The 55176-nt window shown below is 39.1% G+C and carries 57 protein-coding genes and 3 pseudogenes; 11 read left to right on the top strand and 49 right to left on the bottom strand.

Features of this window, described 5'->3' with window-relative positions:
- The 9 genes from HFM85_RS14495 to HFM85_RS14535 form a co-directional block, all read right to left on the bottom strand.
- Window positions 1-332, bottom strand: a 332-nt coding sequence (locus tag HFM85_RS14495; RefSeq protein WP_173738937.1) for an ABC transporter ATP-binding protein, incomplete at its 3' end; no start/stop codon positions are given.
- Between the two features lie 140 nt (window positions 333-472).
- Window positions 473-2506, bottom strand: a complete 2034-nt coding sequence (locus tag HFM85_RS14500; RefSeq protein WP_097783440.1) for an ABC transporter permease — start codon at window positions 2504-2506, stop codon at window positions 473-475.
- A 166-nt stretch (window positions 2507-2672) separates the two neighbouring features.
- The gene (locus HFM85_RS14505) at window positions 2673-3704 is read right to left on the bottom strand and encodes a sensor histidine kinase (protein WP_118050872.1); all 1032 of its coding nucleotides are present in this window, start codon (window positions 3702-3704) and stop codon (window positions 2673-2675) included.
- Window positions 3701-4393, bottom strand: coding sequence for a response regulator transcription factor (locus HFM85_RS14510; RefSeq protein ID WP_118050873.1), 693 nt, complete (start codon window positions 4391-4393; stop codon window positions 3701-3703). Before HFM85_RS14510 ends, HFM85_RS14505 begins: the two co-directional genes overlap by 4 nt.
- Before the next feature lie 211 nt (window positions 4394-4604).
- Entirely contained in the window at window positions 4605-4742 is a 138-nt protein-coding gene (locus tag HFM85_RS14515) for a helix-turn-helix domain-containing protein (RefSeq protein WP_243002453.1), read from the bottom strand.
- A 249-nt stretch (window positions 4743-4991) separates the two neighbouring features.
- Window positions 4992-5372: a mannose-1-phosphate guanylyltransferase gene (locus tag HFM85_RS14520; protein ID WP_118511413.1), complete on the bottom strand. Its 381-nt coding sequence runs from the start codon at window positions 5370-5372 to the stop codon at window positions 4992-4994.
- A 53-nt stretch (window positions 5373-5425) separates the two neighbouring features.
- Window positions 5426-5758, bottom strand: coding sequence for a DUF3784 domain-containing protein (locus HFM85_RS14525; RefSeq protein WP_118571113.1), 333 nt, complete (start codon window positions 5756-5758; stop codon window positions 5426-5428).
- A 124-nt stretch (window positions 5759-5882) separates the two neighbouring features.
- Window positions 5883-6299 (bottom strand): YjdF family protein, encoded by a 417-nt coding sequence (locus HFM85_RS14530; RefSeq protein ID WP_015525019.1) that lies wholly within the window; start codon window positions 6297-6299, stop codon window positions 5883-5885.
- A gap of 248 nt (window positions 6300-6547) precedes the next feature.
- Window positions 6548-7687 (bottom strand): hypothetical protein, encoded by a 1140-nt coding sequence (locus HFM85_RS14535; RefSeq protein WP_118607977.1) that lies wholly within the window; start codon window positions 7685-7687, stop codon window positions 6548-6550.
- Between the two features lie 551 nt (window positions 7688-8238).
- Between HFM85_RS14535 and HFM85_RS14540 the strand changes: the two genes are divergently transcribed.
- Entirely contained in the window at window positions 8239-9108 is an 870-nt protein-coding gene (locus HFM85_RS14540; RefSeq protein ID WP_173738938.1) for an HNH endonuclease signature motif containing protein, read from the top strand.
- A gap of 14 nt (window positions 9109-9122) precedes the next feature.
- A complete protein-coding gene (locus tag HFM85_RS14545; protein WP_118069966.1) occupies window positions 9123-9665 on the top strand; it encodes an SMI1/KNR4 family protein in 543 nt (180 codons plus the stop codon).
- A gap of 241 nt (window positions 9666-9906) precedes the next feature.
- Here the strand turns inward: HFM85_RS14545 and HFM85_RS14550 are convergent, their stop codons facing one another.
- From HFM85_RS14550 to HFM85_RS14695, 30 genes and pseudogenes are all read right to left on the bottom strand, one after another.
- The gene (locus tag HFM85_RS14550; RefSeq protein WP_173738939.1) at window positions 9907-11700 is read right to left on the bottom strand and encodes a DUF4209 domain-containing protein; all 1794 of its coding nucleotides are present in this window, start codon (window positions 11698-11700) and stop codon (window positions 9907-9909) included.
- 123 nt (window positions 11701-11823) lie between these two features.
- Window positions 11824-13206 (bottom strand): DUF6034 family protein, encoded by a 1383-nt coding sequence (locus HFM85_RS14555; protein WP_173738940.1) that lies wholly within the window; start codon window positions 13204-13206, stop codon window positions 11824-11826.
- Between the two features lie 110 nt (window positions 13207-13316).
- Window positions 13317-14576 (bottom strand): sensor histidine kinase, encoded by a 1260-nt coding sequence (locus HFM85_RS14560; protein WP_118392967.1) that lies wholly within the window; start codon window positions 14574-14576, stop codon window positions 13317-13319.
- Between the two features lie 2 nt (window positions 14577-14578).
- On the bottom strand, window positions 14579-15238 hold the full coding sequence (locus tag HFM85_RS14565) for a response regulator transcription factor (protein WP_118039749.1): 660 nt from the start codon (window positions 15236-15238) through the stop codon (window positions 14579-14581).
- 335 nt (window positions 15239-15573) lie between these two features.
- Window positions 15574-15903, bottom strand: a complete 330-nt coding sequence (locus HFM85_RS14570) for a hypothetical protein (protein WP_173738941.1) — start codon at window positions 15901-15903, stop codon at window positions 15574-15576.
- A gap of 51 nt (window positions 15904-15954) precedes the next feature.
- Window positions 15955-16185, bottom strand: a complete 231-nt coding sequence (locus HFM85_RS14575; RefSeq protein WP_173738942.1) for a PF20097 family protein — start codon at window positions 16183-16185, stop codon at window positions 15955-15957.
- 28 nt (window positions 16186-16213) lie between these two features.
- The gene (locus tag HFM85_RS14580; RefSeq protein ID WP_173754697.1) at window positions 16214-16495 is read right to left on the bottom strand and encodes a hypothetical protein; all 282 of its coding nucleotides are present in this window, start codon (window positions 16493-16495) and stop codon (window positions 16214-16216) included.
- 54 nt (window positions 16496-16549) lie between these two features.
- Complete coding sequence (locus HFM85_RS14585) at window positions 16550-16783, bottom strand: hypothetical protein (RefSeq protein WP_243873901.1); 234 nt, start codon at window positions 16781-16783, stop codon at window positions 16550-16552.
- Window positions 16784-16827: 44 nt separating this feature from the next.
- A complete protein-coding gene (locus HFM85_RS14590) occupies window positions 16828-18276 on the bottom strand; it encodes a L,D-transpeptidase family protein (protein WP_173738944.1) in 1449 nt (482 codons plus the stop codon).
- Window positions 18277-18872: 596 nt separating this feature from the next.
- Window positions 18873-18986 (bottom strand): annotated as a pseudogene (locus tag HFM85_RS16730) (ATP-binding cassette domain-containing protein); the annotation flags it as partial.
- Between the two features lie 176 nt (window positions 18987-19162).
- Window positions 19163-20653, bottom strand: coding sequence for a UDP-glucose--hexose-1-phosphate uridylyltransferase (galT, locus tag HFM85_RS14600; protein ID WP_110103117.1), 1491 nt, complete (start codon window positions 20651-20653; stop codon window positions 19163-19165).
- Window positions 20647-20997 carry a DUF2500 domain-containing protein gene (locus HFM85_RS14605; RefSeq protein ID WP_173738945.1) on the bottom strand — a complete coding sequence of 117 codons (351 nt, stop codon included), beginning with the start codon at window positions 20995-20997 and terminating at the stop codon, window positions 20647-20649. Before HFM85_RS14605 ends, galT begins: the two co-directional genes overlap by 7 nt.
- A gap of 1 nt (window position 20998) precedes the next feature.
- Window positions 20999-21178 carry an AraC family transcriptional regulator gene (locus HFM85_RS16735; protein ID WP_110103116.1) on the bottom strand — a complete coding sequence of 60 codons (180 nt, stop codon included), beginning with the start codon at window positions 21176-21178 and terminating at the stop codon, window positions 20999-21001.
- Between the two features lie 551 nt (window positions 21179-21729).
- Window positions 21730-22209, bottom strand: a complete 480-nt coding sequence (locus tag HFM85_RS14615) for a hypothetical protein (RefSeq protein WP_173738946.1) — start codon at window positions 22207-22209, stop codon at window positions 21730-21732.
- 280 nt (window positions 22210-22489) lie between these two features.
- Window positions 22490-22870 carry a DUF4825 domain-containing protein gene (locus tag HFM85_RS14620; protein WP_173738947.1) on the bottom strand — a complete coding sequence of 127 codons (381 nt, stop codon included), beginning with the start codon at window positions 22868-22870 and terminating at the stop codon, window positions 22490-22492.
- A 232-nt stretch (window positions 22871-23102) separates the two neighbouring features.
- Window positions 23103-23435: a DUF1648 domain-containing protein gene (locus tag HFM85_RS14625; protein ID WP_173738948.1), complete on the bottom strand. Its 333-nt coding sequence runs from the start codon at window positions 23433-23435 to the stop codon at window positions 23103-23105.
- Window positions 23436-23692: 257 nt separating this feature from the next.
- Window positions 23693-24025 carry a DUF3784 domain-containing protein gene (locus HFM85_RS14630; RefSeq protein ID WP_179976621.1) on the bottom strand — a complete coding sequence of 111 codons (333 nt, stop codon included), beginning with the start codon at window positions 24023-24025 and terminating at the stop codon, window positions 23693-23695.
- Between the two features lie 381 nt (window positions 24026-24406).
- Window positions 24407-25648, bottom strand: a complete 1242-nt coding sequence (locus HFM85_RS14635; protein ID WP_173738949.1) for an ABC transporter permease subunit — start codon at window positions 25646-25648, stop codon at window positions 24407-24409.
- A gap of 1 nt (window position 25649) precedes the next feature.
- Window positions 25650-26537 carry an ABC transporter ATP-binding protein gene (locus HFM85_RS14640; RefSeq protein ID WP_173738950.1) on the bottom strand — a complete coding sequence of 296 codons (888 nt, stop codon included), beginning with the start codon at window positions 26535-26537 and terminating at the stop codon, window positions 25650-25652.
- Window positions 26538-26677: 140 nt separating this feature from the next.
- Window positions 26678-27742: a sensor histidine kinase gene (locus tag HFM85_RS14645; protein WP_173738951.1), complete on the bottom strand. Its 1065-nt coding sequence runs from the start codon at window positions 27740-27742 to the stop codon at window positions 26678-26680.
- A 13-nt stretch (window positions 27743-27755) separates the two neighbouring features.
- Window positions 27756-28265, bottom strand: a complete 510-nt coding sequence (locus HFM85_RS14650; protein WP_118624608.1) for a VanZ family protein — start codon at window positions 28263-28265, stop codon at window positions 27756-27758.
- Between the two features lie 16 nt (window positions 28266-28281).
- Window positions 28282-28977 carry a response regulator transcription factor gene (locus HFM85_RS14655; protein ID WP_118624606.1) on the bottom strand — a complete coding sequence of 232 codons (696 nt, stop codon included), beginning with the start codon at window positions 28975-28977 and terminating at the stop codon, window positions 28282-28284.
- A gap of 95 nt (window positions 28978-29072) precedes the next feature.
- Window positions 29073-29277, bottom strand: a pseudogene (locus HFM85_RS14660) (transposon-encoded TnpW family protein).
- A 148-nt stretch (window positions 29278-29425) separates the two neighbouring features.
- Window positions 29426-31837, bottom strand: a complete 2412-nt coding sequence (locus HFM85_RS14665; RefSeq protein ID WP_173738952.1) for an ABC transporter permease — start codon at window positions 31835-31837, stop codon at window positions 29426-29428.
- 14 nt (window positions 31838-31851) lie between these two features.
- Window positions 31852-32517, bottom strand: a complete 666-nt coding sequence (locus HFM85_RS14670; RefSeq protein ID WP_118624602.1) for an ABC transporter ATP-binding protein — start codon at window positions 32515-32517, stop codon at window positions 31852-31854.
- Window positions 32518-32692: 175 nt separating this feature from the next.
- On the bottom strand, window positions 32693-33724 hold the full coding sequence (locus HFM85_RS14675; RefSeq protein WP_118624600.1) for a sensor histidine kinase: 1032 nt from the start codon (window positions 33722-33724) through the stop codon (window positions 32693-32695).
- A complete protein-coding gene (locus HFM85_RS14680; RefSeq protein ID WP_118624598.1) occupies window positions 33721-34413 on the bottom strand; it encodes a response regulator transcription factor in 693 nt (230 codons plus the stop codon). The genes HFM85_RS14675 and HFM85_RS14680 overlap by 4 nt, the downstream gene beginning before the upstream one ends.
- A 455-nt stretch (window positions 34414-34868) precedes the next feature.
- A complete protein-coding gene (locus HFM85_RS14685; protein WP_243251682.1) occupies window positions 34869-36299 on the bottom strand; it encodes a hypothetical protein in 1431 nt (476 codons plus the stop codon).
- An 11-nt stretch (window positions 36300-36310) separates the two neighbouring features.
- Window positions 36311-36799, bottom strand: a complete 489-nt coding sequence (locus HFM85_RS14690; RefSeq protein ID WP_118626493.1) for a sigma-70 family RNA polymerase sigma factor — start codon at window positions 36797-36799, stop codon at window positions 36311-36313.
- 337 nt (window positions 36800-37136) lie between these two features.
- Window positions 37137-38243, bottom strand: coding sequence for an RNA-guided endonuclease TnpB family protein (locus tag HFM85_RS14695; RefSeq protein WP_173738953.1), 1107 nt, complete (start codon window positions 38241-38243; stop codon window positions 37137-37139).
- Between the two features lie 414 nt (window positions 38244-38657).
- Between HFM85_RS14695 and HFM85_RS16745 the strand changes: the two genes are divergently transcribed.
- Together HFM85_RS16745 and HFM85_RS14705 are read left to right on the top strand one after the other, a co-directional pair.
- Window positions 38658-38780 (top strand): RNA polymerase sigma factor, encoded by a 123-nt coding sequence (locus HFM85_RS16745; protein ID WP_334297461.1) that lies wholly within the window; start codon window positions 38658-38660, stop codon window positions 38778-38780.
- Window positions 38777-39061 (top strand): hypothetical protein, encoded by a 285-nt coding sequence (locus tag HFM85_RS14705; RefSeq protein ID WP_173738954.1) that lies wholly within the window; start codon window positions 38777-38779, stop codon window positions 39059-39061. The genes HFM85_RS16745 and HFM85_RS14705 overlap by 4 nt, the downstream gene beginning before the upstream one ends.
- Before the next feature lie 17 nt (window positions 39062-39078).
- Here HFM85_RS14705 and HFM85_RS14710 read toward each other — a convergent pair whose 3' ends face one another.
- Genes HFM85_RS14710 through HFM85_RS14725 form a run of 4 tightly spaced genes read right to left on the bottom strand, consistent with a single transcriptional unit; the run spans window position 39079 to window position 42509 of the window.
- Complete coding sequence (locus tag HFM85_RS14710) at window positions 39079-39744, bottom strand: ATP-binding cassette domain-containing protein (RefSeq protein WP_173738955.1); 666 nt, start codon at window positions 39742-39744, stop codon at window positions 39079-39081.
- Entirely contained in the window at window positions 39726-40607 is an 882-nt protein-coding gene (locus tag HFM85_RS14715) for a hypothetical protein (RefSeq protein WP_144093008.1), read from the bottom strand. Before HFM85_RS14715 ends, HFM85_RS14710 begins: the two co-directional genes overlap by 19 nt.
- Window positions 40591-41385 carry a hypothetical protein gene (locus HFM85_RS14720; RefSeq protein ID WP_118626499.1) on the bottom strand — a complete coding sequence of 265 codons (795 nt, stop codon included), beginning with the start codon at window positions 41383-41385 and terminating at the stop codon, window positions 40591-40593. The genes HFM85_RS14715 and HFM85_RS14720 overlap by 17 nt, the downstream gene beginning before the upstream one ends.
- Window positions 41382-42509 carry a hypothetical protein gene (locus HFM85_RS14725; protein WP_173738956.1) on the bottom strand — a complete coding sequence of 376 codons (1128 nt, stop codon included), beginning with the start codon at window positions 42507-42509 and terminating at the stop codon, window positions 41382-41384. Before HFM85_RS14725 ends, HFM85_RS14720 begins: the two co-directional genes overlap by 4 nt.
- Before the next feature lie 469 nt (window positions 42510-42978).
- Here HFM85_RS14725 and HFM85_RS14730 point away from each other — a divergent pair, with 469 nt between their 5' ends.
- From HFM85_RS14730 to HFM85_RS16750, 4 genes and pseudogenes are all read left to right on the top strand, one after another.
- Window positions 42979-43305, top strand: coding sequence for a helix-turn-helix domain-containing protein (locus HFM85_RS14730; protein ID WP_173738957.1), 327 nt, complete (start codon window positions 42979-42981; stop codon window positions 43303-43305).
- A 90-nt stretch (window positions 43306-43395) separates the two neighbouring features.
- A complete protein-coding gene (locus HFM85_RS14735) occupies window positions 43396-44103 on the top strand; it encodes a LytR/AlgR family response regulator transcription factor (RefSeq protein ID WP_173738958.1) in 708 nt (235 codons plus the stop codon).
- Window positions 44104-44109: 6 nt separating this feature from the next.
- Window positions 44110-45408 (top strand): sensor histidine kinase, encoded by a 1299-nt coding sequence (locus HFM85_RS14740; protein WP_173738959.1) that lies wholly within the window; start codon window positions 44110-44112, stop codon window positions 45406-45408.
- A gap of 3 nt (window positions 45409-45411) precedes the next feature.
- A pseudogene (locus HFM85_RS16750) lies at window positions 45412-45854 on the top strand (ATP-binding protein); the annotation flags it as partial.
- A 54-nt stretch (window positions 45855-45908) separates the two neighbouring features.
- On the opposite strand, the gene HFM85_RS14750 reads toward HFM85_RS16750, so the two are convergent.
- The 6 genes from HFM85_RS14750 to HFM85_RS16755 form a co-directional block, all read right to left on the bottom strand.
- Complete coding sequence (locus HFM85_RS14750) at window positions 45909-47657, bottom strand: M56 family metallopeptidase (RefSeq protein ID WP_173738960.1); 1749 nt, start codon at window positions 47655-47657, stop codon at window positions 45909-45911.
- A 6-nt stretch (window positions 47658-47663) separates the two neighbouring features.
- The gene (locus HFM85_RS14755) at window positions 47664-48053 is read right to left on the bottom strand and encodes a BlaI/MecI/CopY family transcriptional regulator (protein ID WP_026649345.1); all 390 of its coding nucleotides are present in this window, start codon (window positions 48051-48053) and stop codon (window positions 47664-47666) included.
- A 134-nt stretch (window positions 48054-48187) separates the two neighbouring features.
- Window positions 48188-49090 (bottom strand): hypothetical protein, encoded by a 903-nt coding sequence (locus HFM85_RS14760; RefSeq protein ID WP_173738961.1) that lies wholly within the window; start codon window positions 49088-49090, stop codon window positions 48188-48190.
- Between the two features lie 465 nt (window positions 49091-49555).
- On the bottom strand, window positions 49556-49930 hold the full coding sequence (locus HFM85_RS14765) for a hypothetical protein (protein ID WP_015524968.1): 375 nt from the start codon (window positions 49928-49930) through the stop codon (window positions 49556-49558).
- A 140-nt stretch (window positions 49931-50070) separates the two neighbouring features.
- Window positions 50071-51048, bottom strand: coding sequence for a M28 family metallopeptidase (locus HFM85_RS14770; protein WP_244092526.1), 978 nt, complete (start codon window positions 51046-51048; stop codon window positions 50071-50073).
- Between the two features lie 521 nt (window positions 51049-51569).
- Window positions 51570-51785, bottom strand: a complete 216-nt coding sequence (locus HFM85_RS16755; RefSeq protein WP_456298183.1) for a hypothetical protein — start codon at window positions 51783-51785, stop codon at window positions 51570-51572.
- A gap of 200 nt (window positions 51786-51985) precedes the next feature.
- Between HFM85_RS16755 and HFM85_RS14780 the strand changes: the two genes are divergently transcribed.
- The 3 genes from HFM85_RS14780 to HFM85_RS14790 all read left to right on the top strand — a co-directional run bounded on the left by HFM85_RS14780 (window position 51986) and on the right by HFM85_RS14790 (window position 54834).
- The gene (locus tag HFM85_RS14780) at window positions 51986-52651 is read left to right on the top strand and encodes a response regulator transcription factor (protein WP_173738962.1); all 666 of its coding nucleotides are present in this window, start codon (window positions 51986-51988) and stop codon (window positions 52649-52651) included.
- On the top strand, window positions 52635-54095 hold the full coding sequence (locus HFM85_RS14785) for a sensor histidine kinase (RefSeq protein WP_173738963.1): 1461 nt from the start codon (window positions 52635-52637) through the stop codon (window positions 54093-54095). The genes HFM85_RS14780 and HFM85_RS14785 overlap by 17 nt, the downstream gene beginning before the upstream one ends.
- 97 nt (window positions 54096-54192) lie before the next feature.
- On the top strand, window positions 54193-54834 hold the full coding sequence (locus HFM85_RS14790; RefSeq protein WP_173738964.1) for a hypothetical protein: 642 nt from the start codon (window positions 54193-54195) through the stop codon (window positions 54832-54834).
- Window positions 54835-55176: the final 342 nt, after the last annotated feature.

Raw genomic sequence — 55176 nt, forward strand, 5'->3', positions numbered from 1 at the left:
TCCACCGGCAGGACGATGTTCTCATACACATTCAGAATAGGAACAAGGTTATAGTTCTGGAAGATAAAGCCGATGTTGCGGCGGCGAAAGATGGTAAGCTGTTCATCGTTCTTCTTTGCCAGTTCTTCGCCCCGGACGATCACGGTTCCGCTGGTGGGAGTGTCCAGCCCGCCCATCATGTGAAGCAGGGTGGACTTGCCGCTGCCGGATGTTCCCACAACGGCCACAAACTCGCCGTCCTCCACGGAGAAGTTCACACCGTCAAGGGCGCGGGTAATGTTCGGCTCTGTGCCGTAATACTTTTTCAGATCAATCGCCTGTAAAACGCTCATACTCAAAACTCCTTTCAAGGCTTTCTGCCTGTTGATAAGGCTATTGTAAAACCCAAATGTCCGCGAAATGTTACAGCGGCCAAAAAATTTCATTGAAAATCGGGGGTGAAATGCTACAACGCTCGGACATTTCAAAATTATTATTCAACTACCCTTAATCGAGCTACAATACTTGTTTTTCTAAAATAGCGAAACGAAACATGAGGAACTATAATCGCCACAACGCAAATAACAATTCCCTCTAATATCAACGGGAAAATCGTAGGCTGTATTGTAAACAGCCATAAGTCAGGTTGATTAAAGAAAGTAGGAAGAATTGTATTTGCAACAATAAGAGAGAGAGGTAAACCCATTACACAAATCAGAAATGCGTAAAACAATCCCTCCAATACGGTCAATTTGTTAATTTGTTTTTTCGTCATTCCGATGCTCTCTAATGTAGCAAATTCCCGTTGCCGGTTTATAATGCCCGTTATAATGATGTTGGAAAAATTCACAAGCCCGATACTTCCTAATAGAAACCCAATAAGGCCACCTATGATAAAAATAGTTTGTTTTAATCCATTCATAGTTTGTGCCAATGTTTCAGACGATGCGTATTCAACGGTAGGCAAAGAATTGATGTACTCGGTCGCTGGCAAAAAGTGTTCTTTTTCCACATCAAACACATAACTCATTATGGCTGGATTGTTATACAATTCCACAAACATCTCATTACTCATATAAAAAATAGGACAATCGCCGCCAACATCAGTGTAGCCAACATTCTTACCCGGAGATTCTACCAATGAAAAATCAACCACTGCACGCGCAATTACCGAAACCGTTTTATAAGGCAATCCATCTTTGTAAATGGTAACTTCCTGATTGAGCGGACAAAGAAATTCAGGAGATTCATTTGGGTTGATCGCTGAAATTTCTATAACATAGTTTCCACTTTCCAAATATGAGGTTAGTTGCTGTATATCTGTTTCTCCCTCAATGAAATTCAATTTAGGAAGTATTGATTTTTCTACCCCGTAAATATTGCAAAGAGGTCGATAATCAACACCGAGTTTTACTGGATAAGTTCTGCCATCAACCATACCACTTCGTATAAGGTGATTATCTTCTGTGTATTCGTCTAATACTTCCGTGACCAAACTACCATAATCATAAGTAACACTGACATCATCCAAAGTGTTTTTATAAATTCGACTTCCGTTCAGCACAGGAATATTATTTTCAATATCAGATATGATTTCATTACTAACAGAATCATCTTTAAATCGAAAACCTTGCACATTAGAAAATGTGTTTGGGCTTGCCACAACAAAATCAAATGAGGTAACAGAAGATACATATTTTTTAACATCAACACTATTTCCGATTGCGATTGCACTGTTTAGGAGAATAATGCAGAGTATCATGGATAAGACGATAAATATGGTACGCTTTGAATTTCTTCTTAAATTTCTCCATGCCATTTCTGTTATTCTATTCTTAAACGAAAGACGATTCTTGTTGGCACTATGATAATTGTCTTTTTCATAGTATCTAGTTGCCTCAATGGGCGAAATCGTAGCTGCAATTTTGAATGGTTTCTTTATACTCACCCAAACAGTAATCGCACTAAATATCCCGGCAACGACAAAAATAATAGGATTAAAACTCAAGTTCACAGAAAGATTGTGATACTCGCCTTTCATAAAATTAAGAATCCACGGAAGCATAAGTATTCCTACTATATATCCTAAAATCAACCCAATAGATATAGCAATTATAGACAGCCAAAATGCTTGCTTATAAACAATTCGCTTGATTTGCTTCTCCGTTGTTCCGATTGTTCTTAATAAGCCATATTTCTTTATTTCTTGAACAACAGAAATCTCAAAAATATTGCGAATGAGCAAATAGCCCGTTATTACAAAAATCATAATAAAAAACAGGGCTGCTATTATGGCAATCCAATTTACAGATGTACCAGTGGACGGGCTGGTTCCCCTAATTTGCAAAATAGTTGTCTGTATAGACTGGATCGCTCCAACACATAAAGTCGTTACAGAAGTAAAAAGCATTGATGTTAAAACGATTGCTATTACAGCAACAATATTTCGTAATTTGTTGGCTTTGAAGCTTCTTTGCGCCAGCTTCTTTGTAATGGCGCTGGTGTCATTTTCAAAAGGCCATGTCATAGTTGTATCACCTCCATATTTGATAAGGGTATTGTAAAACCTAAATGTCCGCGAAATGTTACAGCGGCCCAAAAATTTCATTGAAAATCGGGGTGAAATGTTACAACGCTCGGACATTTCAAAAAAAATTTACGGCGGGCAGCCGGAAATGGCCGTCCGCCGCATTCTATTTTGTCGGCAGCATAATGGAAAATTCCGAGCCCTTGCCCGGCTCTGAAACCACTTTGATATAGCCGCCTTGCCGCGTTACGATCTCGCGGGCCAGATACAGTCCAATGCCCACGCCCTGCTGTTCGTGTACTTCTTCCTCACGATAAAAGCGCCGGAAGATAGCAGCCTGATTACTTTCGGAAATGCCCTTGCCGGTATCGGCTACTTTGATCTCCACATACATTTCCCACGGTATCACCGACACCGTAATTTTTCCACCTGCCGGAGTATACTTCACCGCATTGTCCAACAGGTTAAAGAGGGCTTCGGATGTCCACTTGCTGTCATGGGAAAAGGTCAAATTCTCCGGGCAGTCCACAGATACAGCGATTTTCTTTTTTTCCGCTGCATACACGATCCCACTCATGGCTTGCGCCACGGTATCAAAGAGGCAGACCGGTTTCTTATTCAACTGGATTACGCCCGTTTCCAACCGTGAGGTTTTCACAAGAGCCTGAAAGAGAAAGTCCAGTTTATCTGTCTGGGTGCGGATTCCACGGATAAAATCGGTACGCTCCGCCTCGGTCATAGGCTTTTCCAGCAGGGTGTCCGTCGCCATTTTCAGATTGCTTACCGGCGTTTTTACCTGATGGGAAATATCCGATACAAGGGTTTGTAACTCCTGCCGTTCCTCGTCCACCCGGCGACGGTTCTCCTGCATGATTTGGTAAAGTCTCGCCAGCCGGTGCCCGATTCTGGCGAGCTGGGTTTCGCTGTCCTCTGGCCGCTGGGGTGCTTCATTTCCGGCGATCATGTGGTCTAAGGTCTGGCACAGGTCAGTGGTAAACTGCGACAGTCGCTTTCCAAACGCCTGCGTCAGTACAAAAATCCCTACAATGGCGCACAGCAGCAGCGCCCCGCCTGTCAGCAGCACCGCAATCTGTTTTGTCACAAGAAAAAGAGCTATGGTGATCCCGGACATGGAGAGGACAAGCTCCATTGCCACCCGGCCAAACAGCCGCTTTACCGAGAGGTTTTGAAACTTCATTTTGCCTCGCCTCCCGTCCATTGATACCCCATGCCGTAAACGGTCTTGATGTAGGGTGCGCCGCCGTCGGCTTCAATCTTGCTGCGAATACGGCTGATGGAGGTTGTCAGGGTGTGTTCGTCCACAAACCGCTCGTCTATATCCCACAGCTTTTCCAAAAGCTGCCCACGGGTCAGCACTTGCCGGGGATTTTTACGAAACAGGTTCAGCATTTTGTACTCCATCGGGGATAGAGTCAGGGGCTTGCCGTTTAAGGAAGCCGTCTGCTCCGAGAAGTCCAGAAACAACCGCCCGTCGTCGTAAATGTCCTTGGCCGGTTTGTGGTGTTCCAGCATGGCGAACATGGCTTTGATTTTCCGCTGCAAGGCCCCAATCACAAAGGGCTTTGTGATGTAGTCCACCGCGCCCACCTCATAGCCCCGTATCTGGTCGCTCTCCTGATCGTTGGCGGTCAGGAATATTACGATGGTGTCCGGGTGCTGGGGCTTTATCAGCTTGCACAGCTCAAAACCGTTCCCATCTGGCAGGTTAATGTCCAACAGCACTAAATCAAATTCCCGCTGGCGGATGGCTTCGGCTGCGGTTCTGGCATTTAGAGTAGAAGTCACGCCATAGCCGTCTGCGGTCAGGTTATAGGCCACCATCTTATTCAAAAAACTGTCGTCCTCGACAATTAAAATCTGCTTCATATCCTCACTTCCTTTGCTTTTTGCAGATAGTATAACAGGCAAATGTCCGAGAATTGTTACAAGGACAAATATATTTATCATATTACAGCTTTTTTATGTGTACTGCAATTTTATAAAAGAAAGGACAGCAGTATCATCAAATTGCTGTCCTTGCGGTTTATTATAGCTGGTAGTGTATAAGCGTGGGTTCATCATATTTGGTGTGGTATCTTTAACTATGGGAAACTCCTGTTTCCCATCTGGAAACTGTTCTTGCAGATACCCCAAACTTCTCGGCAAGCTGTTCTTGCGTAAGATTCTTTTCTTTACGACATTGCTTTAAAAAAGCTCCAATCTTTTTTGTATCCATATCTCTACCTCTCTTCCACTTACAGCTTACCAATATGCACCAAAATTACCACGACATAAAACGAGAATCCGTTAATTTTCAACCGGACATCTTATGTCTGGAATAAATAAACGGTATTTTCATACCGAAAACAAATACCTATAATCATTCCAACATTCAAACAAGAAGTATCTCTCGCCCAATGCGCTCGGTCATATGTGAGAATGTCACAATTTTTCTAAACTCAATATTGTAAGACTGCTGGCATTGCTATTTCTTTTCATTCAATAATTCTTTTACTCTTTTAACCGGAAATCTATCTTCAATATCAACTACTTCAAACAGATTTAATGGCAATTCCTTTTCACCAATCAGGGAAAGGTATTCATTAACAGCTCTACGATCAATCATAATCTTTCCATGTCCTGCCCAATGACGATTGCTCTCTTCCTTTTTCAGTCCGGAAATCCAATATTTATCACCATTCTCAATATCTATATAATTTGCATAGTTACCGATATTTTTCTGAAAGGCATGGTCATTAAAATAGATTGTTTTCTTACTTTTTGAAGTTTTGACATATCCAATCCATGCCGGACCATCATCAGAATATCCTGTTTTTAATTCAATGTACATCAAATTGTTAATCATTCTTATTCTCTCCTGATTCCAAATTTTGCAACATCTCAACTAACTGGAAGTTATTACTTTCTGCATAGCGTGTTTCCCAAAATGATAATTACCGCGACATCAATCAAAATAATTCCCAATGCAATATATACAAAAAATGCAGACAAAATATTTTCAAGCACGCCCATAATTAATGCAAGAATTGCTATAATAGACATTCCAATTCCCATTGTTCTGCATAACTTCTTTTCATCATATTTTTCCTTTTCTTCTTTTGTAGCTGTATTATATCCAGAAATAAACCAGCTTCCGTGTCCAGAAAGTAAAGTTATAGAAAGTGCAGCAAATATTACAAAGACAATCCACACTATCCAATCAGAACCTGTTGCTAAATCTGCTAATTTCATCTATATGCTCCTTGAATTCCAATTTTCTAAACTCTCAATTCCATCTTCTTGCCATTCAAACAAGAAGTATCTCTCGCCCAATGCGCTCGGTCAATTCCGATTTGAGTTAAAGCCCAAGAGGCTTTTAATGCCCCTTATGCTTTTCTCTTTTCTTTTGCTGTTTCAACTCAAACATTCGCTGTTCTTTTGCCTCTTTTTTCTTGCGATTTCTCTCTTTACGCTCCTGTTTGTTATGTTCCTGCTGTAACTTCAATGCTTGCTGCGATTTTGTGCCAATACCTGTCCCTATTGTCTGCTTTTTTACTTCTCGATGCATCCGTTTCGGATTTCTTTTTATATCCTTTACAACAGTTTCAACAGCCGGACTGAATTTCAAACTGAAATAGTATTGTTGAATATATTCCTGCACTTCGTAATCTTTTGGTTCTGCACCAAATATTACCTTCGCTACAGATAATTTACCATCCTCAATACGCTCGAATACGCCTACCCAAAATGGTTCTTCAAAATATACCGTCAGTTTTCCATTTGTTTTGTCCATAAAAATCCCTCCTAAAATGAATTGAACAAAGAATGGACAACCCGGAGGGGCAGGTTACTTACCCTATTTACATAGGACGGCTGGGCTACCTACCAGCTCTAGCATATCTTAAAAATATGCATTGCGTTTTTATCTTGTTTTTATCATATAAAGTGCAATATCACACAATATATCCTTACAATTTATATATTCTAATTCCTATAGTAAATCTATACAATCATCTTTTCCATTGATAGTACGAGACGATTTTAACATAATACTTTATCTGCTTTCAACACATAATCATGGGAACATATAATTCTGCTTCTCTGAATGATATCACCTCTAACAGAACAGTTTCCTTTTGCACAGCCTTCTATCGGTGTAAAATTTTCGCAGGAACCACATTTTCTGCGTTCCTTTTTCATTCCACGTCCATCGCACCGGATCATTTCATAACCAACAATGTATTTTTGCAATTCATCTTCCGGGATTGTCTTTTCGAGCTTTTCTCCTGCATCATTTCTCAGTTCAAAATGAATATCCTTGCCATTTATGTCTGCTTGCAAGGCTATATTATTATTTAAGAGACCTTCCTCGTTTAACTCATTGATTTCTTCACAATCCAGATTTTCAATAAATTGCAAAATATCTTCCATTATGTCCACAGACAAGCCATATCCTCCAGAGCTGTATTCATAGAATATATTTCCATAATAATCGCCTTCTTTTAAGGTTATCGCAATCACATAGTCCCTGGATTTGTAATCATCAGATAGATCATGGTACATTTTTGTCTTCTCCTTATACTGATATCTGTTCTGGTTTTCTTCCCTATACTTTTCATTTTTTATTTTATCGACTGCATTTTGTTTTTCTATCTTTGCTTCCATTGCAGCATAACCATTTTGCTTAAATTTTTCTATCAGCTCGTCCCCATAACAATCACGAAATTCTTCTCTACATTTCTTTAATGCATCCAGTTGTGTAGATAAAAACTCATCAAAGAAGCTTTCCGGAATATGTAGCCTGCTTGAAAATTGTCTTTTTCTCTTTGGTATCGTTCTTTGAGTGCTGGCATATCCCAACACTCCCATAGACACATCTAACACCCCTGCTAGTTCTACCGAATTTAATTCATATACTTTTTCAATCGCATCATAAATATTTATTTCTACACCGACTCCCTGTTCATCCTGTTGTAAAAGATCCAGAAATTTTTCATAACTTATTTTACATCTATCATAAGGTCCCTTAATATACCAAGGTGCTTTTTTCGTAATCTCCGTATAATACTCCAAAGAAGCTTCCCAGTCATCGCACTCTTCGTCTTCCTTACATGTGCTATACATACCACACACACCATTAGAGTCAAATCCACAAGTTTTGCAAGTTTTGTCAACCCTCATACTGATCCCCTCTCAATCCATCAATACTTTTTTGCATAGATAAATTTTTTCATCGAATTCTTTCCTTGTAATTATACACTTTTTCTGATGATATTACTATCTGCATGGATATTTGAACTTACTATTGAACTCTTCTTACTGAAAACTATAGATACTCAATTTGAACATACGTTTTTGACAATTACATTGTATTTCAACCCGAAGATTCTTATTGTCATTCAGTGTGTTTATAAATGAATTTTATTATATATTCATAAAATTTTATACTAAAAACTTCAAAATAGTGATACTATATTTATACTTAGATTAAAAAACCAACAACATATACAACGTCACCTTTTTTCTTTCCAAATACACTCTTTTGGGTTCAATTACTCAATTCTTACTGTAACTACTTTTCTAGTGATATTATGTTTTTTCATAATAATCTCTATACAAATCTTATAAATGCGCAAAAAACTATTGAAAAAAACATAAAACGTGCTATAATTGCTCTCCGTTGTTGAACAAAGCGCTAATTTGACAGCTAAATATTTTTCGGGAGGACAACTATGCGTAAAAAAAACAAATTAAGAATAATACTCATGTGGATGTTATCGCTTACATTGATATTAAGCGTCAATTTTAGTGTTTTTGCCTCAAATCAAAATATTACTCAATCTGATATAAAAATATCCTCATTACATGATGAAGAGGGATTATCTTTAAATGCTACATCTTTAAGCACTGACTCTGTAAATCTTCATAATAGAAAAAATGCCTCTTCTTTAGCTTCCAGAGAACAGGACGTTGTCGGTGAGTTTACATATCATACTAATTATCTTTATGTTGACGGAAAATTACGTTATGGTTTTGTTATAGACTCTATGATTGGAGAAAAACCTAAAGTTCTCACTGTTCATTTCACACTACGTCATGGATCCAATATAAAACAAGTAACAGCTAATACAAATTTAGGAACTGTAACTTTTAAAAGTAGTGAAATAAGAAAGGGACAGGTTAAATATGTTACTACCGCTGCTAATACAATGTTTTGGAAATTAAATACTTCCTTTAACGCGGTTATGGCTGATGGCACTTCTAATCCTGGTGCAAACGGACAAATAACTCCTATTTTAACAAATAAAAAAGGACAAATCTTCCCTCAATATGTTGATCCCGTATCTAAAAAAGATGCTGAATCTACAATTAGCACCACTTGGAAAAAGCTTGCGAAATCTCCTACATGGAATGGAAGATCAAAGTATATAAAACAATATGAAGAAAAATATGGAAAACAGCCTTCTTCCTTCTGGTCAAGTGTTCAAATTCATCATATACGCCCAAGACAATATGGAGGTGCATTAAATGATTTTAATAATTTAATGCCCGTCAAAACCGAAAGCCATAGAGCAATAACTTCTTGGTTTAGAAATTATTAAGGAGAGAGTACATAATGGAAGATGTAAATGCAATACACAGAATTTTCAAAAATTTAAAATATGAGATGGATAATAATGGTTGGGTCTATCAATGGCATTTAGGTGATGAGCCTATAAAAGTAACTCATAAATTTTACCCACCTGTATCCTCCGAAGAAATTCAGTTATTTGAAAAATATTTTCCCAACATGAAACTTCCCGCTTCGTATAAAGCCTTTTTATCTTGTTCAAATGGAATGGAGCTTTTTTGTGGAGAAGAGGGTAGTTCTCTAGTCAGCTGTACCATCTACTCTTTAAAAGAAGCTCTTAATCAAAAAGAGGTTTGGAATAATACACCCATTTTATCTGATCCAGAATTCACCTATCATCTTCCCATTCTTTTTCTGCAAGATATAGGTGATATAACCATGGATTTACAAGCTGTATTAGAAGGTAGAGAAGATTATTTATGTTATCCAGCTCCTGACACCGATCGTTTTAACCTTCCTTTTAATGAGTGGTTGGAGCGCTATATTGTATGCCAGGGACATGAATTTTGGTTTTTCTTAAATCCGTAACTACCAAAATACTTTCTCTATATTTTTATTTAAAAATATATGTTTATGAAAAACACTCTGACTACTAATAAGTTGGAGTGTTTTTATAATTCATATTATATTTATAGATTTACTCTCAGTGCTACACATTCCGGGGGTTGAGGCCGTCCCCAAAGTGCGTTTTGATATCCAAACGCTATGCTTGCCAGATACTTCCGAACACTTTTTAAGGAAACCATACCATCCGTCCAACCATTTTATATTAATTCTCATCCATATTATCTTTCTTCTCCATCAGCTGTTTCAGCTTTTTATTTATTTTGCTTCTATTCTCCTCCTGTAATTTTCCGCAGAATAGATAGCAAAATTTCAGTGCAAACCACCAGATATACAAAGCTTTAAAGCTCTGGAATGCCTGATCATCCAGCATTCCATGTGCCACATTGTTGCGCATGTTAAATCCAAATTTTGAACAGAAAATCGTATTTAAAGCAAATATAAGGTCTTCATCCAGGCTTTCTTTTACTCCTTCCAATTCTAAGACAGCGTGCATTGGTTTTACTTCTTCAATCTCTTCTTCATTCATGTTGTAAACAGGTTCTCCACATTCCACTGCCAGATATCTTACTGCATTTTCTATCTGTGGAATCAGGATACTTAGCGCCGTCAAAAAATCTCCTGAAAAGCCAAACATAAGACCCTTGGTATACGATTCTTTTCTCCCCTCCGGAATCGCACAACTTACATCTACAATCTTTTTTACATCACTCTCTTCGATCACAAATCTGGAACGAATATATTCAAACGTATTTCTCACCAGAATCTGTGCAAAATAATCCATCTCCATGGCTGCTGTCCGCTCCATATTATCCTTAAGCGCACCTTCATCGATTGTTCCATCAGGCTTTTTCACAGGCCTGCTTTTAGCAATTAATTTTCCTCCTTTTCCAAGGATTGCCGCTGGAAATATCGTGTTCAGGATCCCAGTCCTATTTAATACTTGATTCTTTACCTTTTCTCTTACCGGAATCGGAAGAAATGAAGCAAAATAACATAATGCCTCTTCTTTATCAAGATCTTCCAGTTGGCGGAACAGTTCTTTTACAATGCCGCTGGCATCCTGTTTATCACTCCATACCATCATCTCCGAAAGGGAAGCTTCTTCTATCTGTGCTATTTCCTGCAACAGTGCCTTTCTTTCTTCTTCCGTACCCTGTATGGTCTTTAACAACTGAATAACCTCTTTCAAATAGTGAATCTTTCTCATTAAATTTCCTTTAGAAGAGGCCCCGGCATATTCAGCCTCCATCCGGATAGCCTGAATCTTACGTCTTCGTATCGCAATCAGTTTAGGTTCAGTAATACACTTTTTCTTCTGCCAGTTATTTTTTCTGCAATAGAGTTCTTCCAACAGATCACAAAACTTACCAATGAGCGGTGCATCACAGCTATTATCATCGTAAGTTTTCAAGATATTTTCCACATAAGGGATCAGATATCCTGTATCCACTTTTTCCTCCATGGCAGTTTTTATCAAATATCCAATTTTTGCGTGGCTGCTGTTATCATACTCTTCTAATACTTTTATCAGCAGATTCTTTCGCACCTCTTCATTGATTTCCTTGCTTCGGATTTTTTTAGAGATAAACAAGATCCGGTTTATAGCCATGATATGATCTGCAAATGCACCGGTGTTCTTCAAGTGTTCGCAATAAGCCGTTTCTGCTATTTTAGCATTTGAAAAATCATTTTCCACAACCCATAAAAAATCCGATATCTTTGCCTTGTTGATCGGTGCGATGGGATAGCTTCGGATTTCCTCCAGCAATGCCTGATACTCTTCTCTATTTATATCTTTCCGATTCCAAATGCTGCGGGCATAGGAAAACGGTACGTCTTTAGGCGTATCAATCCATCGTTCCACAATAATATCCACCAGAAGATTCCTGAATTCCCCATCCATCGGTCCGCAGAAATCTGTCAGTGCTTTCTCTGCCGTTTGAAAATTAGGTTCTTTTAAAATCTCTGCGATCTGCTCTGCCATTTTTTCTGCCATACATATTCCTCCAACCTTTTTCTATAGGAAAAGTATAACGTATTTTTCTTTTTCCTGTAAAGCAGAAAGACCTGAAAATCCAGGTCTTTCTGTCATCATTGCTTAGAAATTGAAATTCACACTCTATTTTATATCCTTGGAACCCATAGAAGCCGCCCATCCAGCCTGAATCCTTTGTATTACGCTTCCATTCCGTGCATCGATCGTAAGGAGTGGAACACCTGCAGCATCCATCGTCACGTCTCCTATGACCGGTCCATCCTCCCCATTTCCGTACTCATACTCTGGCTCTTTGGATGTCCAGGTTCCATAAAAATCCCACACCGGGATCAGGACTGCTTCGGTATCGCTGCCTTCACTGTCTGGCATGCACATATAACCCAGCTGTACCTTTGTTATGGTTATCTCCGCACTCTGTGCATCAATGGACGGATAACGGTAGTGGCTTCCTCCATCGACAGAGATCAGCCGATTCTTGTCTTCTGTCATGACCTGCAAAGTGATCGTTTTTTCAAAGATATCCTTGACCTCATCAAAAGGAAGTAGGAACAGCCTTTCATCGGAAGCATTCGATGCTTCTATGGGATTTCGGTGCAGAAAACTCTGAAGTGTCCCACTGCAAAAGTCCATCGTCAGTACTTCATTTTCCCATCCTTCAGACTGTCCTTCATGAAGTGTTCCATCTTCGTTTTCCCATTCAAGAGCCTGTTCATTAACAGGCAGAGAGGTTTCCCTCACATAATTAACCGGAACCCCGTCTATCATCCGTTCAAAAATGAAGTCATCTTTTTCCAGGGTAGTGCTTCCTTCAGTAAGTGCTTTTGAGGAACTTTCAAATATCTCCCAGTTTCCGGACACAAGACCTGAAACCTTCTCCTTTGCTTCCTTTTCAGATACTTTCCCGCTTCCTGCCTTTATATAATTTTGAAAGCGTTCTTCCCTTTCTTTTTTCTCACTCGATTCCAGGGTCATGTCTCCACAATCGTCAAAGATAAACTTCGCTATCCCAAATCCGAGTTCCTCCACATCCGATACCTGCTCACTCTGTGTATAAGAATACCGATAGGTCAGTCCATCTACTGTATATGTCCCCGCCTGTTCGTTCTCATTCTTCTCTTCCTGCATGGGCTGTCCTTTTCCGAATGTGTCTTTTATTTTATTCTGTTCTTCTTCAGGAATCGCCACCCTTTTTACTTTTTTTAAACAGATTGCATCTACATCCGGGACTTTTACCGGTGCATCCGCTGTCAGGGTAAAATTCATCGGGGTTTCTTTATCCTCCCGGTCCGCTGATCTTAGATCTGCTTGGATTGTTGTCTGGTATGTTTCCGGTGCCTGAACCTGTTCGGCAACGATTTTCTGAACTGTCTCCTTTTTCTCTTCTTTTTTCTGTTCTGTCTGATCCTTTTCTTCCACAACAGCAGACTGGACAATACGGTCACATCCGGATAATGTCAAAAGATTCATACACAGAACGGCTCCCATAAACATTTTTATTTTCTTCATCCTTTTTCCATCCTTTCCTTTCGGTATTAAAAAAGGTACCCTCTTCTTATGAGAAAAGAGTACCATATTGCTTTGCCGATGTATTCATCAAGATGTAAACAAATTGTAAATCAGAAGATGGCTCTTACCGTGGTCCCCTCTCTCTGTCTGCTTTCGATTTTCAAGCATCCACCATGGATTTCAGCCACCTTCACACAGAGTGCCAGCCCAAGTCCGGATCCGCCTTCTTTTCGGCTTCGTGATTTGTCCACCATATAGAATGCATCTGTGATCTTTCCCAGTTCTTCCTCCGGGATCCCCATTCCGGTATCCGACACCTCAAAGATCTTTTTTCCAGCTTTCTCATAAGCCTTTACCCAAATGCTTCCACCGGCATCCGTAGCTTTTAGGGCATTGTCGATCAGGTTTATCAGAAGGCTTTCCATCAAGGCCGGATCCATTTTCATGGAAAAAGCTTCACATTCCATCTTGAGATGCACCGCTTTCTTTTCTGCCTGTTCTTTTTCCATGTCTATGACATGGTTTAAAAGGTCACCTGCCATGGTCATTTCCATCTGTATGGCATGGTTCTGATAAAGCCCCAGCATCTGTAGCATCTTCCCAGAAAGAGCCTCCAGGCGTTTTCCCTCCCGGTTGATATGTTCCAGTGCCCGGTCTTTCTGTTCATCTTTCAGCTTTACATGGCGCAGGGTATCCGAATACCCGATAATGGACGTTAACGGGGTACGCATTTCATGGGAAAGTGCCCCCATGAGCAGCTCCTGTTTCTCTGCCACTTCCTGTAGCTTCTCCATCTGTTCCACGGTTCTTTTCATCATCATATAAATAAAAAGTCCTGCCATCAGAAACACTGCCAGATAGATTCCGGCAAACCAGACAGCGGTCTGCCTCAGCTCTGTGAAGAGTCCTGTGACTTCCCGGACGGAGAGGACTTCGTATCCTTCTGGTTTAGATAAGGCTACTTTTTGAAGAAGAAGGTATTTCTTCCCCAGTTTCTGTATCTTATAGGCATATGGATCTTTTTCATTCTTCAGACCCAGATTTTCAATCCCAACCACTTTATAATCTGTCAGGTTTTCAATAGCGGTACTACTTTTCTTATCGATCAGCGCCATGCCGGACCCACAGCATCGTTGAAATTGAAATCCCATATAGGCCTTCTTTCCAGTCTCGGACATCTGCTCATATTTGCTGTTATCCCAAAATTGTTCCAGGAGTATCTTGCCATTTTCCAGCTGTCTTCCGTAGGTCTCTGCAGCATTATTGAGGCTTCGTTTTCCTGTGATATAAAGACTTAGCGTTCCCACTGGGATCAGGGCACATAATAGCGTTACCAGCATAAGAAGTACCGTTCGTTTCCACAGCTTCATCCTTATTCCTCCAGACGGTATCCAAGTTTCGGGATCGTCCTGATCTCATCATAAAGTTCCAGCTTTTTTCTGAGCTGTCCGATATGGACATCCACCGTCCTGCTTTCTCCCAGGTAGTCTTCTCCCCAGACCCGTTTTAACAGTTCTTCTCTTCCAAGCGCAATGTTCTTATTTTGCAGGAGCAGCACAAAGAGGTCATATTCCATTGGCTTTAGGCTTACCGGAAGCCCGTCTTTGTAGACCTGATGGCTTTGCATGTCCACCAGGATGTTCCGGACCGTTAAGACTTTCTTGGCCCGTCCCGTCCTCTCCAGTACCTTCTCAATGCGTACCAGAAGTTCCAGCATCTCAAAAGGTTTTACCATATAATCTTCCGCACCCAGCTTTAATCCCTTCACCTTGGAAGCCACATCATCCTTTGCAGTCAGGTAGAGCACCGGAAGCTCCTTCTTTTTAAAATCCTCCATCAATGCAAACCCGTCTTTTCCCGGCAGCATGATATCCACTACTGCCAGGTCCGCGTCCTCCTGCCATAAGAGCAGCCTCTGGGCTTCTTCCCCATCATACGCTGCCACAGTCTCATACCCTGCTGCCTCCAGGTTCATGCACAGCAATTCTGAAATTGCACGGTCATCTTCTATCACCAAAATTTTATTTTTCATTCCCGTTGCCACCTCTAACGCTTTTCTATAGTATAGTTTCTTATATCCCAAGTCTACATTGCATTTGTTCTTGCCTTCTCATCATTTATACGTATCAGGGCACGATAATGTGACCAGCTCAATTGTTTAAAAAAATCTGTCCGTCAATTTCACAATAAGTTTTACCATAGTAGAATTTACTGCTGTGCTTAAACAATGCTGGCAGACATAATGGAATTGCGAATGGAATGATAGATCTGTTTCTTCATTTTGATTTTTTTATAAATTATAATCCATGTTCTTTACTCATTGTATTGAACTGTCAACTATATTTCCTTGAATTTTCAAAATTGAAATTACTGTTCTTCTATTGAATCAATATTTTCAATCCGCATCAGCTTAACTACCTGTTTATCTTTTTTCTCTGTATAACAAATTTTTATCCATTCATCATCTGCATCTATAATCTTGCAGGATAATTCAGTTTTTCCAGCAAAACTAAAAATGAACTCTGATCTGATAATACATTGTTTTCCTACGAGATCATTAATCAGCTTTGACATATATGCCACTCCTCTCTGTTTTTTCTCCAATCGTTTTACTTTCGTTTCCAAACGCTTTACTTTTCCCGGATACGCTGAATAACAAAGCATCAGCAACAATGCTACAATTCCAAACCATTCCATCTCTTTCTCCTTACAGCATTTTCACATTCTACAAGTCGTAAAACTTTATAATTACTCTTCAGCATCCATCCACATCAATACTTTTTTACAATGCGGACAATGCCATGCACGTTGTTCTGCTGGATATGGCAGAACAGTAACAGTTTTTCTGGAAAAAAATCCTTTTATGCCTGTTTTCTTTTTTTCCGTATCAGCCGTAAATTCATATGAATGTGATCCACCTTGTGCATAGCCTTCTACTGTCCTTTGTTCCATTTCAGTTCCACAATCCAAACATTTCATAATAATTATCCTTTCACCGTACAGTTTATCACTTACATTTATAAAATTCCTGAAATCCTGCTATGAATGATAAAAGAACTATTATAATGTATGCAATCCTAACTACTGAATGACTGGTTGTCCAACTGTCGATGGCAATCAAAGTCCACATAATTCCCTGAATTATCTGTATCGCACCATTAATTTTAAAGTTATTTTTCTTCTTATATCTTGTAATCAATAAAACAAGATATCCAATTAACACAACTATCAACAAAATTAACATCATTATGCCTACCTCCTTGAAGTGATATTTTGCCATCCAAATCATATCACACTCTCCGTCATATTTCCATTTCAATTTGCTCTATCAAATCACTCCCTGTCATATTTCCTGATGGCTTGCTTCTGTAACCAGCATCCTCTTGCTCTTCTCCTGCAAGGTTTCCTTTGCATCTTCATCAATCGAATAGATCTCATTTATCTCGATTTTTTTCGGTTCCCGGTCAAAATAGTCAAAGACTTCTTTCCATATCTGGACGGAACATACACACTTTTCTTCCATGAAATTATTGCTGATAATTATAAAAAAAACAGAAGACCATTTAAGATCTTCCATTTTATAAACAAACCTCTATATAAAATTATATATCCTGCCCATTTTTAATAAAAACAGACAATCGGCACACTTTCGTCTATCCTATTATAAAGTTCTGCCGCTTTGTCCGCCGGAAGATTAATACATCCATGGGATCCACCACCTTCTCGGAAACGATTTCCTCCAAAATATGGCTGCCATGAAGCATCATGAAATCCGATCCCCCCATTAAAAGGCATCCAGTAAGTTACTGGTCTTTCATATTCATATTTCCCATTTTCCAACATCTTTCCTTTCAGCACAGATGGACTTTTCTTGTAATACAGTTGAAAAATTCCCGGTGGTGTCTGCCGTTCTGCATACTGCATATCTCCTGACACAATATCCGCTTCCAAAATGATAGAACCATCCTGATAGTAATATAAATGCTGTGCAGACAGGTCCACTTCAATATACGTGCTACCTATATCATTCATTCCCCGTGCATTTGCCCGCATAGCGTATACCGGTTCCCGGTTTATCTGTACTCCTGCAATCATTTCCTGCATAATGGTTTCTATTTCTTTTTCCTGATCGATCTTCCATCCATAAACGGAACTATACACCTGAACAGTACGTCCGTTTGTTGTGCAAAATTCCCTCTCTGTATTTACGGTATCATGTGTGGCAGCCAGCTGTGCCACATATTCTGCCACACACTGTCTCAGTTCATCCTCATTTTTTTGCAACTTTCCTCTTTCATCAAAAATAAGCCAGTTTCTGATCTCGTCTCCCTCCAATGTTACCGTTTCTTCTCCAAATATATATACGATTTTGGTCCGGATCAGATTTTGGCATTCTTCCAATGAATTTTTAAGATCTGGATCATCTTTCATTACTGCCGCTTTTACATAAACAGCCGGACAGCTATTCAGGTCAATTGTTCTTTTTTTGCTAGCAACCGCTTCTGACAGTGCCTGATAAGCTCCATTGAAATCCAGGGTATTCCCTTCTGTTTCCGGTACGATTTCAAACTTCGAATCTTTATAAGCTACATAAGCATCTTCTGGTGCTGTCTGATTCTCTTTTTTTACACATTCCAGTTTTTCCAGCTGTTCTTTTAACTTCACTTTATCATAGGTCATATTTTCCTTGGCTGTATAATTTTGCTTTTTCCAAAATCCCTGAACCCATTTATATGGTTTTTGTTCATCCAGATATTGGGAAATACTGCCATCCGAAACATAACGATATCCGATCAATTTTCCATTGATACTCTGTGATTTCAGATTTCTTGCCTTTACTTCCAGCAGATAGTCCTCTGCTTTTTTAGCAACCGCCTGTTCTGTCTCTTCCGATGTTTTTCCAGAACAGTTAATTCCATTGATCGTTGTTCCCCGAAAAAATCTGTCTGAATAGTAATAAGACATTCCTGCATAGCCAGCCATAGCAAAGAACACTATGATGACAGGGATTATTATCCACATTTTTTGCTTTCCATTATCCTTACCGGTTATCTCTTTTCTTTTTCCCATCCATGCCCCCTGTTTTTAACGATAAACAGCATTCAGACAAATTTTTTAAATCGTCTGATTTTAATATCTCCGATTTAATAAAAAATAACCAAGGCTGCTGAAAAAAACATTTTCTTTTACAAACAGTAAGCTGATTTCTACAAAACATTTTTCCGCTGTTCTTTTACGGATAGAAACACCGCATCATCATTTATCTCACATTTAACACTTTTGGGGTTCTTTCAGACACTTTCCTTTTTCTCTGTGAACAGAACCCTGAAAACAGGAAAAAAAGGCTGCCGTGACCGGTCAGGGATTTTTCATCCTAGACTGATTCATGACAGCACCTAATCAGATCTCACTTATTTTCTTCTATACAAAATCGCTTCATCATACCCGAATGCCCTTTTTCCATTCACTTCCATGGTCTCGGACACTTCAAACCCTTTTTCCGAGAAACGTTCAGGAACTCCTGCCAAGCAAAACGGCAGCTCTAAGTTGTATTTTTCCAAGAGTTTCCGGTTCCATAAAATGTCCTGCACAGATCCATCCGCTACCAATTTCCCTTGGTTTAAAACCAATACCCGGTCACAGGTTTCCAGTACCAGATCCAGATCATGGGTTGCAATGATCTTTCCCTTTGCAGGGATCAGTCCCAGCATTGCCTTCATTAGCGTAGACTTCCCTGCACCATTGGCTCCGATCAGACCCACCTGTTCTCCTTTACTGATATGGCAAGTTTGTTATATTCTTTCTCTGCATAATAAAATTCCCCATGGAATCCCCGCAATTCCATACTTTCGTATAATGCAACTGCCCGATCCATGCTTCTTAAGAGTAGTTGCCCTAAAAAAATGGGAGGTTTCACTTACCTCCCATTTTCCAAAGAATCCTTTTATTTCAATTTTTATAATGTTTCAAGAAAACGCATGAATGCTTCTCTTCCCTCGGTCGTACATTTGTATACTCCTGCATCTTCCAGAACGTGGGTAAATACGATTCCAATCTCTTTCTGAAGAATGCCATGGATGTTTTCTTTTGTGATTTCCGGATATTTCGGAAGGAACTTCTTAACCCACTCTGCATGTTTCTCAATCTGCTCATTTGAAGAAATATCTTTGCCTTCAAGAATATACTCTTCCAAAAGTTCCATCTCACCTTTTAATCTGGCCGGAAGAACTGCAAGTCCCATAACTTCGATCAGACCGATATTTTCTTTCTTAATATGATGATATTCTGCATGCGGATGATACACACCCAGCGGATGTTCTTCTGTTGTAATGTTGTTTCTTAATGTCAGATCCAATTCGTAGATATCCCCTACTTTACGTGCAATTGGTGTAATTGTATTATGAGGCTCTCCATTGGTTTCAGCATAAATAAATGCTGCTTCATCCGTATAACCTCTCCATACTTCCAGCACATGTGTTGCCAGATCTACCAAACGGTTAGAGTCTTTATGACGAATACGAAGTACAGATAACGGCCATTTTACAATTCCAGCCTCTACATCTTCAAATCCCGGAAGTACCACGTGCTGCTCAATTGGTGCTTTTGCCATTGCAAATGTATAATGTCCACCCTGGAAATGATCATGGCTTAAGATCGAGCCGCCTACGATCGGCAGATCTGCATTAGATCCAAGGAAATAATGCGGAAACAGTTTTACAAAATCAAACAGTTTAATGAATGCATTTCTCTCGATTTTCATTGGAGTATGCTGGCCGTTAAACACAATGCAATGCTCATTGTAATACACATACGGAGAATACTGGAATCCCCAAGGAGTATCATTGATTGTGATCGGAATAATCCTGTGGTTCTGCCTTGCCGGATGATTAACACGTCCTGCATATCCTTCATTTTCCGGGCAAAGAAGACATTTCGGATAGCTTCCGGATTTTACATTCCTTGCCGCGGCAATTGCTTTTGGATCTTTTTCCGGTTTGGACAAATTGATGGTAATGTCAATCTCACCGTATGGACTGTCTACCTTCCACTTTTGATCCTTCTCTACGCGATATCTGCGGATATAATTGCTGTCCTGACTCAGTTTATAAAAATAATCGGTTGCTTCCTTTGGGCTTTTTTTATATTTATCCCAGAATTCTTTTTGCACCTGGCCCGGACGCGGCATCAGACAGTTCATTAATCTGGTATCAAATAGATCCCGGTATACAATACTGTCTTCGATCAGTCCTCTTTTTACAGCTTCGTCCAGCAATTCGCCCAATGTTGCTTCAAGATTAACAGGTTCCTCAATGCTGTCCGGTTTCTCATAGTCATCCTCATGAAAAACGTCCAGCAGAAGATTTGTTGTGTAATTTCTTTCACATTCTGGTGTCAGACCTGTTGTAATCCCATACTGTACCAGTTTTGCAATGCTTTCACTTAACATTTTTCTTCCTCCTGTGCTTCACTTTTAAATTTATATTTTTGGTAACATATATACCGATTTCCCTGATAAGTCAGCATACCTCGATCGCCTTTTTCCAATTCACGAAAATCTCCCTGTTGCATTTGAAATTCCATCAAACTTCCATCTGTCATCTCAAATACAACGCGAAACCAAGGTACATGTGCTTCAGACTGCATATGGGTATAGATTCCTTGCTTCTTTTCAACTACAGTCGCATCAACAGATTCAACTGCCGCACTACTGTTATTGCTGAAACTTAACAACATTTTGGTAAATACAAACATCATGATTATGAGTGCTGCTATACAGATTATAAATGCCATCCTATTTCTCCATTCCAGATATTTCATCCTGGGTCTGACTTATATATTGTTCACGATAAAGATTCCGGTATTCCCTTGACGTTACTTTATATCTTTCACGAGATACCCGGTTAAATGTCCTTTGGCTCTCAACTCCTGCATCTAGGCAAATGTCTGTGATACTCTTACCAGTACATTCCAATTCATCTCCTGCAAGTTCTGTCTACTTTTTCTTCCCATTTGGCAAGTAATATACGTCTTCTGATATTATAATGTGCTTGTAAGATAAAGAAAGGAGGAAAACGAAATGAAAAGATTTAAAGCATACATCAACTACCTTATGAACTTCTATGCCAACTACTTCAGAATTTACCGCTATATGTAAAGGACACTCCTGCCATCACAGGAATGTCCAATACGGAAACCCAGTTTCAATGGTTTCCCTTATTATACTCTAATTTAGTTGCATTTGTACATGAACAGGATTCTCGAAAACATAGACAAAATTGAACAGAATTATGAAAATACTCTTACCACATTTTTTGATTTGTAAACCACTTATTAGCAGACGGATCCGCCAATGCTGAAAACGGATTAGCCGTTTTCCTTTCAGCTTTCAATTTATCTAATTAATAATCTCTGAATTTCCATACATCTGATGGATTTGCATTTTTCATCCTCAGCATTCTTTGAAGCTGCTCTTCTGCAAACCACAGATCGTGCAGTATTTTTCCGAAATATAGAGGCTAGATATCAGATCGCTTCATCGCAATTATAAACTGTTGATTTACCAAGATCATTTACATATACGGTAATCAAGTCACCTTTCTTAAGATCCGGCTTTTCCCATACCAAACGGCTTTTATGATAATACACTTTATCATGATATGTAAAACTATATAAAATCCTGTATGGAATTTGTCTTCTATATCTTGTGTATTTTTGCAAATATACTTTTTCTACCAAACCCTTCACTTTTGTACCATTTTCGATTAATTGTATATGTAATTTATCAAGCTTTGCAGTATAAATTCCAAGAGCAACACTTATTATACACAAAAGCACTCCCGCTATAGAAAACACTGTTCCCAACATGTCTGGATTCTGAATGCCTGAGTTTACTGCTGGTTTTAATATCCCAAGAAAACTTAAGACACCGGAAACAAGAAAGAATATTCCTATCCAAAAAAAGATAACTCTCAATAAATCTTCTGTATAGTTAAGTTTTTTCATATTTATTCCCCGTCTTTCTGCGAAAGACACCAATGCGTCATGAGACATATGCATTGCCTTTCACTATCTAATACACTTTCCCTCTGGTATTATTCTTTATAAGGCTGATGAATATTTTTGTTCGGCAAAGCCGCCCGTCCCGGAATGGTTTATTTGTTATGCTCTATTTTCTCGGGTAACCTCTACTTTTTTGTTTCAAACTTGTCCCTCCAAATATATGTTTCGCTTTCCTATTTTTCTTACTATATAATAGCAGACTAAATATTAACCACTGAATGATCTACCGTTCATACGATGCAATGATTTCCTTACTATCCGCTATTTTATAATCAAGCGTTTCCAAATTACCAATCAAATCAAATGTCATATCCGCATTAACTTGCAATTCATCTTCAATCTTAACTGCAGACGGCTCAACTTTTAGAAATACTGTTAATCCATAAGGCTTCGTTTCAGACTGTATCTGTATGCTATCATAAGAATATCCTTCCGGATACTCTTGCACACTTACAATATTTATAACATTCGAAGAATCTCCTACATAATCTGTCTTGTACTGTGACAGGTCAGGAATCTCGTACAGTTCTTCTTTTCTGCCACATGCAGAAAGCAATATTGCTGATACCGTAAATAAAATAATTGGAATTACTTTTTTCATCATGAACCAGCTCCTCTTCACACTTTGATATAAAACAGCCTGTCCAATGAACCAGAAACTGCCATATATTTGCTTCTTTATTTATAGATCAGCCTTTAAAGTATTCTGACCACAAAGGCTGATATTTACAGTAACAATGCTCCTTTTTCATCTTTTTACACAGGTTCTACTGTTTTTTACGACATTTTGCGCGTTTCCTTTTTAGTCCTTGTTTTCGCTATACTCAAGTAGTCATTTAGATAAACGAAGCATAAATCATAAAAATTTCTGCAATCAAAATAATTCCTAAAACACAATCAATCATCAGGTTATATTGACCATCCGTTAGCCAGGTCTTCGAATGCATCAGAACATACTTTACACTTTTTATACCACTCAAGATTGTAACAGCCAGAAGGAGTATCGGCATTAAAAAAATTTCTATCTTATTACCAAAGTCATCTGCGACTCCATTCCCAGCAAAGTGAACGGGAATAATCTCCGGTAAGAAAAAGAAGCTTATTATTACAATCGCAATGCCAGCGATGCAAATTCCCCATGTTAATTTCCTGCTGCTTATACCATCCATAACAGTGCCTTCCTCCCATATGTCAGATACTGGTACTTACTCAAATCCATCTAATAAGCTTACTTTTTGAGCAATTCTATAACAACCCTGCATGTAGCTACTGTTTGCATCAGAAAAACGAAAGCACACACATATTTCATTCCAAATTTCAGAGAAGAGCTCCCAATCAGTCCAAAGCCTATGCAAGTCGCCCCTATGCTGAATATCAAAGCCAAAATAGAAATAAATATTCTATATTCTTTTTTCATATCCCTTGCCTAAATGTTCTTTTCTATTTTTTCTCGTTTCTTACGTTCTTTCATCAATAAAACAAATTGAACTGTCCATATTACGCATGCTGCCAGACACCCGACTCCACTATATAAAAAATCTATGGCTGCCCCGGCTACAAATGGCAGTGCCATCCACATCATCCGATTTCCATATACTCTGCACATTTCTTTTTCATCATACTGTTTTCGTTCTTCCTTAGATTTCATATTATAGCCAGACAAAAATGCAACGGCCTTTCCATTTGATTTTACAAAGCAGATTCCGAATAAAAACATAATCACTGCCATTCCCAAATCAAAGATAACACAGATTATCATTGCAGACACCTCACTTCCCGCTCTGGCTATCAAATAAAAAAAGCCAAACACAACAGTAAAACTTATTATGTTTGGCTAGGTCAACTTGTTATTTTTTTATCACTTCTTATGGTTGTATTATACTATATATTTCTCTATAGTAAAACAATTTTTTATATTATTTTTTATTTTAATATTATATTTCTACTTTCATCAATTTTTCAGATATTTCCAACGCATAAACAATGCTATTAGCTACAATATTTCCGGAAAATTCATCATAGGTTTGTGTTGCCACAAAGAAACGCTGGCTCTGAAAATCAAAGCCGTCGTTTCAAAGTGTCTGCTTTTTCTTTTGCCGTCATGCGGCAGATAATCAATTCATTCTATTTTGAACTTCTTTTATGCTACCTGATGTCTGCAATAGGAATGAATCGCCAAGAATGTAAACACAAATAATTCAATTCCTGCCGAAAGCAAAATAATTTGCGGTGTCCAGAAACTCATTCCACCGATATTCAGATAATTGAAATCTGCAAGCTGAGAAAGGAAATTGTTCTGCATACCAATTCCGGCAGATGGAAGTATGGTAGAGAGCCATGTTGCTCCCATCGCCACATAAGCAAAAAGCGGCATGAGAAGAACTACAATAGAGATCAGCAAAACTGTCAATGTGTCTTTACATTTTGCAGACAGGAACAACGTGCAACTAACCGTTGCTAATACAGAAAGTAAGCCCGCTGCTGCGAGAATTATCTGCAACTGCCCCAGATTGATGTTTGGCAGATTAATGATAGAGTATCTCATCTGAAACGATGTTTTTAAGCAATCCGTCCCGAACGCTGCATCTAAAATCAGAATGTGTACCGTGATCCCGACAAGGAAAGTAACAACGAAAAGTGTAAATGCCGCCAGAATTTTGGTAATTGCTAATTGTTTATGCCCGTATTTGGTGGTTCGCAGGATGCTGTCACCGCCCGTTTGATATTCTCCGGCAAAAGTAGGAGCTGCGATTGCCACACACAAAATAGCAAGGAACAAAATATAAAACTCAATATAATCAAATGCATCTTTAGAAATTCCAGAATGAAGATAAAATGGCGTATCAAGTTCTGAATATTTTTCAAGAGCTTTCTGTTGTGCGGTTTCGTTTTCTCTTTGCTCATTCCGCATGACATCCTGTAAATGTTCTGCGCACTTTTCATAATAGGCTCCGTCAATGTCATTCGGGTCAATATCCATTAAATCAGCACCAATGCCTGTTAATGGATCAGCAAACGCTTCGGACAGACCCATCAGCAAGTGACGGAACGGGACGATTTTTTCAATATATACAGCCAGAGGAAAGCCATCTTCCTCGACCGGCCCATATTCTCGAACGCAGCTTTGATAAGTTTCCAAAGCCGATTTGATCCTATCCGGGGTCACTTTACCAGCGGATGTTTTATATAAATCTTGTTTGTACTTGATAGCTGCCAAGCCATCTAATTCTGTAACCGTGCCATCTTCGTTTGGACGGTTAATACCCTCAAATGAAATAGGCAGGTATGCCATGGCTACGGAAAGCAAAAGTGCGATTGCAAGTAAAATCAGGGTGCGCCGTGACTTCAAAATACGTTTTAGTTCAAGTCTAAAGAGTCGCATATTATCTGTCCTCCTTTTCCAAGTCTGTCTGCGGTAACAACCACAGATACAGATCTTCCAATCGCGGCTCCGTTGTAACAGACCCATCAATTTCCGAATGTTCGGACAGATAACGAATAGAAACCTGATTGTGATCTTCGCCTCGCTGATTGATAATGCGCAGTCGCATTTCGCATTCCGGCAGCTTTGAGGTCGGAATTATGCAATTCCAAACCTTGCCCTCAATCCGCTTGACCAGTTCTGCGGTAGTTCCGACATCAACAATTTCTCCGGCTTTCATAATTGCGTTGCGCGTAGAAATATATTCTATGTCAGATACGATATGGGTGGAAATTAACACGATTCGATCATGCGAAAACTCGGAAATGAAATTCCGCAGACGCACGCGCTCTCCGGGGTCAAGTCCTGCTGTCGGTTCGTCCATGACAAGTATCTCCGGGTCGTTCAACATAGCCTGCGCAATACCAACACGACGCTTCATGCCGCCTGACAGATTGGAGATTTTTTTCTTTTTCACATCGGAGAGGGAAAGAAAGTCCAACAAATGATTGATCTTTTTGGTAGTTGCCCTTGTAGGAATACCTTTCAGCGCAGCCATATACTCCAAATAATCTTTGACCGTAAAATCCCGGTGATACCCAAAATCCTGCGGCAGAAAGCCAAACTTGCTTCGGTAGACTTCACCTAACTCTCGAATGTCTTTTCCGTCATAGTAAACCGCTCCGTTGGTTGGTGTCATAATATCAGCAATCATGCGCATGAGCGTGGTTTTCCCTGCACCATTCGCTCCCAAAAGTCCCCAAATGCCGGGAGTCAATGTCAGATTGACATCATTTACTGCTGTTTTGTCTTTGAACTGCTTGCTTAAATGCTCTATTTTCAGTTCCATGCTTACACTCCTTTCTTTTGCTTCGGCTGAACAATAAAAAGCCTTTGTTCGATAATCATTGTACCGAACAAAGGCTTTTCAATCTCAAAAATTACACGCTTAAATTCCTAAGGTATTCCTAAGATCACATTCTTATTGTCCTAAGCGGAAAGGGGTAATGTAATCACAAAGTCTATGGTTTCGTTTTGACTGGATGCAATAATCTTTCCACCATGTAAATGTATAATTTCTTCCGCAATAGAAAGACCAAGTCCTGCACCACCTGTGTTAGAAAGCCGGGCATCATCCAAGCGATTGAATTTTTCAAATATACTGTTAAGCTGTTCCTGTGGAATTGTTTTTCCACGATTTTCAAAAGTGATTTGAATATCATGCTCTAACCGTTTGGCGTATATAGTGATTTCTGTCTGCGGGTAACTGTATGACGCAGCATTTCGTAAAAGGTTACTGAAAACTCGCGCCAGCTTTTCGGGATCAGCATTCACAGATAAGTTGTCCTCCGCAGTAAATACCGCCGTGTTGCCATTTGCAGAGAGTGTCGGGTATATTTCATCTATTACCTGCGCAATCAAACAATGTAAATCTACATTTTCTTTTTTGATAATGACCGCATGTGCATTGTACTTGGTAATTTCAAAAAGTTCATTGATGAGCTTTTCAAGGCGTTCTGCCTTATTCAACGCAACTTTTACATACTTTTCCTTTTGCTGTTCAGGCATGTCAGGGGCTTCATGGAGCAGGCTCAAATAGCCGATTACCGTTGTGAGAGGGGTGCGTATATCATGTGCCAGATACATAACAATTTCATTTTTCTTTTCTTCTGCCTGCTTTGCAGCCCGTTTGCTCAACAGAACAGACATTTTGATTTGATTGAGTTGTGCCTCCAATTCTTTCAGTGGGTCAGACAATGATACGGTATGATTGTTCTGCTCATAGACCGTTTGGGTCGCATCAATTACTTCATCCAGATAGCCCCACGGCTTTTTCCAATAGTAATTGAAAATACATACAAAGCCGATCATCAGATACAAAATAAAAAGCAGATCGAGCCTCCAGTAGAGCCATGCAAAAATATCGTTTTCAAATTTTGAAAAGATGTAGTCCAAGATAAGGGTCAAACCATATCCAACAACGGTATAAACCAACAATGATAGGTATAAGCGCACTTTAAGGTGCTTTTCTGTTGTCATTTCTTTCTTCGACATGAGAATACACCTCCTACCGATTAGCAAACAGAAGAAAGCCAAGTAGGCCAATCACGACAACACTTACTATGCCTGCCAGAATGGAAAACAGTCTGTTTGCTTTTATTCTATTTCCGATTAACCGGGCTGCCATCGAATATACAGCAAGCCCCAAAAGACCACCTGCCGTATTTGTGAGTACATCAGTAATATCAGAACGCCCGACTACTAAGATATACTGCATAGTTTCCAATAAAAAACTTGTTCCAGCAATCAGCATGAACTTCACATATAATTTTGTTCTTGGCAGAAGCATTTGAAGATAAATGCCCATAGGAACAAAAATCAAGAAATTTTCGAATACCTCTGTTAAGTGAAATGCTGCGCCAACTTCTTTGTCATAGTGAAAAGGAATAAGGTTTATACTTCTTACTTTATCCAGATCACTGATTGAAAACTGTAGTTTGAACAGTATGATCCAAACCAGAAGTACCAGATAAATTAAGAATAAAATGGTTATGAAGCAATTTGATTTTCTTTTCATAGCGTACTCCTTTCGCTTAAATTTTGTAACCAACACCCCAAATCGTTTTAATATACTGCGGAGTATCGGAAGTATCTTTCAGTTTCTCACGCAGATGCCGGATATGCACAGTAATTGTGCTGCTGTTTTTAGAGTAGTATTCATCTTTCCAAACTGCATGAAACAGTTCCTCAATACTTACAACATTCCCAGCACTTTCCAAAAGAACCTGGAGGATAGAAAATTCTGTCGGTGTCAGAGAAACCGGCTCACCGTCTAACAGACATTCATGGGTCTGCACATTCAGGCACAATTTGTTATAGGAAAGTTCCGATGGAACTTTTTCTGTGATGATACCGGGCGAATATTTCTTGTAACGTCTTAACTGTGCTTTCACTCTGGCAACTACTTCAAGTGGGCGAAAAGGTTTTGTCACATAATCGTCCGCTCCCAATGTCAGCCCCGTTATTTTATCCGTTTCCTCAATTTTAGCTGTTAGCATTATGATTGGATAAGTGTATTTCTTTCGGATAAGCTGGCAAAGTGAAAAGCCGTTCATATCCGGGAGCATAATATCCAGAATGGCAAGATCAATGTCGCCGCTTTCAATACACGACATGGCATCCGTTGCGCAGTAAAATTTATAAACGATGTAATTTTCGTTTTTCAAGTAGACCTCCAACAGATTCGCTATATCTTGCTCGTCATCTATAATTAGTATCTTTTCAGACATATTTTCAACTCTCCTTTTTGCTTGTACTCGATTAAGTATAACAAATACAGCATCTAAATTCACAATGGATTGCATGCGAAATTATTAAGATTTTCCTAACTTTCAAATTTACAAAAAGCTCGCATCTGCCGCACCTCGTTTTTCAGCATCCGTTTGATTTTGTCGCTCATGGTTTCAGTGCTGGTGGTGCTGAAATGTACGCGCACCTTTGTAGGTTGTCTTTCCAATCTTCCGTACCAGCGCCGGGGCGTTCTGCTCCGTCTGAACGGTCGTTGTGTGGGGTGTATTTTCAATGTTCATCTACATAGCTTTCTTTAGGTGACACGATCTCTTTTGCCGCCGTTCTCGTTGCCGCCGCGTTTTCCTCCCTGAAGTTCTTTCTGGCAAAAATGAAAAATCAGCAGAACAGCATTTATCGAGTGTTCCGCTGATTTATTATCATTTGTGTTTATTCTTCGTGAATGGCAGATAAAATCCCGGTTTTCCTTAATTCAGCTTTTGCGTATGCCGTGAAAATCATATAGATAACTACCATTGCAGCAATAAGTGCTATGATGAACAGCCACGGTAGTTTTAGTGAGATACAATGATTTACTGCCTCCAAACGCTGGCAAGCTATGATACTGATAATCGTACCCAATGCAAGTGACACTGTCAGTGATCCACTGAGGTAGATACCAATTTCTTGGCTCAACATAGCTTTTAGCTGCTTTTGTGTTGCTCCGACAGCTTCCAGCAGACCAAATTCCCGTTTTCTATTCTGAAAATCAACCATCAACATATTCATAAGGCTGATACCGCCAAATGTAAACAGGATCGCTGTTGCCATGTATAGTGCCTTTATCGATGAACTGTATCGATACTGAATGTTTTTAATCGTCTGCTCAATCGTATTGACCGATATTTTTCCATTTTGCTCTGCAATTTCCTGAACAACGTTCAGGACTTCGTCAAAATGACCGGGCGTGACTTTAAGTGCCAAGATACCAGTCTGTTCCGTTATACCTGTCAGATTCTTTACCATATCGTACGTCATCATAAAATACGGACTGCCTGGAACAATCGGACTACGTTCCATCAAATCGGTTTGGTTGTAGGTGCCTACAACAACTGCGTCAACATTAAATGTGCTGCCATCCGGAGAACGCCCTTCCAATTGCAAAGTGTCGCCAACATTCGCAATCTTTTCGGATGCCAGTATTCCATATTTTTCAGTCATAACATCGTAATCTGCTGTTCCAGATGATAGAACTGCTTGCTTTTCAGCCAGTTGTTCACGATTTAAGGTCGGGAAATCGTTCATAATACTGGTAAGGGAACCACTTCCGCCGGGAAAGGTAATAGACATCTGGACGCTGTTAAATGCAGTTACGCTTTCTATTCCGGCAGTATTTTCTAAGTTGTGCCGCAGTGTTTGACTTTCAAGCGGGTTTTCTTCCAGTTGCAGTTTTGAACTTCCGTACGGCTCAGATTCTTTATCAAACGAACTTCCAACGTGATTCTTCACCTGCAAAAGAATACTGCCAGCAGGATAGTATTTGAAAGCTGCCTGTTTTTCTGGATCGATAGAACCTGCAACTGTAGATGCACCCAGCAAAAGCGCACCGCTCACACCCAGCATTACTAACGTCAAAATAGCTTTTTGCCGATTCCGTTGAATATTGATTTTTGCAAGATTGTTAGGTGACAGCTTGCGATGCAGCTTTGAACTGACCTTTGCTTTCCCGGAATAGGCAAGGTATTTTGCACCCTCAACGGGAGAAGTGTTCATTGCGACTCGAACTGGCTTGAAAATTGCAATATTCACCATTACAATGCCCACTATAGCAATCAGTACCGCATAGACCGTCGCCGTTTTGATTTGAAATCCCTTCGGATACGCAGCGAACCCAATCAGCAAGCCAGCAATTAGTCCAAGAGGAATACTAGTAAAAGCATACAGGAGTCCTTCTTTTCTTGCCATTCGTTTTATTTGCTTTTTTGTCATTCCAATTGTCCGCAGTTGGCCGAACATCTGCATATTTTTCGCAATCTTTGTGTAAAAGACACCATATATAATCGTTGCAGCCAGCACAGTAGTCAATGCAGCCAGCATAGGGATAGGGAGTTGGATACCGGACTGAATAACCCCCGTCATAACGGCAGAATACTCCGTAAGATATATCTGATCTTCTACAATGCCAGTGTTTTCAATGATTTTATCCGTAAAGTCAAGGATGGCATCAGACCGGATTGCATCTGTATTCAGACGGGTATATGCTGTTACTTGAAGGTGATCCATCAGGCTCATGGCGAGATCTTTGCTCAGATAGACAAAATACCCATCGCTCTTGCGATCCTCGTTCAAAATGCCTGAAAGTGTATATTCTGCTTTATCCCCCGTACCGGTCACATCAAAAGTAATGGTGTCGCCGGGACGATATGATTCTCCCAAAAAGTCAATATAATTTTGCGGGAGCATGATTTCATTTGCCTTTTGTGGGAGGCTGCCTTGTAAAGACATTTCCTCCTGATGCGTAAAATAATCTTCGCTCCCATAAGCGACCGTAATTGTCTTATTGCCTGAATAGGATAGTCCGATTGCAGCATACTCGCCAATCCATTGAACGTCTTTACTTTGACGCAAACTGGATAGCTGGTCGTCGGTTATTCCCAGAATTGCGATCTGCGCTTTAGTGCGCTGTGTATTCTTAAATTCTTCCTGCTCACCTGCGGATATTAAAATGATTGAAAAAATCATGCAGACAGAAAGCGCAATCGTAAGGAGCAAAAAGGCTTTGCTTCGCTTATCTGCTTTCCTGCTCCGTTTGGCCAGCTTCTTTGTAATGGCACTGGTATCATTTTCAAAAGGCCATGTCATAGCCTGTCACCTCCTTACTCCACAATCTTTCCGTCCTCAATGCGGACAATCCGATCTGCAAGGCGGGCAATGTCGTTGTTGTGGGTAATCATCACAACAGTTTGCCGGAACTCCGCACTGGTGCGCTTGATAAGCCCCAGCACCTCGGCGCTGGTTTTACTGTCAAGGTTGCCGGTCGGCTCGTCGGCCAGCACGATAGCCGGTTTGGTAATCAGAGCGCGGGCAATCGCCACACGCTGCTGCTGTCCGCCGGAAAGATTGTTTGGCATATTTTTCAGCTTATCTTCCAGTCCCAGCAGGTGAACGATCTCGTCCAAAAACTTCTGATCCACCGTGTCCCCGTCCAGTTCCACCGGCAGGACGATGTTCTCATACACATTCAGAATAGGAACAAGGTTATAGTTCTGGAAGATAAAGCCGATGTTGCGGCGACGGAAAATAGTGAGCTGTTCGTCATTCTTCTTTGCCAGTTCCTCACCGCGGACGATCACGGTTCCACTGGTGGGCGTATCCAGTCCACCCATCATGTGAAGCAACGTGGACTTGCCGCTGCCGGAGGTTCCAACCACCGCAACAAATTCGCCATCGCCTACAGAAAAATTCACGCCATCAAGAGCACGGGTAATGTTTGGCTCTGTGCCGTAATACTTTTTCAGGTCAATTGTCTGTAAAACGCTCATATAGAAACTCCTTTCAAGGCTACCCGCCTTTTAATGGGGATATTGTAAAACCTAAATGTCCGTGAAATGTTACAACGGTCAATTTGTATCACTGCAAATCAGGATGGAATGTTACAGCACTCGGACATTTCAAAAAATGGCAGGCAGCCAAAAGCGACTACCCACCACATACATACTATTTTGCGGGAAGCATGATGGAAAACTCAGATCCATTTCCCGGCACAGAAACCACCTTAATATAACCACCCTGTCTCGTTATGATCTCGCGGGTAAGGTACAATCCTATGCCGACGCCGGGCTTGATATGTACCTCTTCCTCGCGGTAAAAGCGCCGAAAAATAGCTGCCTGATTGCTTTCAGAAATTCCTTTACCATTATCAGCCACTTTAATCTCCACATACATTTCCCATTGTACGACTGATACGGAGATTTTTCCGCCAACCGATGTGTATTTCACCGCGTTATCCAAAAGATTAAAGAGTGCTTCGACCGTCCACTTGTTGTCATGGGAAAGCATCAATTCTTCCGGACAGTTTACGGACACAGAAATCTCTTTTTTCTCTGCGGCATATACGATTCCACTCATGGCCTGCGCCACTGTGTCATATAGGTTGCTTACTTTCTTCTCCAACTGGATTACGCCTGTTTCCAACCGGGAGGTTTTCACAAGTGCCTGAAAAAGAAAATCCAGCTTATCTGTCTGTGTACGGATTCCACGAATAAAGTCCGTGCGCTCTGCCTCAGCCATAGGCTTTTCCAACAGTGTATCTGTTGCTATTTTCAGATTGCTTACGGGGGTTTTCACCTGATGGGAAATATCCGATACAAGTGACTGCAATTCCTGCCGATCTTCTTCCACCCGACGACGATCCTCCTGCATGATCTGATATAGTCTTGCCAGCCTGTGACCAATTCTGGCAAGCTGTGTCTCACTGTCCTCGGAAAGAGAGATGCCTTTATTTCCGGCAATCATATGATCTAAGGTCCCGCACAGATCGGAGGTAAAGAGAGCGAGTTTCTTTCCCAATATTTGTGTCAAAGCAAGAAGCCACGCAAGGGCGCACAAAATCAGCACAGCACCGACAACTAACACCGCAGCTTGCTCTGTTATAAAATATAAAATGGCAGCGGCCACGGTCATGGAGAGGATAAGTCCTATTATCACATAAAAAAATAACCGCTTTACTGAAAGACCTTGCAGCTTCACTTTGCTTCGCCTCCTGTCCATTGATACCCCAAACCATAGATTGTCTTGATGTAGGGCGCACCGCCATCGGATTCTATCTTGCTGCGGATTCTGCTCACAGAAGTTGTCAGCGTGTGTTCGTCTACAAAACGCTCGTCAATATCCCATAGTTTTTCTAATAACTGTCTGCGCGTCAATACCTGTTTTGGGTTTCTGCGAAACAGATTCAGCATCTTAAATTCCATTGCTGACAGGGTTAGTGAGATGCCGTTTAGTGAAGCGGAATGCTCTGAGAAATCCAAGAATAGCCGCCCATCGTCGTAAACTTCCTTTGCAGACTTATGATGTTCCAACAACGAAAACATCGCTTTGATTTTCCTCTGCAAGGTTCCTACCAAAAAAGGTTTTGTAATATAATCTACTGCACCAACTTCATATCCTCGTATTTGGTCGCTCTCTTGATCGTTGGCAGTCAAAAAAATCACAATTGCATCCGGGCAGTTAGGCTTTACGAGTTTGCACAGTTCAAAGCCGCTGCCATCGGGGAGATTGACATCCAGCAGTATCAAATCAAATTCCCGCTGACGAATAGCTTCAGCAGCGGTTCTGAAATTCAGGGCAGAAGTCACGCCGTAACCGTCTGCTGTCAGATTATAGGACAGCATCTTATTCAAAAAGCTGTCATCCTCAACAATCAAAATTTGCTTCATATCCTCACTTCCTTTGCATCTACAGTATAACAGGCAAATGTCCGTGAAATGTTACATATCCGTAGATTTGCTAATTTTCAGTTGCCCATCAACGTGCTTTTCTGCATCCTTTGGTATCAGCCACATACGGCTGAGTCTTGCTGCGCCAGATATGCGGTTTTCTTCGCACAACTTCTGTACTTGCCACTCAGAGATACCCCCACTTTTTCGCCGCTTCTGGAGAAGAGATATATTCGAGCATTATAGTTTCCTCCAGCAAATCAATTTGGCATTTATTATATATGGCCAGCTGAATGATTACAAGAAAGAAAATGCGAATTATTTAAGCTAATTATATGAATACGCAAGACATTTTCTGTGGAAAAGAGGAATTGCAAAATATAGCTGGGTGATTGAATATATCCTAAAAGAAGCTGCCCACTACGGACAGCCTCTTCTCTATAATAAGATTTTCATTACTGATATATGTCCACCAATCCTGTTTTTAACATTGAATCTGAAAACTCATATGCAGCTCCATCACCGTTAAGATTCAGATACATATTATTCAAGTCATTCTCATTTACGATCCATGCCATATTCACCTGTATACTCTCACCAGGTTTTAATGAAGAAATATAGTTTCCTCCATTTCCATAATCCTCTGATATACTGTTGTATGTCATTTCAGCTGTACGTGCAACACCATCCCATATAACACGATTGTAGTCATCTCCGGACTGTTCTGTCGGATCGTAAATTTGATATGCTCCATCTTCATGGTCCATCAACAGCAATGTACCAATATAAAGCATATGGTTAATTTCTTCATCTGACTTATTGGTATAAGTAACTGTCGCATAGACGAGCTTTTGTTTCACACTTTCTGTTTTTACAATCTCATCCACTGAATCAATGCCATTACCGGACTTAATATAAGACAGCGTATTATTTACTAAATTTCCATCAGTTCCAACTGCATCAGTCCATTCTTCCGGCACATTATTCTGACCAAGCAGCTGCAGGTTGTCCTCCACCTGAACAGCATCAACACAAACTGAAATTTTATCATTTTCAATATAGTTGCCATCTCTGTCTTCACCAGATGCTGATATATCAAACACTTCACCAATCTGATGCATTAGCAATTTATTATCTGCAATGGAAGTCATCACTGCTTCTCCCGATGATTCTTCAGGGGATACCATTTCGCTCCACGTATACAAACCAGCGGTTTCAATCATTGTATCATTTTCAGTGATCACAAGGTTTTCTACCACTTTAATGGCATCCTCTTTTGAAACATCATCACCGATATAAACAGTAATTACACGATATACATCTGGACGAAGAAGGTAAATCCTTTGATTAAAAGATCCATCCTCTGCCAGGTCATTATATTTAAGATATACACCTTCATAATTGCCAAAAGTTCGTTCCTCACAGTCAACAACATTCTTATCTTGCATTACTTTGCTCAAATCATCCTCGTCTAAAAGCACAGATGCAAAGCTGAATCCTCCGGTTCGATCATGCTCAGGATATTCCAGATGGAATTCATCAATCCATTCCATACCTTCTGGAATATATCCTGCGGAGATATCTATATCATGAATTTTTTCAGGAAGATTAATTTTCCCTGTGCTGCCATCCGCCTTAATTCCCGTTACAATACTGTAGGCTCCTTGTTTTTCTAAAAACATATGATATAATTTGGTACCTGCATAGACTATGGTCGATGTAACCAATACACATACGGCTATTGCTGCAGCCACTCTGGCACCTGTCCATTTTTTCACTCTCCTTGTCTGAATATTAACCACCTTCGTGTCCTGAAGCTGTTTTTTCACTTCGCTTTGGATCATCGTGTGGATGAACTCCGGAGTTTCAGGAATATTTTTTTTCATATCCTCTAACCTCATACTGTCAACTCCTCACTTTCCTGTAAATTACGCTTAAGCTTTCCCCGTGCTCTGGCAAGTCTTTTTTGAACTGCTCCCTCGGTTATCTCAAGAATCTGCGCAATCTCTTTTATGTTGAAATCCTCAATATAGTACAGAATAACTGGCATTCGTAATTCTTCTTTCAAAGAATTTACGGCTCTGTACAAGTCACTGTAGTCAGTTTTCTGATCTGTCTCAATTTCTGTCATTTCACTCATCCCTTCCAAAGAAACAAGTTTACTCGACTTTCTCAAAAGAGTATAACACTCATTGATCAATATACGAATCAACCAAGTCTTGGCATATTTGTCATTCCTCAAAGTTCCAATCTTTGAAAATGCCTTAACAATCGTTTCCTGAATAGCATCCGCACAATCTTGATCGTTAATTAAAATTGTTTTGGCAGTAGAATACAATTGTCTCTCTGAATTGAGAATCAACGCCCCTAATTCTTCTTTGGTCACTTTAACACCACCTTCTTTAGCCGGCCGGCAATTTTCATTTACATAGATTAGACGTACAGCTTTTCAAAATATCCCCAAATAAACTTTATTTTTTTATAATAGAGGAAATAAATCTTTCCCCTCTGTTGACATTATACACCTGTCTTACTTCTTACCCATATACAATTGTGAAGGCTTTTTCCAACGTCGGTACAGTGACATGCTCCCACCACTTAAATCTCTGATTTTGAAGTGGAGGCTTCTTGCTCAATGGCTCTACTGAACCAAGTATCTACAAGCTATCCTCGCGTGCCCCGCGATTTTTATAAGTCCGGTTACGGACTTTTTTATTGTGCTGTCATGCACATTCTCCAAAGATTCTTTTTCCCTCATTCATGATGTTAACTGCTGCATTTACATCACGGTCCATTCTGTTTCCGCATTCACAGTAATAAATCCTTTCAGATAAAGACAATTCTGCTTTTTTCTTTCCACATGCACTGCAAATCTTACTGGATGCAAAATAACGGTCTACTTTGATCAGATATTTTCCTCTTTCCTCCAGTTTATATTCCAGCATAGACAGAAAACGGCCATATCCATTATCATATATGCCTTTTCCAAGATGAAGTCCTCCTGCCATCCCCTTCAGATCCAGATCCTCCACGCATACTGCATCGTAGCTCTCAGCAAGACTGGTACTGAGTTTATGCTGAAAGTCTTTTCTCTGATTTCGGGCCTTTTCATGGCACAGTGCAACTCGTTTCTTCTGTTTTTTATAATTCTGACTGCCTTTCTGACATCTGGACAGTTTCCGCTGTTCCTGTGCAAGCTTTTTCTCTGTGTTCCGATAGAACATTGGGTATTTGGCGCTTTCCCCGGTAGAAAACACACACATCCCATGCATGGCAAAATCAATCCCGATAAATTTTTCTGCCGGTCTTTTTTCTGCTGTTTGGTTTTCACAGCAAAATAAAAGACTGGCAAAATAATTTCCGGATGGCTCCCTGCTGACTGTCACAGATTTCAATTTCCATTTTTCTGATATCGGACGGTGAAGCTTCATTCTGACAGCCGACATCTTAGGCAGTTTCAAATATTTTCCTTTCAGAAAGATATTTCCATTCACTACGTTTGTTGTATAAGATTTTCTTGATGACTTCTTTGATTTGAAACGCGGAAATCCTGCAGATGGTTCACGAAAAAACTTATGGAATGCACTTTCCAGATGCATCTGGACATTTGCTAACGCCAATGAATCCACCTCTTTCAGCCAGGGATATTCTTTCTTGTAACTGGCTGGTGTGTTCCTTAACATCTTCTTTTCTTTTTTATAATGTTCTATTTTATCCGCAAGCATACAGTTATAGATAAACCGGCTGCAGCCGATTGTTTTTTCTATTTGCACACGTTGTTCTGCATTGGGATAGATTCGTATTTTTACTGCCCGATTTATTTTCCTCACCTTATTCCTACGTATAAGTAAATGAATTCAATTATCGTTTTTTTGAACAATATGTTCTTCTTCTATTATAATACAAACCAATCACCAGAACAAGTGTTCTCTTTTTGCAAAATCTTTTTGAGTAGTTATGGGTATTTATGAGCATTTATGCTCAGATCTACAATTCATCTCACTACCTGAAGAGGTAGGAGAATTCTTGTTACATTTTGTTAAAAAACGATAACTATGCCCGGACCTGGTTAATCCGTATCTTAATCAACGAATGTTACAGCCTTGTGCGTAAATCCAGTAAATTTATCCCATTGGAAAATCTGGTTGACAGACAGGAATCGAAAAAAACAAAGAATCACAGTGAATTGTATACAGCCATAAATTCCAAAAGAGGAACTGCGTTTATCTGTTATTCTATACTATATAGAAGATTTCAGTGTAAGAGAAATCGCCCAGATCCTTGAAATATCGGAAGATGCCGTTCAAAATAGACTTGCAAGGGCAAGAGGAAAATTAAGGCAGGAATTACAGGAGGTGTCAATATGAGATTAGAAGATATGAAAAACGATATTCCCGAAACACCGGATTTTATCCATAATATGATTCAAAATGAGGTGGCAAAGCAGCTGGCAGATAATAAAGTGGCGAATCTGCGAAGAAGAAAACGATGGACAGCTCCGAAAGTTGCCGCAGTGGCAGCTGCGTGTGCGCTTGCAGTTTCCACGATACTTTCAAATACGATACGGTTAAATTCATCCAAGATACCTTCATTTTTCAATACTATGAGTCAACAGAAATATCTATTACTTTTTGATAGCCAAGCCTGACCACATAGATTATTATATTACTCATTTACTGTATTCTCTTTTAATTTGTTAAGTATACCTTCTTCCATTTCATAAACTTCATCACATAATATTTCAATGTCCTCACGATTATGACTCGTCAACAGAATTAATTTTCCTTCTGATTTCATTTTCAAGAATAATCGTCTCATTTCCTCAACTCCATTTTTATCTAATGCATTCATTGGCTCATCCAAAACCAGAATATCAGGTTTTTCCATAATTGCCTGTGCTATACCTAATCGTTGTCTCATTCCCATCGAATATTTACCCACATGTTTTTTGTCTGCGGAATCCAAACCAACCAATGACATAGACTCTTTAATTTCGTTACTGTCTATTTTTTCTCGTATTGAAGCCAAATATTTAAGATTTTTATATCCAGAATAATTCAACAAAAATCCAGGTGTCTCAATAATAAAACCTAAGTTTTCTGGGAAATCAATATCTTTTCCTACAATTTTATGATTCACAGAAATTACACCTGTTGTTGGTTTTAAAAATCCACAAATACATTTTAGTAAAACTGTTTTTCCAGAACCATTTCTTCCAATAATTCCATAGATATGCTCATTTGAAAATTTCACATTAATATTGTTTAGTACTAACTGATTCTTAAACTGTTTATTAAGATTTTCTATTGATATCATTGCTTCTTTCTCCATTTTACCTCCAACTTTTGCAACCCAATTTCGGTATTTTCTTTATAATTTACTAAAACACATAAAATGCTCAAAACCAAGATTCCTATAATAAAAAATAAGATACCATATTTCAATGTAATATGATATTTTAAATTAATACCCGAATATGTATTTATTTGCGCTAGTGTAATCGGAGAAAAACGATTTGCCCAAGCCATCCAGTCATTTGAAATACAAATATCAAATAATACACACAAAGCACCCGTACAAGTCCCTATTGCCTTACTTGTCAATTTATTCAATAAATAGATCAACAATCCCAACCAGCTTGCACAGCACCACTCTAATATAACGCTTATCATCAAAGCAAATAATGCACTATAATGACTAACCATATATTCTGAAACATTAAACAAAAGCCCTACCTGTATACCTGCATCTGTTTTTGCCAGTGTTCCCCATATTTTCCCCCACTCACATCCTATGTCCATATTCCCAACCAGTGGGAGCACAGAAACCAACAACAAAAATAAAATATAAATTAACGAAATACTAATACTATAAAATATTTGTCCTAATGCCCACGACAATTTTCCTGAACGTGATAGCATATAAAAATATCCATCATCTTCATAAGGCGCATTAGAAAAAATGAAAATTACCCCTGCCATTATTACAAGTTGACAAATATAATCATTAGTTAAATGAGGAAATGCATATGGAGTTATTCTTACCCCAACAAGATTACTAAAATTCAAAACAGCCTCTAAATTTTGTAATATAAATCCTGCTACAATAAGTAAAACTGTTAGTACCCGTATTGATGATATGGTTTTTTTTAAATTATAGATTGAAATGCGAAGTGCTTTAATAAAATACACCATCTTCCAACCTCCTTAAAACTGTTCTTCGGAATAGAATTCCAAATAAAATCACTATTAATAATACAACTATTGAACATATTAAAACAGTATGTACGCTTGATTGAATAATTACATTCCCTGTCAACAGTTTATCCAAACGATACCTATCAACAACATTACCCATACGATATGCCTGAACAATAAAAAAACTAACAAAGTAAGGTGATACAAGCACTACAAAAGGATCCGATATATAAGCCGAGACACATAATGCAATGCTGGACCATAATATACCTCTCAAGAATCCCGACCATACCTCTAACATTCCATATTCGAACGGATGATATAATGCAATCCATGCGTGGAATCTATCCGAAACAACTGCATCTTGAAAGGTAGAATCTGCCATAGGCAAAACAAAAGAAAGTGCTAGCAATAGAACTCCAGTACCAATCGCCACTGTAACACCACCACATAATGCATTAATTACATATTTCACTGTACAATATCTTTTTTTTCCTTCTCTTGAAACAATAAATGAAAGAGAATGATTTTTATATTCCTTACAAAAACTTGTGGCAAAAGGAATAGCGGCAAATATTGGCAAAAAGTAAGTGCGACAAACTCCTCCCCATGATGAATTCCAAAAAAAATAGTGTATGCTTCCCGTATGCGATGTTAAAGCTCTCATCAGATCATTCCAGGAATCAAAACATATAGAAAAACAAACGCCTAAAATACTTATGATCCATCCTATATTTATTGCACGTTTCATTTCAACAGCAAATACTTTTTTCATGATATTTCTTCTCCCGTAATTGCATTAAACCGAAGTGCATAATCAACATTGATATCACCATTTATATCAAACTTACAACACCACACTGGAATCAATTCCACTTTATCAAAAGAATCCTCTTTTCTTTTAGGAAAATATTCCAACCACATATTGGATAGGTTATACGTATCAGATAAAATAACATCTCCAAATTTTTTTACTAATGCTTTTTTTATTCCATCAAATCGTATTATTTCTTGATTTTCAGCTTCTATATTCAATTGATTTACCATTCCAGTTAATCTTATCTCACAGATTCCCAAATTTGAAAATAAAAATGTAGCACCCATAGGATCCGCAAGTAACGGTTGCTCCACTCCTCCTGACATTTGAACTGTAGGATCGCCTTCTCCAAAAACTGGTACCCCATCCAAACTAAATGAATATTTTATATAATACATTTCGTCATCTGCATCAAATATCTGCTCTTGAAATTTGCCAGACTCATAAAAGCTTTTATAGTCTTCATCACTTTTCATAGCATTCTGTATGCTAAGCATATCTTCTTTTGACAATGCGAAAGTTTCTCTTTCACCTAAACTTGTACCCAGTTCCAAACTCGACAAGAATGCTTCTATATTGCTTATAGCCTCTTCCTCTTTCATAAATGATAAATTCTTTTTTTCAAGAAGAGCATTTTCTTCCGCATAGGATGCAAGACTTGATAAATATTTTATTTCATCATTTTTATCATATTTCATAACACCTGCTCCTAATGCTACTGTTTCATCCTGAAAAGTTATTTCTGAGGCACCTCCATCATATTCATTAATCTGAATTTCTTCTTCACTACTTTCCGGCCATAAAAACTCAACAATTTTTTCATTATCAAAATTTTTATATTCTGTATTATATGTTGCAAAACTTTTTCCGGGGATCTCTATTTTTGTATTTACAGTCAAATTTTCTGTAATTGTTTCTTGAATGTCACCTTGCTCCGTTATACTGTTTTCTTCTATATTTGTTTCGTCATCCATGGTCATTTCTGATTTTTCTTCTATACTATTTACATTTTTAGAGCATCCCACCATACTTACCGTACCTAGACAAATTATAGAAGCAATTAAATATCTATATTCTTTCATAATCTCATACTCTTTCTTCTATCTCAAATAAATTAAAATATCTTATTGTAAGCGCTTAAATGGCACAAATTGCCAGTGTACACGCCATTACTATATATAATACTGATCTCCTTTCCCATGTTTACGTTCGTAAAATTTACTTCTCAGTTATGAAATCAATGACAATTCTCATTATCTTCATTTTTTTCAAGTTTTCAACCCTTTCTGCACCAAACAACATTTATCGTGCTTTTTTGGTTAATTTACATATTTTCTTAACGATGCAAGGTACTTGTAATCCTGCTGTCAGTAATATTCCAACCGAAAAACAGTTTATATAGACAGAATGTGATACAGAATTTTTGATGTGTAAAGCAATTTCACTAAATGTGATGCAAATAGTTCTTTATTACTTTCTTCTTTTTATTAGGTTCTATTGGTAAAATTTTAATGAAAGAAGGTGGAATAAATAGAATTTCAATATGAAGATATGGGAAACCGAATCAAAATCCGCAGAAAAGAACTGCGAATAAAACAGACAGAGCTTGCTGAAAGATTAAATATATCCAATAATCATATGTCATCAATCGAAAATGGAAGACAAAAACCAAATCTGGATGTCTTCATCCAAATTTGTAATCTACTCAACGTTACACCTGACTACCTCCTGCTCGGCAGTATGCACGCTTATAATATTCCACAGGATATTATTGATAAATTGCGATTATGTAACCAATCTGACATAGAACTTGCCGGAGACTTTATTGAACTGCTTGTAAAACGAAACAACAAGACATGTTCTGAAGCAAAATGGTAATAAATTTGTCTTTTCATACGCATTTTTTGCATTTGGAAATTTCATATGATAAGATGTACATATACATCTTTAATAAGGGCAGGTACAAAAATGCGTATTTTAATTTGTGATGACGATACTCTATTCATTGAACAATTACAAAAATATATTGAATCCTACTTTGAATCAAATCATTTAAAATCTCCCGAAATAGTTTCATTTACCAGCGGTGAAGCTTTATTATCTGATAAAGGTGAAAAAGATATTGTTTTTCTGGATATTGAAATGCCCGGTATGAATGGAATTTATGTAGGAAATGAATTAAAAAAAGCAAACAAAAATGTCATTATTTTTGTGGTGACCTCATATTCCGAATATTTGGATGAAGCAATGCGTTTTCATGTATTCCGCTATCTTTCCAAACCTTTGGACAAGCAGCGTTTTTTCCGAAATATGAAAGACGCCTTAGCATATTACAATTCCATTACTACCAAAATTCCTGTTGAAACTAAGCAGGGAGTATATTCATTTCCTGCTTCACAGATTATTGCAATAGAAGCACAGGGACGAAAAGTAATTGTACATACTACCCGGCAAGATTTTGATTCTATTCATAATATGGCTTATTGGCTGGAACAACTCCCCAAAAACAGTTTTTTCCAGACACATAGGAGTTTTATTGTTAATTTCGAACATATTGTGGACTTTGATCATTCCGCCATACATTTATCGAATCAACAGATCACAGCTTATCTGACACGTAGAAAATACAGTTCCTTTAAAAATGCTTATCTACTATATCTGGAAAGTATGAGGTAAAAATAAATGGAACATATCGTTTTACTTCTTTTTAGTTTTTTTACAGAAGCAGTTATACTATGGCAATACACATCCAACCTTTTTACCTCCTCTTATGGCAGTAAAATAAGGCTGGCATTATTGAGTGCGCTTTATACAATATTGTTTCTTCTTTCCCTGCTCAAACAAACAGGACTAAATGTCGTCAGCTTTTTTGTGTTTAACACTGTTTTTCTTTATGTGTTGTTTAAACTCAAGTTGTTATTAGCACTCTTCCATTCGGCTATAGTTACAGCAATTATGGGTATATCTGAAATTGCAGTTTTGGGGATTATATCAAGATTTTTTCCGCATTTTCTCTTAGAAACAGATGCCGGACTTGTTTTTTATACGGTTTTTAGCAAGATTTTCTTTTTTGCAGTCATCTATTTATTAATTCATCTGTTCAAAGGAAAAAAATTAAATCAAGAACAATACGGTCACTCCGAAATTCTTTTGATGTTAATTCCAGTTTCCTCCATTTTTATTATATTTACTCTTCTTTCTATTGGTGAAACATCCGCATTTGCTCCACCTATTGATTTTCTAGTGACTATTTGTGCAGTTTTTCTGCTGATGGTCAACCTACTTGTATTTGGAATCAACCAATATAACCAAAAAAAATCACAGGAGTATGCCGATTTGCAGTTGTTGCTCCAGAAAGAATCCGATTCTGTTGAATACTATGAAATGATGCTTGCACAAAACGAAAACCAAAGCATTTTAATCCATGATATAAAGAAACATCTTCAATCGATCAAATTACTGAACGAAAAACATGATTCTGATAAAATAAATGCCTATATACAACAACTTATGGAATCTTCTGACTTAAGAGAAACCACAAATATCTGCGACAATGAAATGCTGAATGCCATTCTTTGCCGCTATCAGCGCCAATGCAATGACAAACATATTCATTTCCATACCGACATCAGAAGCGGTACTGTACAATATATATATCAGCACGATTTGACATCTCTATTCTGTAACTTATTGGAGAATGCAATGGAATCTGCAGAAAATATCCCGGATTCTTTTATAGAGCTTACAGTACAAAAAAAAGAAAATTCACCCTTTGTCATAATCATACTCATCAATTCCTGTCAAAATACCCCTGTGTATAATCAGGAAGGAGTTCCTGTGTCCCATAAATCAGACAATGGCAGACATGGTTTCGGAATCAAAAGCATTAAAAAAGTTGTAAAACAGTACCACGGAAATTTGCAAATGTATTATGATAACGATTCAGGTACCTTCCATACAATCATAACCTTAAAACAGTAAATCCTAACAACAGACGCGGTAAAAAAGGATTACAGCTTTATACTTCTTGAAGCAGCCTATCTGGAACGGACTGGCCTCCGCTTTGAGCCATCCGATTATATCTTCTTCGGTCTGGCTAACAAAAATGGGTTCTTGACCAATGCGGAAAGCTCATGACCGATCAGCACACGGTTTATAACTCCCGTATGTTCTGTACCCAGTGGAATGGCTTGGAAAAAAGCTCTATCTTTGATGATGCGCTGGACGATAAGGAATACGATATTTACAGTATCCGTTCCATGCGACAAAACCCTGTGATTGCTGACCTGTTCCACCGCATAAAATACATGGAACGCCGTGGAAGTGGCCTACGCAAAGTCGTCAGTGAAACCGAAAAGCTGCCTGGATATACAGCGGCATATGAGCCTGAATTTTCCTCAACAGCAACAGATTTCAGGGTCATCTTGAATAAACAAAGGAGCAGGGCATTGGGTAGCATCCCCATTGTCCTGCTTCTTTGTTTATTCTGTATAGATGTTCCCATTCTCATCCGTCCAGGTGCCGTCACCATTGTCTGTGTATCCGACCCCATCTGCGTCACAATAATAATAATCTCCGTTTGTTGTTTCTATTACATTAACAGTACCGTTACTACCCTGGAGTTCATGCTGTTCCAGTTGGTTTCCGAAATGATAACCTTCGTCATTCCAGGTACGATATGAATTTCCATTGGCATCTGCCCAGTTTCCATCTCCCTGATAACTGTATCGGCTCCCATAATAATCAGAATAGGTCCCATCTCCGTTATCGTAAAGAACTCTGGATTCTTCATCTTCTCCACCCGGTGCTACAATTGATGCTACACCGGAAGTAGTACTGAATCCACTGGTATATGGTACGCCTGCTGGCAGATTTTCATAAGATGAAACAGACCCGTTGTTGTCAGAGGTAATTCCATCATCGGTCGTTTCACTTACCTGTCCGCTGTTTTCCATGGCAGGTTCATCGTTTGTTTCCGCATCTGCTTTTTCCTCTTCGTCTACAGAATCCTCTGTATCTGTATTCTCTGTCACTCCTCCTTCGTCCTGGGTTTCAGCAGCTTTCTGCATAGTTACCATTTCAGAAAATGGTGCATAATCCGGTACATTATTTTTCTCTGGATCTGCATTTTTTTCAATACCAGACTTCTCCGTCTCTACTGAAACTGTATCTGTCCCGGCAGAGACATTAAATACCAGATTACCGCCTGCAAGCAGCAGCGTCACAAGAATTCCCGGAAGAATTCCTTTGCGGAGTTTCCGAATGTTCACCATATACAGAATCCGATCTTTAAACACCATTTCGCTGTCATTAAGACTTGCTGTCACATATGGAATCTGATTTTCCATGGCTACTGTCCTGAGAAGCAGCTGTCGATATAATTTATGTTCCTTTTTATTAACTCTGCGAACAACTGCTGTATCACACAGATTCTCAATATCCTTATCCGCTTCTTTCAGCATGATAAGAAGAAAGGGATTGAACCAGTATATCGATGCACAGATTCGGAGGAGCATCTTATACCAGAGATCCCGATGGCAATAATGTGTAAGTTCATGGTAAAAGATAAGTTTTCTTTCTTCTGCTGAATACCCGGTTGCTGGTAGATACAATTTTGTATGTAAAAGTCCTGCAAGAAGCGGTGTGGTAAGACCTGCGTTTTGCCTGAGTTCCGGTATTCTGCGTACGTGCTTCTTTTGACACGCTGCACGGTACATCTGAATACTCACCGTATCACTTACCTGCAGACTCATCCGTTCCAGATTCCTTATAGAAAAATAATATGCCAGCAATTCTCCCGTCAGTTTAAGTACCGCTACGCTCAGCCAGACAGCAGCAAAAATCAAAGCCACAATTCCCAGCCATTTATCTGATTCGTACCTGACAGTTCTCTTTTGTTCCGGGATTTCTGTCAGATTTTTCATGTCTTTGCTCGCAGATGATACGTTTTCTGTTATCTTCTGACTTTCCTCTGGTCTGACTGCGTAATCCGTTATCTTCGGGCTTTGCGTATTCTGTTGACTGCTTCTAAGTACTTTGAAATCCACCAGTGCCAGATTCGCCGGAAGGCGCACCGGAACACAAAGGCTTATCGTAATCAACAGCCAGATAAAGTACTTCCATTTCGCTGATACACGTCCTTTAAACAGAGTCGCAAGCACTTTTACCAGTAAAATTACTATTGCTGCAATAATGTTCAGTTTCAGAATGTGTAGAACAAGAACCTCCATAATTTGCTATTCCTCCCTGTCCTCCAGGTTCTTAAGAAATTCACTGAGATCCTGGACTTCTTCCGAGCTGATCTTCTTTCCATGATAAAGTGAAGTTACAAACTTTTTTAGTGAATTCCCATAAAGCTTCTCAAGAACACTCTGGCTTTCATGTGCCTGATAATCTGACTGCGAAACCAGGGGTGTATACAGATTCATTTTTCCCTGTTTCGTCACTTCCACGAAATTTTTGTTCTCCAATCTGGTCAGCAATGACAAAATTGTTGTTGATGCAAGCTTTTTCTTCATATTGATCACTTTCTCAATCTCCGGTCTGGTCATCGGCGGAGTATTGTTCCAAAGAACGAGCATAATATCCAGTTCTGATTCCGGAAGTCTCTGGTAAGTTTTTTTCACTTTTTCATACCTCCCCTGTTACATATTTTCTACAAATGTAGGAATAACTCTATTTTACCATGGTTCACGGAAATGGCAAGGGCTTTTGCACAATTTGCAAATGCCCTTGCCATTCCTGCAGCTACTGACCACTATCAGTCTATTTCTGTATAGCTGCTGCCATTTTCATCACTCCATGTCCCGTCTCCGTTGTCCGTAAATCCTGTACCATTTTCGTCCTGGAAATAATAATCACCATTTGTAGTTTCCGTAACCGTCACAGTATTACCGTTTGCATCCTGAAGGTCATGCTGTTCCAACGTATGTCCCAGATGATGAGTGTCATCATTCAGAGCTGAGTAGGTATTTCCATTTTCGTCGGTATAAGTTTCATCCCCATTATCGGTATAGTTCATTCCATCATCTCCACGATATTCACAAGAATAATCTTTGTGAAGAATGTAATTAATCTCAATGGTATTTCCATCACTGTCAACTAATGTCATTGGTGAGGTAGTAAGGATATCGGAATCATTATTGATGTCCGAGGATTTTGTAGAAGCATTTTCTTCTGTATCGGAGGAATCTGAATCTCCTCCTGACTTCTGACTGGCAGTATCCGTAGTTGCCTTATCAGAATCATCAGAAGAATCATCTGTCTGGTTTTCGTTCTCCTGTCTGGTAAGCGAAGGATTTCCAGGATAAGAAATATATTCTACAAATTTTCTGACGTCACTGATGTCATCTGCATCTTTTGCATATCCCACTGCCATATACAGGCTGTTTCCCTCTGAATAAATTGTCTGATAGCAGGCATCGTATGTGTCATTGCATTTGGCAATCCCTGTTTTGACATCCTCCAGTGAATATTTATAGATATTTACATAATCATTTCCGTTCGTATAGCTTGCATAGGTACCTTCCGTATCTGCTTTTTCCCATTCAGATCCAGCCGGCGGCTGTGTATAGAAATCGTTATTTCCTGCTGCCATAACCGTTGCAGCTGAAAAAATCCCAAGTGTTGCTACCGTCATAAGTGTCATAAATTTTGTTTTCATCGTGGATTCTCCTAGAATTTTATTTTCTACATCTGTAGAAGTTAATTATATTCTACAATTGTAGAATATAATTGTCAATTCTTTTTTCTATATTTTTTTATCATCTCAGTTTAATTTCTATTTTTCTTTCCACTGGGCTATGTAAATCCAGAGGATCTTCATCGCTTTCATAAACACGTCCTTCGCCTTCTCCAAATGATTTGAGGCATACTGGACATGATAGTCAGAACTAACATTTCTTTTTTCATTTTTCTGCAATCATATTTCCATCAAAAGTACCATTTTACGCCATTCCTGCAATAAAAAAAGGCCCTCCCGGATAGACCATTATTGTTCCTGTCCATCCAGAAAGACCTGAAAATTAAAATTTATTCTTCTCAGTGGTCTTAATATATAGTTTATCAAAATATAGAAGAAATGGATATATATTTTCTTTTAATATTTTTCTAAAAAAGCTTTATTTTATCACTCTCCAGTCACCGGACGCATCATGGAAAGCAGCTCCTTCCGGTAATGATCGGCCTTTTCCTGATTGCCCTGTTCTTTCCGTACCATCTTTGTGATTCCCGGATACTGTCCCGGGAAGCTTTCCAGCATGATACCATCTCCATAGATCAGGTAAACATCTCCGTCTGTCATATCTTCCTCTGTCAGCTTCTTTCCATTCTCATCCGTAAGCTTATCCGGTATCGTTCCGGAGAAAATCGTGTCCGTGTCCAGATCCGCAAAATACCAGCTGTTATCATCTGTATGAAAATACACTGCTGTCATCGGCTTTTCCCCGCATCCCGCCAGACAGAACATAACAAGTACCGCCAGCATCACGATCCATTTTTTCATTATTCCACCTCCTAGTCTCTGTCAGTATTTGATTATTTCGACTTCACACCGTGCTAGCACCATGAAAAATATTAATATTACTGACTTCTACAATGTTTTTTATCTGGCACTACCATTAGTGGAAGATTTTTGATATAAATTTAATTGATCGTTGGAAGTACTTCCATAACCTGATCAATCACTTCCACAATTCTCTGTATATCCATATTTTCTTTTACATCAGAACTATCATTCACGTTCAAACCATCTTGCCAGTCCTGGACAATAGATACTGCCGGGATATTCACTAATGCAAACGGATAATGGTCACTGTTGGTTGCCATTGTCAGGAAAAATCTGTCATTGGGTGTAAATAGTTCTGACATACTGTTTTTATTTAATTCGGCCAGTTTTTTCAATCCCTCATCATCATATTCCGCATTGTCTGGTCTTTTGTTTCCTTCGATCATCGCCATATAACCCAGATCACTTTTTTCTGCAATAGTATCAATATTTATTACTCCGATGATCTGTTTCCGCTCGTCCTCCGTCAGCTTACCAACATACCATCTTGAACCCAGCATATATTTCTCTTCGCCCGAGAACAGGATGAATTTTATATTATACGGCATCTCTGTATCTTTTAAAATCCTTGCCAGTTCAAGCACTGCTGCCACTCCGGAACCGTTATCATTGGCGCCCACCGAATCTTCTGCACTGTCATAATGGGCACTTATGATCAGATTTTTTGTAGTATCAATAGATGAGTTTTTTGTCACAATGATATTTTCACCAATGCCGTCAACAATTGCATTCTCGGCTGTTGATGCCAGAAACACATCCGCCTGCGAGGAATGCCTTATTGCATTCTCATTGTTTTCATCGTTATATTCGAATTTCTGGTATTCTATATTGTCATATCCCAGATTGCCAAAATATTCACTAATATATTCTTTTACATTCTGTATTGCATCAGAATTTATTGGACGCGGTTCAGAAGTGATTTCATCGATGATCTGTTCAATATTCTGTTCCAAAGGCTCTATTATTGTACCGGTCTGGGTAACACTCTCCGCCATTGTCTGAATTGGTGCTATTAATGATATAACCATAATTAAGGCAATTGTAATTTTTTTCATTTGTGAGCTCCCTCATTTTACCAAGTATTAATCAGTATCTTTTATCCAATAACTTTCCATGCAGAACCATAGGCTACAACGAAAGCTTTTTTCCATACCATAAGCATTATCATGTGATATACTTCTGCCATTTAAATCTCAGATTTTGAAAAAGGAACAGACATTGATAAATTTACTTAGTTCCATTCTGGGCTATGCACGGAACATTACAACCACATGATCAAAAAGCAGTAAATCTGATATTCAAATGTACATTGTGATCCTTTTTTAACAAAATTAGCTTTTTTATCATTTATGTTATCAACTGATACTATTATACCATGAACTGCATCACCAACCAAGTGTTCTTTTTTGCTTTTACAGCGTTCGTACAGTACTTTTACAATTCATTGCACATCTGTAAAGGAAGGAGACTTCTTGCTATATATTATGTTAAATTCCTGAAAGTATTTTCTTTGCGTTCTCCAGGTTATTTTTTCCATTTATTTTTAGATATACTTTACTGATTTCAGAAGGCTCTCCTATTTCTCTGCAGAGATCCTGTGCCTGGAAAATGGGTATGTAGATTTTCCTGGAACCTCCGTTTCTCTGGCTTTCTTAATGCCCCCGGCTGTGGCTTCTATCACGACAAATTCTTTTTCATTAGAGTTTAAAAGGACATCAATGTGCTGGCAGCAGTTACTTTCGCTGTTCTGCCTGTCAGGATAAAAGAATTGGTCTACGGAAATGTCCAGCAAGGTGACGATTTGGTAAAAGGTATTCAGGTTTGATTATGAGGACGATACGCAGTTTTATGTTTTAGTAGTATTTTATCTACATACTCGATGACAACATTGATAGATTGAAAGGATGGGGGTAAAATAAATGCGGATAAAATTTGAGACTCCATAATAGATACATATTTCTCTGCTATATTTGAAAAGTTGGAGGTGGAACAATGCAGAAGATTTTAATTGTTGAGGACGATATTGACATTCAGGATATATTAAAGAACCATCTGATTGATGCGGGATATGAAGTCGCTGTTGCTTCTGACGGTGTGGCGGGCATTGCAATGTTTGGGGATACCATCGACCTTGTGCTGTTAGACATCATGCTCCCTAAAATCGACGGTTATGGTGTATGTGAGGTCATTCGTAAGCGGTCACAAGTCCCTATTATTATGCTTACTGCGCTTTCGGATGAAGAAAACCAGTTGCGGGGTTTTGAACAGCAGATTGACGATTACATTCCAAAGCCCTTTTCGCCCAAAATCCTGCTGTGCAAGATTGCGGCTATTCTTCGCCGTAGGACTGTGGAAACTCAAAATCAATCCCTGCTTACTTATAAAGAGCTAAGTATGGACGTTGACGGATTCCATGTATATCAAGGCGGAAACGAGGTTGTTTTAACCAGCAAAGAGTTTGCGCTTCTTAGGCTTATGCTTGAAAATCAGGGAAAGGTCTTTACTCGGCAAATGCTACTTGACCGATTGTGGGAGGACGATTTGGAGGTCGAAGATCGGATCATTGACAGTCACATAAAGAACATTCGCAAAAAATTAAATGCTGACTATATAAAAACAATCAGAGGAGTGGGATACAGAGTTGACAAAGTACATTAAGCAACGTTTATCCGTTAAGATTTTTATAATTACATTTTTTCTACTGGGTACAGCTTGTAGCGGAACATATTTTTTCATTTCAAAGCTGTTACCTGCGACATACTCCAATTTGATAAATGTGTCCACAGAGAAAGCCGCTATGCACCTTGTTGAGCAAATGACAGCTTTTGACAATATATCTGATTGTGAAAATGATATATCTAATTTTTCAAAGGAAACAAATACTGCTTTTTGGATTGAGGATAGTAACGGTCGTATGATATATCCCGACGAGGCATCAATAGAAACCTCTACTACTTCGGCAGATTGTACAGTTACATTCGATGAAGATGAATCGTTCATAGATATGCAACCGTCTGGGGAAACCACGACAAATTTTTACCCGTTCACGTTAAAAAACGGTACTGCTTATGCATTGGCAGTTCAAACGGATTTGTTCGTTGTACAGCAGGCAACAAAGGTATTGCTGTCTATTCTTCCGTATGTTATCTTAATGATCTTTCTGCTTTCGCTCCTTTGTGCATGGCTCTATACAAGGTACATCACTCGACCTATTGTGCGACTGAGCAAGATTTCAAAGCAAATGGCGGAATTGGATTTTTCCGGTCAATGTAGTACAGGACGAGAAGATGAATTAGGGTGTTTGGCGCAAAATCTAAATTCATTGTCTGCTTCGCTATCCACTGCATTGAACGATCTTCAAACTGCCAACCAACAGCTCAAAACAGATATTGAAAAGGAACAGGAGTTAGAAAGACAGCGGGTAGACTTTTTCTCGGCAGCATCCCATGAACTGAAAACACCACTAACCATCTTGAAAGGACATTTGGCGGGAATGCTGAACGGAGTCTGCGGTTATGAAAACCATATAGAGTACATGGAGCGTTCCCTGGCCGTTGTTGATAGGATAGAAAAGTTGGTAAAAGAGCTGCTGTATGTTTCCAAAGCGGAAGGAACTCAAAAAACTGAATATAAAACCGTTGATTTTGCGGAAATATTTCGGGTACAGATTGCCACTGTAACAGATTTATTGGAAGAAAAGGAACAGTGCCTTGAAGCAAATATTCCTACCCGTCTTTATTGTGAAGTGGAACAAGCACAGATGGAACGGGCGATTCAAAATATATTGGTAAACGCAACTCACTATTCTCCAAGTGGTAAACTGATTCGTATATCTTTGTCCGAAACGCATGGTACAATTCGTGGTGAAATTGAAAACACAGGTGTCCGTGTGCCTGACGATGCTATTCCACATTTGTTTGAAGCTTTCTACCGAGCAGATACATCTCGTAACCGTAATTTCGGCGGAAGCGGATTAGGGCTTTATATTGTTGGCAAAATCATGGAAATGCACCAAGCAAAGTACGGCATTTCAAATACAAATAATGGTGTACTGTTTTGGTTTGAATTGCCTTGCAGGCAGCCGATAGACAACTCCATCTAAAATCCATAATCCTTGCAAATTATATCCAAGCTGCTTTGTTATATTATAGCTGTCCTCAAGAGGGCAGCTATAATTCTTATAAAGCGAGGTCTTATCTATGAAGAACAAAAAAATTTTGGCAATAGGCTTGTGCGGAGCAATCTGTTTAAGCATTGCAGGGGTTACTTATGCAAGCGCATTGGCTTCGGATACACCAAAGGTTTCAGCATCCGAAACGGGAAACACATCCAGCGCAGATATTCTCTATCAGGATACAGACGGTGGACAAATCAGCGTTGACGGTAAAAATTGGGTTGCCGAGGCAGATTATGAGAAGAACAATGCAGCACCGGATGTGCAGTGGTGGACAGCTGATGAATATGAGGCGTGGATGAACGAACAGAAAAAAGAAATGGAATCTTTGATTGGAACCGGAGATGGTTGGTATGATGGGGAAGGCGTATTCCATGAATTTACACAGGAAAGCGTAGCTGCTATGATGGACAGCTATAAAGGAACTCTGGAAAGTATCAAAAAAGGAGTATTGTATTCCAAAGACAACGGTGACGGCGATACCTACTCCATGATTCCACCTACTGAAGATGTAGTTTCCTCTTATAGTGTTGATGTAACAAAAGATAACGGAAAAACAGTACACATTGGAGATTATTCCACAGTTGAGGAATTAGACAAAGCCATTTCTGATGCAGTTAAAAATGGTCAGCTCACACAAGAAGAAGCGGACGCCGTTCACCAATAATAACCAAACCATTCTGCCGCACGACGGCAAAAGAAAAAAAGCCGTCGTACAGCAGACAAATTGATACGCCCATTTAAAGCAGCGGCATTGATTTTCAGAGCCGCTGTACCAAACGGGCAAAAAGCAAGAACTGCCCGGGCTGCGGAAAAATTTGAAGAACCGGACACCCGACGCCAGGCCATTTCGAAGGCAATCGCCGAATTGCTATATATTATATTATTATATTAAATTACTGAAAATATTTTCTTTGCGTTCTCCAGGTTATTTTTTCCATTTATTTTTAGGTATACTTTACTGATTTCAGAAGGCTCTCCTATTTCTCTGCAGAGATCCTGTGCCTGG

The organism is Blautia schinkii, from assembly GCF_013304825.1.
Lineage (GTDB): Bacteria > Bacillota > Clostridia > Lachnospirales > Lachnospiraceae > Blautia_A > Blautia_A schinkii_B.

Bases quoted from the DNA above. Each gene is read 5' to 3' on its own strand.
- HFM85_RS14615 (WP_173738946.1), bottom strand. From the start codon at position 22,209: ATGAAAAAACTTAACTATACAGAAGATTTATTGAGAGTTATCTTTTTT.
- HFM85_RS14780 (WP_173738962.1), top strand. From the start codon at position 51,986: ATGCAGAAGATTTTAATTGTTGAGGACGATATTGACATTCAGGATATA.
- HFM85_RS14550 (WP_173738939.1), bottom strand. From the start codon at position 11,700: ATGGCAGAAAAAATGGCAGAGCAGATCGCAGAGATTTTAAAAGAACCT.
- HFM85_RS14640 (WP_173738950.1), bottom strand. From the start codon at position 26,537: ATGGAACTGAAAATAGAGCATTTAAGCAAGCAGTTCAAAGACAAAACA.
- HFM85_RS14510 (WP_118050873.1), bottom strand. From the start codon at position 4,393: ATGAAGCAGATTTTAATTGTCGAGGACGACAGTTTTTTGAATAAGATG.
- HFM85_RS14585 (WP_243873901.1), bottom strand. From the start codon at position 16,783: ATGGAAGATCTTAAATGGTCTTCTGTTTTTTTTATAATTATCAGCAAT.
- HFM85_RS14540 (WP_173738938.1), top strand. From the start codon at position 8,239: ATGCGTAAAAAAAACAAATTAAGAATAATACTCATGTGGATGTTATCG.
- HFM85_RS14685 (WP_243251682.1), bottom strand. From the start codon at position 36,299: ATGAAAAAAAATATTCCTGAAACTCCGGAGTTCATCCACACGATGATC.
- HFM85_RS14645 (WP_173738951.1), bottom strand. From the start codon at position 27,742: ATGTCGAAGAAAGAAATGACAACAGAAAAGCACCTTAAAGTGCGCTTA.
- galT (WP_110103117.1), bottom strand. From the start codon at position 20,653: ATGTTAAGTGAAAGCATTGCAAAACTGGTACAGTATGGGATTACAACA.
- HFM85_RS14605 (WP_173738945.1), bottom strand. From the start codon at position 20,997: ATGGCATTTATAATCTGTATAGCAGCACTCATAATCATGATGTTTGTA.
- HFM85_RS14710 (WP_173738955.1), bottom strand. From the start codon at position 39,744: ATGGAGAAAGAAGCAATGATATCAATAGAAAATCTTAATAAACAGTTT.
- HFM85_RS14655 (WP_118624606.1), bottom strand. From the start codon at position 28,977: ATGTCTGAAAAGATACTAATTATAGATGACGAGCAAGATATAGCGAAT.
- HFM85_RS14650 (WP_118624608.1), bottom strand. From the start codon at position 28,265: ATGAAAAGAAAATCAAATTGCTTCATAACCATTTTATTCTTAATTTAT.
- HFM85_RS14630 (WP_179976621.1), bottom strand. From the start codon at position 24,025: ATGATAATCTGTGTTATCTTTGATTTGGGAATGGCAGTGATTATGTTT.
- HFM85_RS14790 (WP_173738964.1), top strand. From the start codon at position 54,193: ATGAAGAACAAAAAAATTTTGGCAATAGGCTTGTGCGGAGCAATCTGT.
- HFM85_RS14720 (WP_118626499.1), bottom strand. From the start codon at position 41,385: ATGAAAAAAGTATTTGCTGTTGAAATGAAACGTGCAATAAATATAGGA.
- HFM85_RS14665 (WP_173738952.1), bottom strand. From the start codon at position 31,837: ATGACATGGCCTTTTGAAAATGATACCAGTGCCATTACAAAGAAGCTG.
- HFM85_RS14560 (WP_118392967.1), bottom strand. From the start codon at position 14,576: ATGAAGCTGTGGAAACGAACGGTACTTCTTATGCTGGTAACGCTATTA.
- HFM85_RS14750 (WP_173738960.1), bottom strand. From the start codon at position 47,657: ATGGAGGTTCTTGTTCTACACATTCTGAAACTGAACATTATTGCAGCA.
- HFM85_RS14725 (WP_173738956.1), bottom strand. From the start codon at position 42,509: ATGAAAGAATATAGATATTTAATTGCTTCTATAATTTGTCTAGGTACG.
- HFM85_RS14740 (WP_173738959.1), top strand. From the start codon at position 44,110: ATGGAACATATCGTTTTACTTCTTTTTAGTTTTTTTACAGAAGCAGTT.
- HFM85_RS14760 (WP_173738961.1), bottom strand. From the start codon at position 49,090: ATGAAAACAAAATTTATGACACTTATGACGGTAGCAACACTTGGGATT.
- HFM85_RS14575 (WP_173738942.1), bottom strand. From the start codon at position 16,185: ATGAAATGTTTGGATTGTGGAACTGAAATGGAACAAAGGACAGTAGAA.
- HFM85_RS14680 (WP_118624598.1), bottom strand. From the start codon at position 34,413: ATGAAGCAAATTTTGATTGTTGAGGATGACAGCTTTTTGAATAAGATG.
- HFM85_RS14525 (WP_118571113.1), bottom strand. From the start codon at position 5,758: ATGAAATTAGCAGATTTAGCAACAGGTTCTGATTGGATAGTGTGGATT.
- HFM85_RS14505 (WP_118050872.1), bottom strand. From the start codon at position 3,704: ATGAAGTTTCAAAACCTCTCGGTAAAGCGGCTGTTTGGCCGGGTGGCA.
- HFM85_RS14735 (WP_173738958.1), top strand. From the start codon at position 43,396: ATGCGTATTTTAATTTGTGATGACGATACTCTATTCATTGAACAATTA.
- HFM85_RS14535 (WP_118607977.1), bottom strand. From the start codon at position 7,687: ATGAGGGTTGACAAAACTTGCAAAACTTGTGGATTTGACTCTAATGGT.
- HFM85_RS14530 (WP_015525019.1), bottom strand. From the start codon at position 6,299: ATGGACAAAACAAATGGAAAACTGACGGTATATTTTGAAGAACCATTT.
- HFM85_RS14565 (WP_118039749.1), bottom strand. From the start codon at position 15,238: ATGAAAAATAAAATTTTGGTGATAGAAGATGACCGTGCAATTTCAGAA.
- HFM85_RS14715 (WP_144093008.1), bottom strand. From the start codon at position 40,607: ATGGTGTATTTTATTAAAGCACTTCGCATTTCAATCTATAATTTAAAA.
- HFM85_RS14730 (WP_173738957.1), top strand. From the start codon at position 42,979: ATGGGAAACCGAATCAAAATCCGCAGAAAAGAACTGCGAATAAAACAG.
- HFM85_RS14545 (WP_118069966.1), top strand. From the start codon at position 9,123: ATGGAAGATGTAAATGCAATACACAGAATTTTCAAAAATTTAAAATAT.
- HFM85_RS14520 (WP_118511413.1), bottom strand. From the start codon at position 5,372: ATGATTAACAATTTGATGTACATTGAATTAAAAACAGGATATTCTGAT.
- HFM85_RS14670 (WP_118624602.1), bottom strand. From the start codon at position 32,517: ATGAGCGTTTTACAGACAATTGACCTGAAAAAGTATTACGGCACAGAG.
- HFM85_RS14705 (WP_173738954.1), top strand. From the start codon at position 38,777: ATGAGATTAGAAGATATGAAAAACGATATTCCCGAAACACCGGATTTT.
- HFM85_RS14590 (WP_173738944.1), bottom strand. From the start codon at position 18,276: ATGGGAAAAAGAAAAGAGATAACCGGTAAGGATAATGGAAAGCAAAAA.
- HFM85_RS14500 (WP_097783440.1), bottom strand. From the start codon at position 2,506: ATGACATGGCCTTTTGAAAATGACACCAGCGCCATTACAAAGAAGCTG.
- HFM85_RS14620 (WP_173738947.1), bottom strand. From the start codon at position 22,870: ATGATGAAAAAAGTAATTCCAATTATTTTATTTACGGTATCAGCAATA.
- HFM85_RS14765 (WP_015524968.1), bottom strand. From the start codon at position 49,930: ATGAAAAAATGGATCGTGATGCTGGCGGTACTTGTTATGTTCTGTCTG.
- HFM85_RS14515 (WP_243002453.1), bottom strand. From the start codon at position 4,742: ATGGATACAAAAAAGATTGGAGCTTTTTTAAAGCAATGTCGTAAAGAA.
- HFM85_RS14770 (WP_244092526.1), bottom strand. From the start codon at position 51,048: ATGAAAAAAATTACAATTGCCTTAATTATGGTTATATCATTAATAGCA.
- HFM85_RS14580 (WP_173754697.1), bottom strand. From the start codon at position 16,495: ATGATTTGGATGGCAAAATATCACTTCAAGGAGGTAGGCATAATGATG.
- HFM85_RS14635 (WP_173738949.1), bottom strand. From the start codon at position 25,648: ATGCGACTCTTTAGACTTGAACTAAAACGTATTTTGAAGTCACGGCGC.
- HFM85_RS14625 (WP_173738948.1), bottom strand. From the start codon at position 23,435: ATGGATGGTATAAGCAGCAGGAAATTAACATGGGGAATTTGCATCGCT.
- HFM85_RS14570 (WP_173738941.1), bottom strand. From the start codon at position 15,903: ATGGAATGGTTTGGAATTGTAGCATTGTTGCTGATGCTTTGTTATTCA.
- HFM85_RS14555 (WP_173738940.1), bottom strand. From the start codon at position 13,206: ATGAAGAAAATAAAAATGTTTATGGGAGCCGTTCTGTGTATGAATCTT.